Here is a 56408-nt window from a genome sequence, read left to right on the forward strand (position 1 = left end):
AGCTGCGAGGAGGAACGGGAGCGCGCCCGACGCGGTGCCCAGGACGCTGACGGGCAGCACCCAGGCCGCGAGGAGCGGGAGGCTCGCAGGCAGTACGCGACCCAGCGACACGGCGACCAGGTCGACGACGAGGTGGACCGCGACGCCGCCGGCGAGAAGGAGCGGCACGATCGAAGGCAGGCCGCGGGCGACCGGTGACGGGTTCTGTGAGGCGGAGTCGAGGGCATGGACCAGGGCGAGCAGGGCATGACGCGTCGACTCCGTCGTGGGCAGCCAGGAGGTCCCCAGCTGAGCCTGCAGGACCAGCAGGGCGGTGAGGAGCTGGCCCGAGAGGGCGAACGGCCACTCGAGGCCGATCCGTCGCAGGCCGACGCCGGCCGCACACACCAGAGCGATCGCCAGGAGCAGGCGGCCTGCGAAGCCGGCGGTGTCCTCGCCGAGGCGGCTCCAGGAGGCCAGGACGAGCCAGCTCGCGACCGCGGCCAGCGCGGCGACACGGGGGCTGCGGAGGGTGGTCATGGCATCGCCGCCAGCTCGCGCCACGCCACGGCCAGGATCGTGTCGGGGCGGACGGTCACGGCGCGCCATCCGGCGGCCCGGAGCGACTCGCCGGGAGGCGTGCCACCAGCTGAGGCCCAGCGGTCGACGTCGAGGGCCAGGGCGACGGCCGGCGCTCCGTGGTGGAGCAGGCGTCGGAGCGTGGCGGCGTCGTCGCGCACGTCGCCGAGGACGGCGACGAGCATCCCGTGGCGCGCGCCCGTGCTGAGCCACGCGGTGTCGATCGTGGTGCGGCTGGCGGGCTCGACGACCGCGAGCTCCTCGAGCATGCGGTCCGCGTCGGCGGCCGTCGCACCGTCGTGCCATCCGTCTGCCGACGGAGGCCCGTCCGCGGTCACCAGGCGTACGACGAACCCCCGCGCGGCGAGGTGTGCGGCCACCGAGGCCGCCGCGGTCACGGCTGCCTCGAGCGACGAGGCCGCACCGTGACCTCGATGCGCACGGGCGCGGTTGTCCAGGAGCACGGTCGCGCGGGACTGCCACGGCTGCTCCTCCCGCCGCACCATGAGCTCCCCGGTGCGCGCGCTCGTCCGCCAGTGGACCCGCCGGAGCGGGTCGCCCTGGCGGTACTCGCGGACGGTGACGTCCTCGGCACTTCCGCTGGCGAACGCGCGAGGCCGGTTGTCTCCCGCGCCGGTCCAGGTCCCGGCGCGGCCGACGGCCGGCAGCGTGAGGACGGCCGGCGTCACGATGAGGTCGCTCTCCTCCTCGAGGACCCGCGTCCGTACGGCGAGGCCGAACGGGTCGACGGCCCGCACCGTCAGCGGTCCGAGGGGGAACCTCCCGCGCACGTCGGAGCGGACCGTGTAGTCGACCTCCGTCTCCCACGCGCCCGAGGCGGCGGGCAGCACGAAGCGGGGACGGACGCCGAGCGCCCACGGCACGCGGTCCTCGAGGAGCAGTGGTCCGGTGCCGGTGGTGCCGGCGAGTGCGAGGCGCACGTGTGCCGGCTGACCGGTGGGCGTGCACCGCGGCTCGAGCGTGCGCTGGACGCTGACCGGGTGGTCGCGGCGTACCGACACCAGGCCGAGCAGGGTCAGGGCGGTGAGGAGCACGCCCACCCCGGTGAAGGAGGGCTGCCCGAGGGCCACCCCGCCGACGGTGGCGGTGATGCCGGCGGCGAGGAGGGTGCGCCCTCGGGCGGTCAGCGACGCCATGGTGCGACCGACGTCCTCAGGACGGGGCGGGGACGGGGACGCGACCGAGGATCGCGGTCAGCACCGCCTGGGGCGTCCGCCCGGTGAGGGAGGCCTCGACGCCCGGGAGCAGCCGGTGGGCCAGCACCGGCACGGCGAGGTCGTGGACGTCGTCGGGCAGCACGAAGCCGCGGCCGGACAGGGCGGCGCGTGCCTTCGCGGCGCGGATGAGGTGGAGCGTCGCGCGGGGTGAGGCTCCGAGCCGCAGGTCGGGGCTGGTGCGCGTCGCCGTCGCCAGGTCGATGGCGTAGCGGCCCACGGCGTCGGAGACGTGGACCCGCGACACGATCTCGATCAGCTTGCTGACCTCGGCGGCGTCCGTGACCGGCTCCAGCTCGTCGAGGGGGTTGGCGGACGTGTGGGCTCCGAGCATCGCCAGCTCGGCCTCCGGCACCGGGTAGCCCATCGCCACGCGACACATGAAGCGGTCGCGCTGGGCTTCCGGGAGGGCGTAGGTGCCCTCCATCTCGATGGGGTTCTGTGTCGCGATCACGAGGAAGGGAGACTCGAGGGCGAGCGTCGTGCCGTCGACGGTGACCTGGCGCTCCTCCATGCACTCGAGCAGCGCGGACTGCGTCTTGGGCGAGGCTCGGTTGATCTCGTCGCCGACCACCACGTTGGCGAAGACGCCGCCGGGGTGGAAGTCGAAGCGTCGCGTCTCGGGGTCGAAGACGCTCACGCCCGTCACGTCGGACGGGAGCAGGTCCGGGGTGAACTGGATCCGCTTCACCGTGCCGTCGACGGACCGCGCCAGTGCCTTGCTGAGCATCGTCTTGCCGACGCCCGGGACGTCCTCGATGAGCAGGTGTCCCTCGGCCAGCAGCACGGTCAGCGCGGTGTCCACCACCTCGCGCTTGCCCTCGATGACGCGCTCCATGTTGGCGCGGACCCGCGCCATGACCCGCGTGACCGTCTCGAGGTCACCAGCTGCCACTCCCACGCCCACAACGTAGCGCGAGACGGCCCCGCGCGGCGTCGACAGGAGCCTGCGAGCGCTGATGAGGGGCACTTCCCGAAAAGGGGAGGGAAACGCCTCCAACATGGTTGACGGTGGTGGGAAGTGGAGTAATGTGGAGCGCAGTGGAGGAAGAGTGGGGGAAAGGGGTGGAGAACGGATGTTCTTCGGCACCTACACCCCCAAGCTCGACGACAAAGGGCGCCTCTTCCTCCCGGCGAAGTTCCGGGATCAGCTGGCGGAAGGGCTCGTGGTCACTCGTGGCCAGGAGCGATGCCTGACCGTCTGGTCGATGCAGGACTTCGCGGGCATGACCGACCGGCTCCGCGAGGCGCCGGTCACCAACAAGGGAGCTCGCGACTACGTCCGCATGTTGTTCGCGGCGGCGTCGCAGGAGGTCCCGGACAAGCAGGGCCGCATCTCCATCCCCGCCGTGTTGCGCGAGTACGCCTCGCTCGGCAAGGACGTGATGGTGATCGGCGCGATGAACCGGATCGAGATCTGGGACCCGACGGCCTGGGCCTCCTACTCCGAGGAGCAGGAGCAGAAGTTCTCGGAGCTCTCCGACGAGGTCTTCCCGGGGATCTGATCCCCGCTCCACCACCACGCACCACCAGAGAAACAAGAACAGCGGATTCGCAGGACGAGGTCTCGTGCCCACTTCTGCCCGTGCCCTGGGGCAACTTCCCCGGCTCCAGGCCACAACTTCCCCCTCAGCGCGGAAGTGGGCAGGGACCTGGTCAGGCGAATCCGCTGTCGTCCTCCGCGACGACACCAACCGGATTCCGAAGGGTCGAGACCAATGAACGCCAGCACCGGCACCCGCGAACAGCGGGTACGCGACCAGGCCCGCGAGGCCCTGGCCGTCATGGTGCTGTCCGCGGGGCTCTCGATCGGATGCGCGATGGCTCTGGTCCTCCTCATCGCCGCTCGCGGACAGGTCTAGGCGAGGACTGATCTGACGATGCGTCCCCTCCACGTCCCGGTCCTGCGCGAGCGGTGCGTCGAGCTCCTGGCCCCTGCCCTCCAGCGCGAGGGATCGGTCATGGTCGACTGCACGCTCGGCCTCGGCGGCCACACCGAGGCAGTTCTCGAGGCCCTCCCGAACGCCCGCGTCATCGGCATCGACCGTGACCCCAACGCCCTGCGGCTGGCGGGGGAGCGGCTCGCGCCGTTCGGTGACCGCTTCGTCGGCGTCCACGCCGTCTACGACGAGATCCTCGAGGTGATCGCCGGCCAGGGGCTGTCGCACGTCGACGGCGTCCTCTTCGACCTCGGCGTCAGCTCGATGCAGCTCGACGTCCGGGAGCGCGGCTTCGCGTACGCCGAGGACGCACCGCTCGACATGCGCATGAACGACGGCACGGGCATGACCGCCGCCGACGTCCTCAACACCTACGACGAGCACGAGATCGCGCGGATCCTCCACCAGTACGGCGAGGAGAAGTTCGCCCGCAAGATCGCCAAGGCGATCGTGCGGGAGCGCGAGATCGAGCCGTGGACCCGCTCGGGGCGCCTCGTCGAGCTGCTGTACGCCGAGATCCCCGCGCCGGCCCGTCGTACCGGCGGCCACCCGGCCAAGCGGACCTTCCAGGCGCTGCGCATCGAGGTGAACGACGAGATCGACGTGCTGCGCCGGGCCATGCCGGCCTCGCTCGCGGCGGTCGGCGTCGGCGGTCGCGTGGTCGTGGAGTCCTACCACTCCCTCGAGGACCGGATCACCAAGCAGGTCTTCACCGAGGCGACCCGCCTCGACGTCCCGCCGGACCTCCCGTTCGTGCCGGCCGGGATGGAGCCGCCGTTCAAGGCCGTCACGCGCGGCGCCGAGAAGGCCGTCGAGCCCGAGCTCACCGAGAACCCCCGCGCCGCCAGCGTCCGACTTCGCGCCGTCGAGCGCATCCATGCAGACACCCCCCGAAGGAGCCCCCAGCGATGAGCACGCCGCAGCTGTCCCGCGTCCGCGTCACCCGTATCGCCGAGGAGGCCGTCGAGCGGGCCCGCCTGCGCGTCGTCCCGCGCACGCGTGTGCGTGCGCCGAAGGTGCCGTTCGTGATGCTGGTGAGCGCGATCCTGCTCGCGGGCGTGGTCGGCCTGCTCCTGTTCAACACGACGATGCAGCAGAACTCCTTCGCCGAGTCCGACCTGCAGGCGCACGCCGACGAGCTCCGCTCCGAGCAGCAGGCGCTGCAGGCCGAGATCGACTCGCTCAACGACCCGCAGCGCATCGGCGAGGAGGCCAACCGCCTCGGCATGGTGATGCCGGTCTGCCCGCGGTTCCTCGACACCGCGACCAACAAGGTCACCCAGGCCTGCGACGAGCCGGCCACCAAGCTGCCGATCGACGCGCCGGCGCAGGCGCGTCCCGAGTCGCTGATCCCCGAGCGCACTGTGGTAAAGGTCAAGGCCAAGCCGACGACGAAGCAGACCGACACGCCGCAGGGTGGTGCCGCGAAGGCCGTCGGCGTGGGTTCTCATGGAGTCAGCAGCACCAACTGACCCCCGAAGGACCCACGTGAACCCCCGCCCCGGCAGCCAGTTCCGCCTGAAGTTCGGCTTCCTGGTCATCGCCATCGTCCTGTCGTTCTACGGCGCGCGCCTCGTGCAGCTGCAGGCGATCGACCCCGGGTCGTACTCGCAGATCGCCTACAAGGAGGGTCTCGAGCAGGTCGTCCTGCCGGCATCGCGTGGCGAGATCGAGGACCGCAACGGCGTGGCCATGGCCGCCTCCATGGACGGGCTGATGGTGATCGCCGACCCGTTCCTCACGGCGCCGAAGGCCCCCCAGCTCGCGAAGTTCCTCGCCGACCGGCTCGGTGTCGACTACTTCGCGACGCTGGAGAAGCTCCGGAAGACGACGGGCGACGGCAAGCGCTACCAGATCATCGCCCACCGGATCCCGGCGACGAAGGTGCGCAAGGCCCTCGCCGACGCGGCCGACCAGGGCTTCCAGGGCCTCAGCACCGAGCGCGACCCGATCCGGGCCTACCCGCTCAACGACGTGGGGGCCAACGTCGTCGGCTTCATCGGCCAGGACGACGAGAACGGACCGCTCGCCGGCCTCGAGCGCACCTTCAACAAGCAGCTCGCCGGCGCGGACGGCGAGGCGCGCTACATCGCCGTGAAGGGCCGCCAGGTCCCGCTGTCCGAGGCGGAGATCACCGAGCCGCGCGACGGCCGGCCGCTCCGCCTCACCCTCGACAGCGACGCGCAGTGGTTCACCCAGCGGACGCTCGCCGCCGCGGTGCGCAACTGGAAGGCGGCCTCCGGGGTCGCCATCGTCATGGACAGCCACACCGGTGAGCTCCTCGCGTACGCCGACTACCCGTCGTTCGACGCCAACGACCCGCAGGCCACCGACAAGGAGTACTACGGCTCGAAGGGCGTGCAGGACCCCTACGAGCCGGGCTCGGTCGAGAAGGTGCTGACCCTCTCGTCCGTGATGGACTCCGGCCACGCGACGCCGGAGACCCGGCTGACCGTGCCGGACGTGCTGATGCGCGACAACTGGCCGATCCACGACCACGGGCGCCAGGGCACGGTGAAGCTGACGCTCGCCGGTGTCCTCTCGCGTTCCTCCAACATCGGCACGACGCTGTCGGCGGAGACGATGGAGCCGAGCGAGATCCGCGACTACCTGGCGAAGTTCGGCCTCGGCCAGCGGACCAACGTCGGCCTGCGCGGCGAGAGCGCCGGCGTGGTGCCCGCTGCTCCGTGGAGCGACATCCAGCGGGCCACGATCTCCTACGGACAGGGCATGACCGTCACGCCGCTGCAGATGATCGCTGCGGTCAACACCATCGCCAACGGCGGCGTCCGCGTCTCGCCGAGCCTCATCGAGGGCACCGCGACCACGGACACCGGTGTGAAGGTCGGCACCTCGCAGGCCACCGCGACGCGGGTGCTGAGCGCGGACACCGCCGAGAAGATGTCGCGGATGATGGAGACGGTGCTCGACCCGGAGGAGGGCACCGCGCCCCTCGCCCGGATCCCCGGCTACCGGGTCGCGGGCAAGACGGGCACGGCCCAGGTCAACGAGAACGGCAAGTACCTCGACAACCTCAACGACAACTCGTTCGTCGGCTTCGCCCCGGCGGACAACCCGCGCTTCACCGTCTACGTGGTGCTGCGCCACGTCAACGGCGGCGCGGGCGGCCTGACCGCCGGTCCGGCCTTCAAGCGGATCATGAGCTACATGCTGCGCAAGTACGGCATCCCGCCGACGGACACCACCGCCACGCCGTACGAGACGACGTGGGGCGGCCGCGGCACCGGTAACCTCCAGCCGTGAGCGACGCGATCCCGTTCGAAGCGCCCGTCGGGCGACCCCGCGTGCCCCGTCGTACCCCGCTGGGAGAGGTCGCGGGCTGGCTCGGCCTGGCGGACCCCGGGGCCGACGCCGAGGTCTCCGGCATCTCGCTCAGCACCCAGCGCATCCAGCCCGGCGACGTGTACGCCGCCCTGCCCGGCACCCGCGTCCACGGGGCGACGTACGCCGCGCAGGCGGTCGCTGCCGGCGCGGTCGCGATCCTGACCGACGAGGCGGGCGCCGAGCTCGCCGCCGGCTGCGGTGTGCCGCTGCTGGTGGTCGACGACGCCCGCGCGTCGCTCGGCGCCGTGTCCGCGCGCATCTACGGCGAGCCCGCCCGCGACCTGCGGCTGCTCGCCGTGACCGGCACCCAGGGCAAGACCACGACGACGCGCCTCGCCGAGCTCGCCCTCGAGCACGCCGGGGTCGCCGCGGCCGTCATCGGCACCGTCGGCACGCGGGTCAACGGCGAGGACATCAAGACCGCCCTGACCACGCCCGAGGCGCCCGATCTCCACGGCCTCTTCGCGATGATGCGCGAGCGCAAGGTGGACGCGTGCGCGATGGAGGTCTCCTCGCACGCACTGGTGCTGGGCCGCGTCGACGGTGTCCAGTTCGACGTCGCGGTCTTCCTGAACCTCGGGCGCGACCACCTCGACTTCCACAGCGACCTCGCCGACTACTTCGCCGCCAAGGCGCGTCTCTTCACCCCCGAGCGTGCCCGCCTGGCCGTGGTCAACGTCGACGACGAGCACGGCCGGATCCTGCGCGACCAGCTCGCCGGCGACGTGCACGGCGTACCTGTCCGGACCTTCTCGACGCGGGGTGACGCCGACTGGCGCGCCACCGACATCGTCGCCGGCCCGGAGGGCTCGACCTTCACCGTCATCGCACCGGACGGGCGCACGGCGCCGACGTCGGTGCCGATCGCGGGCGACTTCAACGTCTCCAACGCGCTGGCCGCCGTGGCCGCCTGCGTCGAGGCCGGCTACGAGCTCCACGCCGTGGCGGCGGGGCTCGCTGCATCCGGCGGGGTGCCCGGACGGCTGGAGCGCGTCGAGACCGGTCGCGACTTCCACGTGGTCGTCGACTACGCGCACAAGCCCGATGCGGTCGAGGCGGCGCTGCGCACGCTGCGCCCGCTCGTCGCGCCCGGCGGCCGGCTGATCTGCGTCATCGGCGCGGGCGGCGACCGCGACACCGGCAAGCGCCCGGTGATGGGCGAGATCGCGGCACGCCTGTCCGACCTCGTCGTCGTCACCGATGACAACCCGCGCTCCGAGGACCCCGCGGCCATCCGCGCGGCCGTCCTGGCCGGCACGGCCGAGGGCCCGGCGGAGGTGCACGAGATCGGCGACCGGCGCCTCGCGATCCGCTTCGCCCTGGCCCGGGCCGTGGCCGGCGACATCGTCCTGGTCGCGGGCAAGGGCCACGAGACCGGCCAGGAGGTCCACGGCGTGGTCCACCCCTTCGACGACCGTGAGGTCGTCCGGGAGGAGCTCGCGTGATCCCGATCCGCCTCTCCGAGATCGCGACCATCCTCGGGGGAGAGCTCCACGGGGACGACGCCGTCGTCACCGCGCCTGCCTTCGTCGACAGTCGCGCCGCCGAGCCGGGCGGGCTCTTCGTCGCGATCGCCGGCGAGCGCGTGGACGGCCATGCGTATGCCGGGGGAGCGGTCGCGGCAGGTGCCGCCGGCGTCCTCGGCTCCCGCCCGACCGATGCTCCGACCGTCGTGGTCGAGGACCCGGCCGTCGCCCTCGGCGTCCTGGCCCGTCACGTCCGCGACCAGCTCCCGGGGCTGACGGTGCTGGCCCTGACCGGAAGCCAGGGCAAGACCGGCACCAAGGACTTCCTCGCCCAGGTGCTCGCCGCCGCGGGGGAGACCGTCGCGACCGCGGGCAACCTCAACAACGAGCTCGGGGTACCCCTGACGGTGCTGCGCGCGACGACGTCGACGCGCTACCTCGTCGTCGAGATGGGTGCCCGCGGCATCGGCCACATCTCCTACCTGTGCGGCATCGCCCGCCCCGACGTCGCCGCCGTCATCAACGTCGGCACCGCCCACCTGGGCGAGTTCGGCACGCAGGCGGCCATCGCCCGGGCGAAGGGCGAGATCGTCGAGGCGCTGGCGCCAACCGGTGTCGCCGTGCTCAACGCCGACGACCCGCTGGTGGCGGCGATGGCGGCCCGCACGACGGCACGCGTGCTGGCGTGGGGTGCCGTGGCGGACGAGCGCATCGAGCCGGCCGGCGTGCAGTTCGGCGCCATCGAGCTCGACGACCTGGGGCGGCCCGCCACGACGTTCCACTTCCGTGGCCGCGACGACCTGCCGTTCCAGGGAGCCGGCAAGGCCGCCGTCCAGCTGCTCGAGATCGGCCGGCACCAGGTGCTCAACGCCGCCGCGGCGGCCGCCATGGCACTGGCGGCGGGCGTGGCCCCGCAGACGGTCTTCACCGCGCTCGGTGAGGCCCGCAGCCTGTCCCGCTGGCGCATGGAGGTCCACGACCGCGCCGACGGCGTGACGGTCGTCAACGACGCCTACAACGCGAGCCCCGACGCGATGCGGGCTGCCCTCGACACCCTCGGCGGCATCGGCCAGCGGAGCGGCCGCCGCACGGTCGCGGTACTCGCGGAGATGCGCGAGCTCGGCGCCGAGACGGCGCGCATCCACGCCGAGATCGGCGCCCACGCGGCGAGGGCCGGCGTGGAGGTCCTCCTGGTGATCGGTGCCGACGCGGCACCGATGCTCGAGGGTGCGAGCAAGATCTCAGACTGGTCCGGCACGGCGGTGTCGGCTGTCGACCGGGCCGCTGCTCTGGCATGGTTGCGCGAGAACGTCGCCCCCGGCGACGTCGTACTGGTCAAGGCCTCACGGGGGGCCGCGCTGGAGCACGTGGCCGACGGGCTGCTGGAGAAGGAGTAACGATGAGGGCGATCCTGCTGAGCGGCGGCCTCTCGCTGATCCTCTCCCTGATCGGCACCCGCTACGCGATCCGCGTGCTCAGGGCCAAGGGCTACGGCCAGGAGATCCGCGAGGAGGGTCCGGAGTCGCACAAGACCAAGCGCGGTACGCCGACCATGGGCGGCATCGTGATCATCTTCGCGACGCTGCTGGCCTATGGCCTCGCCAAGCTGCTGACCGGTGAGCTCCCGACCGCCTCGGCGCTCCTGCTGCTCTTCCTCTTCGCGGGGTGCGGCCTCGTCGGCTTCCTCGACGACTTCATCAAGATCTACCGGCAGCGCAACCTCGGCCTGCGCAGCCGCGCCAAGATGATCGGCCAGACCTTCATCGCACTCGTCTTCGGCGGCGTCGCCATCTCTCCGTGGATGGAGGACAAGGACGGCATCCGCCCCGCGTCGCTCCACATCTCCCTGCTGCGCGACTGGACCGCCTGGACCATCCCGGCGGTGGTCGTGATGGCGCTGATCTGGGTGATCGTGACCGGCACGAGCAACGCGGTGAACCTCACCGACGGCCTCGACGGCCTCGCTGCCGGCGCCTCGGTCATGGTCTTCGGCGCCTACACGCTGATCAACATCTGGCAGTCCAACCAGTCCTGCTTCTCCGAGCTCCGCACCCCGGGGCCGAACTGCTACGACGTGCGCGACCCGCTCGACCTGGCGATCGTCGCCGCCGCGATCACCGGCGCGACGTTCGGCTTCCTGTGGTGGAACGCCTCGCCCGCGCAGATCTTCATGGGCGACACCGGTTCGCTCGCCCTGGGCGGCGGCCTGGCCGGCCTGGCGATCCTGACCCGCACGGAGCTGCTGCTCCTCATCCTCGGTGGTCTCTTCGTCATGGAGACGCTCTCGGTGATGATGCAGGTCTCCTACTTCAAGGCGACCAAGGGCAAGCGGATCTTCCGGATGGCGCCCATCCACCACCACTTCGAGATGCTCGGCTGGGAGCAGGTCACGGTCGTGATCCGGTTCTGGATCATCACCGGCCTGCTGGTCGCCGGAGGGATGGGCCTCTTCTACGCGGAGTGGGTCGCCGGTGCCTGACGCCCGCGACGTCATGGCCCTGGACCGCTCGGGGCCGTGGGAAGGCGTGCGCGTCGTCGTCGCCGGCTTCGGCCGCGCGGGCTTCGCTGCCACCGACAACCTGCTCCACCTCGGCGCGACCGTGACGGCGCGGGCGCTGCCGCTCACCGACGACGACCCGTCCGAGGCCGACCAGGCCGAGAAGGCCGAGCTCCTCGAGGTGCTGGGCGCGCGCGTCGAGCTGCTGCCCGACGCGCTCGCCTCGCTCCCCGACGACGTCGACCTGGTCATCGCCTCGCCTGAGCACCGTGACACACCGCTGGTGGACCAGGCGCGCCTGCGCGGCGTGCCGGTCTGGGGCGAGGTCGAGCTGGCCTGGCGCCTGCGGGACACCGCCGCCGGCAGTCGCCCGGCTCCGTGGCTGGTCGTCGCGGGCAGCGCGGGCCAGACCGAGGTGGCGCTCCTCGTCGAGCAGATCCTGCTCGCAGCGGGGCAGCGGCCGGCGGTGGCCGGGCTCGCGGGCCTGCCCCTCGTCGAGGCGGTCATGGACCCCGAGCCGTACGACGCCCTCGTCGTCGCGCTCGACGACGCGCAGCTCGCCGGCGTCCGCTCGATGAGCGCGCTCGCTGCCGCCGTCCTGGACAGCTCGGAGGGTGACGTGGGGTCGGCGGCCTCGCGGGCCGCGGCGTACGAGCACGTGCAGGAGGCCTGCATCTACGTGGCGGCGGACGCGACGACGGAGGAGCTGGTCCGGGAGGCCGACGTGGTCGAGGGCGCGCGCGCCATCGGCGTCACGCTCGGCATGCCGGGGGTCGGCATGCTCGGTGTGGTCGAGGACCTGCTCGTGGAGCGGGCGTTCCTGCCGCAGCGCTCCACCTCCGCCGCCGAGCTCACCTCTCTCGAGGAGCTCGGCACCGACGACACCGTGACCGTCACCCGCTCCCTGGTCGCCTCTGCGCTCGCCCTCGCCGCGGGCGCGACGCCGGCTGCGGTGCGTGACGGACTTCGCAACGCGCGACACGCGTGAGCGCCTACCGCGGACACGCCGAGGCCGCGGGGGAGGATGGTGCGCGATGACCACTGCCACGCCTGACGAGATCCGCGAGCGACCGCGGGGTCTCGCTGCGCTCAAGGAGGCGCTCGAGCGCCCCCTGACGCCGTACTACCTGCTGCTCGGGTGCACGGCACTCCTGCTGACGCTCGGCCTGCTCATGGTGCTCAGCGCCTCGAGCGTCTCCTCCTACGAGGACAGCCGGAACTCCTACGCCGTGGTCGAGCGCCAGCTGATCTGGGTGGTCCTGGGCGTGCCGGCGGCCTGGCTGGTCGCGCGGCTGCCGCAGCGCACGCTGCGCAACCTCTCCACGCTGGGGCTGCTGGGCTCGATGGTGCTGCTCGCGGCCACGTTGACCCCGCTCGGCGTCACGCGCAACCACCAGACCAACTGGCTCGGCGTCGGCCCGTTCGTCATCCAGCCCTCGGAGTTCGCCAAGCTCGCCGTCATCCTCTGGGCGGCGCACATCTACGCCAACAAGGAGCGTCGTCTCGGCGAGCTGCAGCACATCATCGTGCCGGTCGTCCCCGGCGTCGGTGCGGTCACCGCGCTGATCCTCCTGCAGCGTGACCTCGGCACCGCCCTCGTGCTCTTCGCGATCACGCTGAGCCTGCTCTGGGTCGTCGGCGCCCCGGCCAAGCTGTTCACGCTCTCGGCCTCGGTGATCGCCGTCGGAGCGTTCTGGCTGGCCACGACCAGCGCGGAGCGTCGCCAGCGCCTGCTCAGCTTCACCGACCCGTTCAAGGACTACCACGACTCGGGCTGGCAGGCAGCGCACGGCCTGCTCGCGCTCTCGTCGGGCGGACTCTTCGGCAAGGGCATCGGCGCGTCCCAGCAGAAGTGGGGCACGCTGCCCGAGTCCTACACCGACTACATCTTCGCCGTGCTCGGCGAGGAGCTGGGCCTGGTCGGCACGGTCTTCGTGATCGGCCTCTTCCTCACCATCGCGTGGGCGGCGGTCCGCATCGCCACCCAGACGCGCGACCCGTTCGTCCGCTACGTCTCCTTCGGCGTCATGGTGTGGCTCCTCGGCCAGATGATCGTCAACGTCGGCATGGTGCTCTCGCTCCTGCCGGTCATCGGCATCCCGCTCCCGCTCGTCTCGTACGGCGGATCCGCGCTGCTGCCCTCGCTCATCGCCCTCGGCATCCTGATCGGGTTCGCCCGCCGCGAGCCGGAGGCGGCCGCCGCGCTCGCCGCCCGCAAGCGCAACCGTCCCGCCCGTCCCGCACAGCAGTCCCGAGGTCTCTGAATGCGTGTCCTTCTCGCTGGTGGTGGCACCGCCGGCCACACCTCGCCCCTGCTCGCGACGGCCGCCGCGCTGCTCCGTGACGACCCCTCGGTGGAGATCACGTGCCTCGGCACGACGACCGGGCTCGAGGCGCGGCTGATCCCGGAGGCGGGCTTCCCGCTCGAGTTCGTGCCGCGCATGCCGCTGCCGCGCAAGCCGGGCAAGGCGATGCTGCAGTTCCCCGGCAAGATGCGTGCCCAGCGCGCCGCGGCGCTCGAGATCGTCGACCGGATCAAGCCGGACGTCGTCGTCGGCTTCGGCGGCTACGTGTCCGTGCCGGCGTACCTCGCGGCCCGCAAGCGCGGCATCCCGTTCGTCGTGCACGAGGGCAACGCCCTGCCCGGCATCGCCAACCGCCTCGGCGCGCGCCTCACGCCGTACGTCGCGACGTCGTTCCCGGACACGCCGCTGACCGCGAGGGGTGGTCGCCCCGCCCTCTACACCGGCCTTCCGATCCGCCGGATGATCTCCACGCTCGACCGCACCGCGCTGCGCGCCGAGGGCCGCTCCGCCTTCGGCCTGGATGCCGACCGGCCGACGCTGCTCGTGACGGGCGGCTCGCAGGGAGCGCAGCGCATCAACGCCGCCGTGAGTGGAGCGGCCGGGGCGCTCGGGGGAGCGGGCGTGCAGGTCCTGCACGTGATCGGGCCCCGGAACGAGCTCGTCGTGGAGGAGCAGGGCGCTCCCTACAAGGTGGTCAACTACGTCGACCGCATGGACCTGGCGCTCGCTGCGGCCGACGCCGTGCTGTGCCGCTGCGGCTCCAACACGGTCACCGAGACCTCCGGAGTCGGCCTGCCGGCCGTCTACGTGCCCCTGCCGATCGGCAACGGTGAGCAGGCGCTCAACGCCGCTCCCGTCGTCGAGGCGGGTGGTGGCCTCCTGGTCGCAGACGCGGACCTCGACGCCGCCTGGATCGCCGACAACCTCGTCCCCCTGGTCACCGACCCGCAGCGCCTCGCCGCCATGGGCCAGGCCGCTGCACACGTCATCCCGCTCGACGCCGACGACAAGCTCGCCGCACTCACCGTCGAGGCTGCCCGTTCCGGACGCAGCGCGCACCGAAGGAAGAACCGCTGATGAGGATCCCCGTCCCGGACCAGCTGCTGCCGGCTGAGGAGCTCGGTCGCGTCCACTTCATCGGCATCGGGGGCGCCGGCCTCTCGGCGATCGCGCGGATCATGCTGGCCCGCGGCATCGCCGTCAGCGGCTCCGACGGCACGGACAGCCCCACGCTCGACGCGCTGCGCGCGCTCGGCGCGCGCGTCCACGTCGGCCACGCCGCGGAGCACGTCCACGACGTCGACACCCTCGTGGTGTCCACCGCGATCCGGGAGGACAACCCGGAGTACGTGGCAGCCGTCGCGCAGGGGCTCCGCATCCTGCCGCGCTCGGCCGGCCTCTACGCGGTCATGGCGGGCAAGCGCACGATCGCGATCGCCGGCACCCACGGCAAGACCACGACCACGTCGCTGGTCACCGTGGCCCTGCAGGGGGCGGGTGCCGACCCGACGTACGCCATCGGGGGAGACCTGACCTCGACGGGCGTCAACGCCGCCGACGGCTCCGACGACGTGTTCGTGGCCGAGTCGGACGAGAGCGACGGCGCCTTCCTGGTCTACCGCCCGGCCGTCGCCGTCGTGACCAACGTCGACGCGGACCACCTCGACCAGTGGGGCACCGAAGAGGCCTACCAGGCGGCGTTCACCGACTTCCTGGACCGGATCGAGCCCGGCGGCCTGCTGATCACGTGGATCGGCAGCGACGCCACCCGCAGGCTGGCTGACGAGGCGCGGGCGAAGGGCCTGCGCGTCGTGACCTACGGCCTCGCCGGCGACGGCGCGGACCTCGAGGCGCACGACATCCGTCACGACGGCACGCGCACGACGTTCGCGATCCGTGCCGGTCGTGACTCGCTCGGCGAGCTGACCCTGCAGATCCCCGGACAGCACTACGTCCTGAACTCGCTCGCGGCGCTCGCGGTCGGGTTGGAGCTCGGCCTCGACGTCGCCGGCCTGAAGGCTGGCCTCGCCGGCTTCACCGGCACGAAGCGCCGGATGGAGCTCAAGGGGGAGGTCGCCGGTGTCCGGGTCTACGACAGCTACGCCCACCACCCCAGCGAGATCCGGGGCGACCTGCAGGCTGCGCGGTCGGTCGCGGGGGAGGGGCGCCTGATCGTCGCGTTCCAGCCGCACCTGGTCTCCCGCACGCGGATCTTCGGCGAGCAGATGGGCGTCGAGCTCGGTGCCGCCGACGCCGTCGTGGTCGCCGACGTCTACCTGGCCCGGGAGGATGCCGACCCCGCGGTGACCGGGGCACTCGTCGCCGACGCGGTGCCGCTCCCGGAGGAGTCCGTGGCGTTCATCCCGGACCTCGCCGACGTCGCAGCCGAGCTGGCCCGCCGTGCGCGGCCCGGCGACATGGTGCTGACGCTCGGCGCCGGCACGATCACCACCGTGGGCCCCCTGGTCCTGGGCCTGCTCGGACGCAGCGATGCCTGACCTGCCCTGGCGCAGGAACGCCGGCGCAGGCGACACCGTCGAGGCCTCGCGCCGACGGTTCGCGCGGCGCCAGTGGGCACGTCGCTGGGCGACCTGGCGCGGCCTCGTCGTGCTCGCGGTCGTCGGCGCGGTGCTCGCCGTGGCGGGGTGGGTGGTCCTGGCCTCCCCGGTCCTCGACGTCCGCGGCGTCGAGGTCAGCGGTACGACGTTCCTGCGCCCGGCGCAGGTGCGGAGCGCGGCAGCCGTTCCCCGAAGCGGCCCGCTGGCGCGCGCAGACCTGGACGCCGTTCGCAGGCGCGTCGAGGCACTGCCGGCCGTCGCCTCCGTGCACGTGTCGCGTGCCTGGCCGCACCAGGTCCGGATCGTCGTGACCGAGCGCGTCGCCGTGGCGGTCGTCGAGGACAGTGCGGGACTGCACGGCCTGGACGCCGATGGCGTCACCTTCCGTGACTTCAAGGGGCGCCCGGCCCGGTTGCCACTCATCCGCACGTCGGCCGACACCCACGCGGACGCCCTGCAGGAGGCCGCTCGCGTCGTCGGCGTGCTTCCGCAGGCGGTGGCGCGGCGGGTCGCCTTCGTCGACGTCCACACGCGCGACGCGATCTCGCTCGAGCTCCGCGACGGGCGGATCGTGATGTGGGGGAGTGCGGACCAGGCTGACGCCAAGTCGCGCGTCCTCGGCTCCCTGCTCAAGGCCGTCCCCGACGCACGGGCGTACGACGTCAGCGTGCCCGGCCAGCCGACCACGCGCTCCTGACCGGGCCACCCGCACCGCACCGGCCGGCGAATCGCGGCGCAAGACGCAGCAATACGCGAAGCGTGGCGTGTCGGACCTTTACACCGAGCGCTCGGTCCGTATGGTCTTCCTCAACGCGAGGTTGACATAACTATAACGCTCTAGTTGAGGGTTAGGGTTTCGTCAGCGGCGCGCACTTCCCCACAACTGCCCACACACAGACGTCCATTCGGGAGAGGCACAGCCGCCATGGCAGCAGCACAGAACTACCTGGCCATCATCAAGGTCGTCGGCATTGGTGGAGGTGGCGTCAACGCCGTCAACCGGATGATCGACTTCGGCCTCAAGGGCGTCGAGTTCATCGCCATCAACACCGACGCCCAGGCGCTGCTGATGTCGGACGCCGACGTCAAGCTGGACATCGGCCGCGAGCTCACCCGCGGCCTCGGCGCCGGCGCCAACCCCGAGGTCGGCGAGAAGGCCGCCGAGGACCACGCGGACGAGATCGAGGAGGTGCTCAAGGGCGCCGACATGGTCTTCGTCACCGCGGGCGAGGGTGGCGGCACGGGCACCGGCGGCGCGCCGGTCGTCGCGCGCATCGCCCGCTCGCTCGGCGCGCTCACCATCGGTGTCGTGACGCGCCCGTTCGCGTTCGAGGGTCGCCGTCGCGCCAACTCCGCCGAGGACGGCATCGCCCGCCTCCGCGAGGAGGTCGACACCCTCATCGTCATCCCCAACGACCGCCTGCTCTCCATCTCGGACCGCAACGTGTCGATGCTCGACGCCTTCAAGCAGGCCGACCAGGTCCTGCTCCAGGGTGTCTCCGGCATCACCGACCTGATCACGACCCCGGGTCTGATCAACGTCGACTTCGCCGACGTCAAGGCGGTCATGTCCAACGCCGGCTCCGCCCTCATGGGCATCGGCTCGGCCCGGGGCGACGACCGTGCGCTCGCCGCCGCCGAGATGGCCGTCTCCTCGCCGCTGCTCGAGGCGAGCATCGAGGGTGCGCACGGCGTGCTGCTCTCGATCGCCGGCGGTTCGGACCTCGGCATCTTCGAGATCAACGAGGCGGCTGCGATGGTCGCCCAGGCCGTGCACCCCGAGGCCAACATCATCTTCGGCACGATCATCGACGACGCCCTCGGCGACGAGGTCCGCGTGACCGTCATCGCCGCCGGCTTCGACGGCGGTCAGCCGAAGAAGCGCGACGACGGCACCGTCCTGCGCCGCGACGCCGCCCCGGCCGCCGCGCGCCAGGCGCCGACCAACAACGTCGGCCAGGTCGCCGCGACCCGTCCGGCCGCTCCTGCTGCGCCGCAGCCGGCTCCGGTCCAGCAGGCCGCCCCGGTCCAGCCGACGCAGCCCGTCCAGCCGGCACGCCCGGCCGTGCAGTTCGACGACGACGACCTGGACGTGCCGGACTTCCTCAAGTGACGCGCGCTTGTTCGCCTATCATCTGAACGCCGACCCCGTCGAGCTGGCCTTCACCGACCGGCTCGGCGGGGTCAGCGCATCCCCGTACGACGCGCTCAACCTCGCGCGCACGAGCGGCGACGACCCCGCCGCGGTCGCCACCAACTGGGCCCGCGTCCTCGACGTGCTCGCGCCCGACGGCGCGGTGCTCTGCGACATGCAGCAGGTGCACGGCAACGTCGTGGCCGTGGCCGACCCCGCCGCGGTCGAGGCGCCCGTCTGCGATGCGATCGTCACCGACCGCAGCGACGTCGTGCTCGCCGTGCGCGTCGCCGACTGCGTGCCCGTGCTGCTCGCAGACCCTGCAGCCGGAGTCATCGGCGCGACCCATGCCGGGCGGAAGGGCGTCGAGCTCGACGTCGTGGGTGCCACCGTCGACCGCATGCGCGAGCTGGGGGCCACGGCGCTCGCGGCATGGATCGGCCCGCACGTGTGCGGCGGCTGCTACGAGGTGCCGCAGCAGATGCAGGACGAGGTCGCCGCGATCGAGCCCGCGACCCGCGCCACGACCACCTGGGGGACGCCCTCGCTCGACCTGGGCGCCGGGGTGCGTGCGCAGCTCGAGCGGGCCGGCGTCGCCGTCACGCACCTCGGGCCGTGCACCCTCGAGCACACCACCCTGTTCTCCCACCGCCGTGACGCCGAGGGCGCCGGACGGCTGGCCGGCCTGATCCGGGTGCGGCGATGAGCGTGCCGTCGACGGGGGAGGAGCGCCGTGCCGAGCTCGCCGCCAATCTGGCCCAGGTCCGCGCGCGCATCGCTGCGGCCACGGCTGCGGCCGGTCGTCCCGAGGGTGATGTCGACCTCGTCGTGGTCACCAAGTTCTTCCCCGCCTCGGACGTGCGCCTGCTGGCCGGTCTCGGGGTGACCGACGTGGGCGAGAACCGCCACCAGGAGGCCGAGGCCAAGGCGGCGGAGTCCCGCGACCTGGCCCTGCGGTGGCACTACATCGGCGGTCTCCAGTCCAACAAGGCTGCCGCCGTCGCGGCGTACGCCGACGTGGTGGAGTCGGTCGACCGGCCCAAGCTGGTCGGCGCGCTGGACAGGGGAGCCGCGGGCCGGTCGGTCGACGTCCTCCTGCAGGTGAGCCTGGACCCGCCTGGCCGGGACGGGCGCGCCGGAGCCGACCCCGCTGAGCTTCCGGTGCTGGCCGCCGCCGTCGGCGACGCAGAGCACCTCAACCTCCGCGGCCTGATGGCCGTCGCCCCGCTGGGCGAGGACCCGGCAGCCGCGTTCGACCGGCTGGCCCGGATCTGGCACGACTTCCTCGTCGACCACCCTGAGGCCACCGTGCTCTCCGCAGGCATGAGCGGTGACCTCGAGCAGGCGATCGCCGCCGGCGCGACACACGTACGCGTCGGGAGCGCGGTGCTCGGCTCACGGAGGACTCTCAAGTAATGTCACAAGCAACGCGCCTGATGGTGGCGCAGGAGTATCGGAGGACAGCCGCATGAGCACCATGCGCAAGATCGGTGAGTACCTCGGCCTGGTCGAGGACACGGGCCGGTACGCCGACGAGTACGACGACTACGACGAGGCCCCCGCGGCCGCCCCGCGCGCAGCCCAGCCGGCGCCGCGTCAGGCCGCTCCGCGCCCCGCGCCCGTCGCGGACATCACCGAGCGTCGTCGCCCGACCCCCGCCCCGCAGCCCACCGTTGCGGAGCTGTCGCGCATCACGACCCTGCACCCGCGCACCTACAACGAGGCGCGCACCATCGGTGAGAACTTCCGTGACGGCGTGCCCGTCATCATGAACCTCTCCGAGATGGACGACGCCGACGCCAAGCGCCTCGTCGACTTCTCTGCCGGCCTGGTCTTCGCCACCCGCGGCAACATCGAGCGGGTCACCAACAAGGTGTTTCTTCTCTCCCCGCCCAACGTGACGGTGGCCGCTGAGGACAAGGCGCGCATCGCCGAGGGTGGCTTCTTCAACCAGAGCTGACGGCTTCCTGTGCCTGTGGCCGTGACCTTGTGTCGCGGTCACAGGCGCTATTGTTCTGACAGTTTCTTTTCCGCTTCGACATATGAATGGGTGAGGGCATGCCGCTGACGCCTGAGGACGTGAGCAACAAGCGCTTTACTCCGGTCCGGCTCCGCGAGGGCTACGACATGGGTGAGGTCGACCAGTTCCTCGACGAGGTGGAGGCCGAGCTTGCTCGTCTCACCAAGGAGAACGACGACCTGCGTTCCAAGCTGGCTGCTGCGCAGTCCGGCCAGCCGGTTGCTGCTGCTCCGGTCGTCGAGAAGGCTCCCGAGCCGGTGAAGGCCCCCGAGCCTGTCGCGCCCGTGGCCGCTCCGGTCGCGCCTGCCGCTCCGGCCGAGGAGATCCGCGTCGTCACCGTCGCGGACGCCTCCAGCGCTGCCGCCCGCCTGCTCGAGATCGCCACGCGCAACGCTGACGAGCTCGTGGAGGAGGCCAAGAACGACGCCGACAAGATCGTCGGCGAGGCCCGCACGAAGGCCGAGCGCCTCGAGTCGGAGGCCAAGGTCAAGGCCGACAAGATGGAGTCCGACGCCCGGACCCGCGCCCAGATGCTCGACTCCGAGACCGCCGAGAAGCGCAAGCAGCTCTTCGGTGACCTCGAGAAGGAGCAGGCCAAGCTCAGCACCGAGGTCGAGCGCCTGCGCTCGTTCGAGCGGGAGTACCGCTCGCGCCTCAAGAGCTACTTCACCCAGCAGCTCGAGTCGCTCGAGAGCACCCCGGAGGTCGCTCCCGACGAGGCCGCTGGCCAGGGCCCGAAGCGTCTGCGCTCGATCCTCGGCGAGGAGGAGGGCTGAGCCCTCGACCCCTGTCACCGAGACCGGCCGGATCCTGAGGGATCCGGCCGGTTCGGCATTTCGGGCCGCCTGCCCCGGACAATCGGTGCCCACCCCGCGAGCCGGTTTGATGCCTGTAGGACGAAACGACTAGCCTTCCGGCACCCGAGGTGGCGCAGATCACCTTCCTCGTCCCGGTCCAGGAGGCCAGGTCCTATGCCCCGCAGCACCACGAAGATCGCCGGCTCTGCCGTCTCCGCCGCCAAGAAGGTGATCGGACGACGCGGCCGCGCGGAGGAGGCCGAGGAGGCCGCCGCCGCTGCGAAGCCCGCTGCGACGAAGGCCGCGCCCGCCAAGAAGGCGGCCGCGAAGAAGGCCCCGGCGAAGAAGGCGGCCGCGAAGAAGGCAGCGCCGGCGAAGAAGGCGGCCGCGACGCCGTCCACCGCAGCGACGGCGGCTGCCACTGCGACGAAGGCGGCGGCCTCCACGACCCGGAAGGCGGCGAGCACGGCGAAGAAGGCCGCGGCGCCCGCGGCCAAGAAGGCCACGACGACCGCCCGCAAGGCAGCCGCGACCGCGAAGAAGGCCGCACCGGTCCGCAAGAGCGGCCCGGTGAAGCCGGAGACCCTGCCCTTCAAGGAGGGCGAGGAGGCCTGGACCAAGGCCGACCTCGACGAGGTGATCGCCGAGCTCAAGGAGCACGCCGAGCGCCTGCGCCAGGAGCTGCACGACCAGGAGGAGGAGCTGGCTGGCCTGCTCAAGGACGCCGGCGACGGCGCCGGCCACGACCAGGCGGACATGGGCGCCACGAGCTTCGAGCGCGACCACGAGCTGACGGTGGTCAACAACTCGCGGGAGATGCTCGCGCAGACCGAGCGCGCGCTGGACCGCATCGCCGACGGCACCTACGGCGTGTGCGAGTCCTGCGGCCAGCCGATCGGCAAGATGCGCGTGATGGCGTTCCCGCGCGCCACGCTCTGCATGGACTGCAAGAAGCGCGAAGAGCGCCGCTGAGCCACCGACCCTGCGCGTCCGCCGGTCCCTCGTCGACCCCCGGGCGCGCAGGGTTCGTCGCGTCTGGGGCGGTGTGGGAAACTCGCCCCATCATGGAAGAAGCGATCGCCGGCCCCGCCGTCAGCACGACCTCCCGGCGCATCGCCCGGGTGGTGTTCGCCGCCACGGCGGTCCTGCTCTACCTCGTGGACCTGGCCACCAAGACACTGGCCGTCCACCGGCTCGCCGACCGTGGGCGCGTCGACGTCCTCGGAGACCTCTTCGGTTTCCGGCTGACCCGCAACCCGGGCGCGGCCTTCGGCACCGGTACGTCGTACACGGCCGTGCTCTCCTGCGTCGCCCTGCTCGCCGCCGGTGCCGTGGTCTGGTTCGCCCTGCGCGCCGTCGACCGCGTCTGGGCGGTCGCGCTGGGCCTGCTGCTCGCCGGCGTGCTCGGCAACCTGACCGACCGGGTGTTCCGCGCTCCCGGGCCGTTCGAGGGCCACGTCGTCGACTTCCTCCAGCTCCCGCACTGGCCGATCTTCAACGTCGCCGACATGTGCATCAACGTCGCGGCCCTGCTGATCCTCGTGCAGGCGTTCCGCGGCGTACGCCTCAACGGCACGCGTGACGAGCGGAGGTGAGTGAGGTGGACCAGCGCACCGTGTTCATCCCCGAGGGCCTCGCCGGGGAGCGTGTCGACGCAGCGATCGCCCGGATGTTCGGCCTGTCCCGCACGCGCGCGGCCGAGCTCGCGGCCCAGGGCCACGTGCAGCTCGACGGCGCCACCGTCGGCAAGTCCGACCGGGTGCACGACGGGGGCATGCTCGAGGTGACCATCCCGCGCCTCGCCGACCCGCTCGAGGTCAAGCCCGAGCTGCACGACGGGATCCGGATCCTCCACGAGGACGACGCCATCGTGGTCGTCGACAAGCCCGTCGGCGTCGTCGTCCACCCGACGGTCGGCTGGACCGGTCCGACGATCGTCGGCCACCTCGCGGCCGCAGGCGTGCGCATCTCGACGAGCGGGGCCAAGGAGCGCGAGGGCATCGTCCAGCGCCTCGACGTCGGCACCTCGGGCGTCATGGTCATCGCGAAGTCGGAGCACGCCTACTCGGTGCTCAAGCAGGCCTTCCGCGACCGCACGCCGGAGAAGACCTACCACGCGCTCGTGCAGGGGCACCCCGACCCGCTCTCCGGCACGATCGACGCCCCCATCGGGCGCCACCCGAAGCACGACTGGAAGTTCGCGGTCATGGCCGACGGACGACCCTCGGTCACCCACTATGAGACCCTGGAGGCGCACCGGTTCGCGAGCCTGCTGGAGATCCACCTCGAGACCGGGCGCACGCATCAGATCCGTGTCCACATGAGCGCCACCAAGCACCCGTGCGTCGGCGACCCCCTCTACGGCTGCGACCCGATCCTGGCCAAGCGGGTCAGGCTCGACCGCCAGTGGCTGCACGCGGTGAAGCTTGGCATCACGCACCCCGAGACCGGCGAGTGGGTGGAGTTCGAGTCGCCGTACCCCGACGACCTGGCGCACGCGCTCGACGTCATCCGTGACGCGCACTGACGTGCCCGACGCCGTCTCCGAGGTCGCGGTCGAGGCGATGGTGGTCCGGCCTGCGGAGCCGGAGGACGTCCCCGACCTCGTCGATGTGTTCCTGACCGCGCGTGCGGGTGCTCCCATGCCGCCGTCGGTCCACAGCCCCCGCGAGATCGCTGCGTTCCTCGCCGCACGACTCGACGTCGACGAGACCTGGGTGGCGGAGAGCGGGGGAGTCGTGGTCGGCTACGCCCGCTTCACCCCGACCTGGCTCGACGACCTGTACGTCGCTCCCGGCGCCCAGCACGTCGGCGTCGGCACCGCGCTCCTCGACCTGGTGAAGGTGCTCCGGCCCGACGGGTTCGGCCTCTGGGTCTTCACCTCGAACCTGCCTGCGCGCGCCTTCTACGCGGGTCACGGCTTCGTCGAGGCCGAGCACACCGACGGGTCGGAGAACGAGGAGCAGGCGCCCGACATCCGGATGGTCTGGCCCGGCTCCCGCGTGGGTGCCGGCACTGTCGGTGGGGCCGACTAAAGTGCCCTCCATGTCGTCTGGCTCCGCTGATTCGTTCGTGCACCTGCACGTCCACACGGAGTACTCGATGCTCGACGGTGCCTCCCTCCTGGACGGCCTCTTCCAGCGCACCGCCGACCTCGGCATGCCCGCGATCGCGATGACCGACCACGGCAACATGCACGGCGCCTACGACTTCTACTCCAAGGCGAAGCGCTACGGGGTCAAGCCGATCATCGGCATCGAGGCCTACATCTCGCCCGGCACGCCCCGTGGCGAGCGCCGCCGCGTCCGCTGGGGCAAGGGCAACGCGTCCGAGGAGGGTGGCGACGACGTCTCGGGTGGTGGCGCCTACACGCACATGACGATGTGGGCCGAGTCCACCGAGGGCATGCACAACCTCTTCCGGCTCTCCTCGCGCAGCAGCCTCGAGGGGTACTTCTACAAGCCCCGCATGGACAAGGAGATCCTCGCCGAGCACAGCAAGGGGATCATCGTCTCCACGGGCTGCCCGTCGGGTGCGATCCAGACCCGGCTGCGCCTGGGCCAGTGGGACGAGGCGGTGCAGGAAGCCGGCGAGCTGATGGACATCTTCGGCCGCGACAACGTCTTCCTCGAGCTGATGGACCACGGCATCTCCATCGAGAAGCGGGTCCGCGACGACCTGCTCAAGCTCGGTCGCGACCTCGGCATCAAGCCGATCGCCACCAACGACTCGCACTACAACGCCCCCGAGGACGCCAAGGCGCACGAGTCGCTGCTCTGCGTGCAGTCGGGCAGCCGCATGGCCGAGCCGACGTACGAGCAGGGCGGCAAGCGCTTCGCGTTCCAGGGGCAGGGCTACTACATCAAGTCCGCCGCCGAGATGCGCGAGCTGTGGGGTGACCACAACGGGCTCAAGGAGGCCTGCGACAACACGCTCCTCATCGCCGAGCGCTGCGACGTCCAGTTCACCGAGTCCACCGGTGGCTACATGGCGCGCGCCGACATCCCGGCGGGGGAGACCGAGGAGTCCTGGCTGCGCAAGGAGGTCTTCCGCGGCCTCGAGTTCCGCTACCCCGACGGCCGCCTCACGCAGGAGGTCATCGACCGCGCCAACTTCGAGCTCGACGTCATCACGCAGAAGGGCTACTGCGGCTACTTCCTCGTGGTCGCCGACTTCATCCAGTGGTCCAAGGACAACGGCATCCGGGTGGGTCCCGGCCGTGGCTCCGGTGCGGGATCCATCGCGGCGTACGCACTGAAGATCACCGACCTGTGCCCGCTGGAGCACGGCCTCTACTTCGAGCGGTTCCTCAACCCCGAGCGACCCTCGATGCCCGACTTCGACATCGACTTCGACGACCACCGCCGCGGCGAGGTCATCCAGTACGTCACCGAGAAGTACGGCGCGGAGCGCGTCGCCCAGATCGCCACCTTCGGCCGGATCAAGGCCAAGCAGGCGATCAAGGACGCCGCGCGCATCCTCGACCACGGCTTCGCGATCGGCGACAAGATCAACAAGGCGCTGCCTCCCGACGTGATGGGCAAGGGCGTCCCGCTCAAGGAGCTCTTCAACCCCGAGCACAAGCGCTACGCGGAGGGCGGCGAGTTCCGCGCGCTCTACGAGCAGGACCACGACGTCCGCACGATCTACGAGACCGCACTGGGCCTCGAGGGCCAGATCCGCCAGACCGGTGTCCACGCGGCCGGCGTCATCATGTCGAGCGAGCCGCTCATCGACGTCGTCCCGCTGATGGACCCGAAGCAGGACGGGCAGATCATCACGCAGTTCGAGTACCCGAAGTGCGAGGAGCTCGGCCTGGTCAAGATGGACTTCCTGGGTCTCTCCAACCTCCACACCCTGGAGGACGCGGTCGCCAACATCGAGGCGAACCGCGGGGAGAAGGTCGTCCTCGAGGACCTGCCGTTCGACGACCGGCCGACCTACGAGCTGATGGGCCGGGGCGACACCCTGGGCGTGTTCCAGCTCGACTCCGGCGGCATGCAGGCGCTGCTGCGCTCCATGAAGCCCGACCAGTTCGCCGACATCACGGCCGTCTCGGCGCTCTACCGCCCCGGCCCGATGGGCGCGGACTCGCACAACAAGTACGCGCACCGCAAGAACGGCCGCGAGCCGATCGTCCCGATCCACCCTGCACTGGAGGAGCCTCTCCAGGAGGTCCTCGGTGAGACCTACGGTCTCATCGTCTACCAGGAGCAGGTCATGGCGATCGCCCAGGTGCTCGCCGGCTTCTCGCTCGGCGCCGCCGACAACATGCGTCGCGCGATGGGCAAGAAGAAGAAGGAGGAGCTCGACAAGCAGTACGCCGGTTTCGAGGCCGGCATGCTCGAGCGGGGCTACCCCCAGGACGCCGTCAAGACGCTGTGGGAGATCCTGGTCCCCTTCGCCGACTACGCGTTCAACAAGTCGCACTCCGCGGCGTACGGCGTCATCACGTACTGGACGGCGTACCTCAAGGCCAACTACCCGACCGAGTACATGGCCGCGCTCCTGACGTCCGTGAAGGACAACAAGGACAAGATGGCGCTCTACCTGGGTGAGTGCCGCCGCATGAAGATCAAGGTCCTCCCGCCCGACGTCAACGAGTCGAGCCACAACTTCACCGCCGTCGGTTCCGACATCCGCTTCGGTCTGACCGCCATCCGCAACGTCGGCGCCAACGTCGTCGACGGCATCGTCGAGGCGCGGGAGCAGCAGGGCCGGTTCACCGACTTCAACGACTTCCTGTCGAAGGTCCCCGCGCCGGCGTGCAACAAGCGGCTCGTGGAGTCGCTGATCAAGGCCGGCGCGTTCGACGAGATGGGGCACAAGCGCCGGGCGCTGGTCGTCATCCACGAGACCGCCGTCGACCAGTACGTCGACATCAAGAAGAACGAGGCGATCGGTCAGGACTCCCTCTTCGCTGGTCTCGGTGACGACGACGAGGGCGGTGGCTTCGGCGTCAACGTCGCTATCCCCGACATCGACGAGTGGGACAAGATGACCCTGCTCGGCAACGAGCGGGAGATGCTCGGCCTCTACGTCTCCGACCACCCGCTCAACGGCCTCGAGCACGTGCTCTCGCAGGGCACCGACTGCTCGATCGGCCAGCTGCTCGTCGACGAGGAGCGTGCCGACGGCTCGTCGGTCACCGTCTCCGGACTGATCACCAGCGTCCAGCGCAAGATCACCAAGCGCGGTGACTCGTGGGCGATGGTGACGCTGGAGGACCTCGAGGGTGCGATCGAGGTCCTGCTCTTCCCGAGCAGCTACCAGCTCGCCGCGCCGTACCTCACCGAGGACGCGATCATCACGGTGCGTGGCCGGCTGTCGCGGAGCAAGGACACCCCCGAGATCATGGGGCAGGAGGTGACCGTCCCGGATCTCTCCGACGGGCCCAACGGCCCGGTCGTGATCTCGCTGCCGTCGACGCGGTGCACCGCTCCCGTCGTGGAGTCGCTCAAGGACGTCCTGCGCACGCACCCCGGTGTCACCGAGGTGCAGCTCAAGCTCCTCGCACGCAACGCGACGACGGTCATGCGACTCGACGACCGCCTGCGGGTCACGCCCAGCGGTGCGCTCTTCGCCGACCTCAAGCAGCTGCTCGGGCCGGGTTGCCTTGCCCAGTAAGCGCACGGCCCTCGCGGGGCTCCTCGTCGTCGTCATCGTGGCTGCCCTCGGTGCGGTTGCCGGCGTCGCCTGGTGGGCCTGGTGGAAGCCCGCCCCGGTCGGCCAGGTCTATGCGCACCACCCCTTCTTCCTGCCGGACGAGGAGTTCCGCTCCACCGGGTTGTACGTCGGGATCGCCACGGCCGTCGGTCTGGTCACGGGCGTCGTGGGCAGCGTCCTCCTGCGGCGCTCGCCGCTCTTCAGCGTGGTGTCGCTCGTGCTCGGCGCGGTGGCGGGCGCGGCGGCGATGATCCTCACCGGCTGGCTGCTGGGGCCGGAGAGCGCGGTCGCCCTGGCCCGGCACGCGAAGGACGGGGCGTCGGTCCACGCCGCCCTCCGCGTGCAGCCGGGCGCGGCGTGGTGCGCGATGCCGTTCGCCACCGCCGTGGGCTGTCTCGGCGTCCTTCTCTCGCACGACCGCGGCGAACACGGTGGACAGAGCCTGCACGTGGGCTGATTCGTCTGTAATCTCCAGTGACTTCCGCCACTGACTCGAGGACAGACCATGACTGATACTCCCGCTCCACGTCCCGCCCGTCGCAAGGGTCTGGCGCTCGGCGTCGGCGGCGCCGTGCTCGCTGTCGCTGCCGTCGGTGGCGGTGTCTGGGGCTACAAGGTCTTCTACGGCCAGGGCGACCAGCCGGCCCAGGCCCTTCCGGCGAAGGGCCTGCTCGGCTACATGGCCATCGACATGAGCCCCAACGGCGAGCAGCTGCTCGCCGCCCGGAGCACGCTGAAGAAGTTCCCCGGCATCGCCGACGAGATCAAGCTCGGCGGCAAGGACGACATCCGCAAGGAGCTCTTCGACAAGCTCAAGGGTGACGGCGACGGCTGCGGGGACCTCGACGACTACGACAAGGACGTCAAGCCGTGGCTCGGCGACCGCCTTGCCGTTGCCGCCCTCGACGAGGGTGAGGGCAAGGAGCCCGCCGAGGTCGTCGTGCTCCAGACGAAGGACCACGCGAAGGCCAAGGCCGCGGAGTCGGCGATCCTCTCCTGCATGGGCCAGGACCTCGACCCGTCCGAGGAGCGGCTGTCCGCGGCGTTCTCGGGTGACTGGCTCGTGGTCGCGCAGGGTGATGGCAAGGCGGAGTCCGTGGTCAAGGCCGCCGCCAAGGGTTCCCTGGCCGATGACGACAGCTACGCGACCTGGACGGATGCGGCAGGCGACCCGGGCATCATCACCGCCTACGGCTCGAAGCTCGGCTACCAGCGCATGATCGACTTCATGACCGCCGACTCGTCGATGAAGATCCCGGACGCCGTGGCCGACGAGGCGAAGAAGTTCGCCGGTGCCGGTCTGGTCGGCCGTTTCCGCGACGGTGGCCTGGAGATCGAGCTGGCGAGCAAGGCCGGCGGGAAGGTGGCGACCTCCGGCGACATCGTCTCCTCGCTGCCGAAGTCCACCGTGGCCGCCTTCGGGGTCGGTCTGCCGGACGGATGGCGCGACACGGTCGAGAAGTTCTACGGACCCGTGCTCGAGGACGAGGCGGGCGTGAGCCTGAAGCAGGCCGAGGAGATGCTGACCCAGCAGACCGGCCTGACCTTCGATGACGTGGAGACGCTGCTCGGCAAGGGCCTCACGGTCTCGGTGGACTCCGGCCTCAGCGGCGACGCGTTCGAGCAGATGGACCCGACGGCCCTGCCGGTGGGCATCAAGATCAAGGGCGACCCCGACAAGATCGAGAAGGTCGTCGAGAAGGTCCGCGCGACGTTCGGCGCGCAGGGCATGCCGAGCGGATTCATCGTCAGCAAGGAGAGCGGCGACTACGAGATCCTCAGCGTCAACCCGAAGTACGCCGACAAGCTGGCCAGCGAGCGCGGCCTGGGTGACACCGAGACGTTCAAGAAGCTCGTCCCGAACGCCTCGGACTCCGTCAGCAGCTTCTTCCTGGACTTCGACGCCCAGAACTGGCTCGACGACCTGTTCAAGGACCTCGACGCGCCGAAGGACGTCCGCGACAACGTCGCCCCGCTGAGCGGCATCGGCCTCTCGTCCTGGAAGGACGGCGACAAGGCACACGTCCTGATCAAGGTCGCCACCGACTGACCCTGACGCACGTCACCTCACCCGCAGTCGCCGGGTGGTCGCCCGAGGCGGCCATCCGGCGTCCTGCTTCCCGGGTCAAAGCGCTGCGGCTCGTGGACCGGCGCCGTTAGCTCCGGCCCCGACTTCCCGGCGGGCGACGAGGGCGGCCTCATGCCGGCGGCAGCCGTACTGCACGGTGACGCCGGAAGGATGGAGAAGGCACTGACGGCCGCAGCCCACGGCCCGATGGGCGGCGACCTCGTCTGGGAGGCGAAGGGGGACAAGGTCGTGGTTGGCGTCGACCGCGACTTCGTCACCTCGGTCCTCGCGGGCAGCGGCCTGGCCCGCTCCGCGACGTACACGAAGGTGCTGCCCGGGGTGAAGGACGCCTCGGGTGTGCTCTTCGTCGACTTCGACGCAGGCGGCTGGCTCGCGCGCGTCGTCGGGAAGCACGACCGGGCGGCGGCTGAGCGCTCGATGCGCTGGGTGTGACCTTCTCGCAGGTCGGGGGCGAGGACCGGACCACCGCCCGGCTGACCACGGACTAGTTGGGGGACCAGCCGGTCCGTGCGACATCGACGGCCGGCAGCGACGGGACGACGTCCATCGCGCGCATCTCCTCACGGAGGAGGCGGGTGATCATCGCCAGGCGCAGATGGGTGTCGTCGGCCTCCAGCAGCGACTGGCGGTCCGGGAGGGGGAGCAGGGTGGTCGCGGCCAGCGTCCACGAGAGGTACGCCGGGTCCCGCGGGAGGGAGCCGGTCAGCACGTCCTCGCCGTGCAGCTGCGACAGGTGCCCCCGGTAGCGCTCGAACAGGCTCCTCGCTCGCTCGACGAGCTCGGGCGCGACGACGTCGTCGTGGTCGTCACCGAGCACCTCGACGACGCCCGCAGGGTAGGGGCGGTCGGTGAGGATGGAGGAGAGCCGGAGCCGGCCGCGGCCGACGGCGACGATCTCGAAGGTTCCGTCGGGGTTGCGCTCGGCCTCGCCGAGCTGGAGCACGCAGCCGACCCGGAAGAGCGACTGGGCACCGTGCGCGTCGCCGACCTCGAAGCCCTCGCGGATGGCGACCGTGCCGAAGACCCGCTGGGCGGGGTCGGGCACCTCGAGCAGCTCCTCGACCAGCGTGCGGTAGCGCTCCTCGAAGATGTGGAGGGGCACGGTCATGCCGGGGAAGACGACGGTGTTCAGCGGGAACAACGGCAGCGTCCGGGACATGTCCCAGACACTAGACTGGGACCATGATCCGCCGCATCGACCTCCGGGGCGAGAGCCCGAACGCCGACTACAGCCGCGCCGTGCCGCGTGCTGCCTTCGACGTGGAGCATGCGGTGGAGATCGTGCGCCCGATCTGCGAGGACGTCCGCGACCGCGGTGTCGCCGCCATCGTGGAGTACTCCGCGAAGTTCGACGGCGTGGAGCAGACCGACGTGCGGGTGCCCGTCGAGAAGCTGCAGGAGGCGCTCGCCAATCTCGACCCGGCCGTCCGGGCGGGCCTCGAGGAGTCCATCCGCCGCCTGCGGATCACGTGCGAGGCGGAGATCGAGCACGACGTCCGCACCGAGCTCGGCGCCGGCGCGACCGTCACGCACCGGATGATCCCGGTCAACCGGGTGGGCCTCTACGTGCCCGGCGGGCTGGCCCCGCTGATCTCCAGCGTCGTCATGAACGTCGTCCCGGCCCAGGTCGCGGGCGTGAAGTCGATCGCGCTGACCTCGACCCCGCAGAAGGAGTTCGGCGGCCTGCCGCACCCCTCGATCATGGCAGCGTGCGCGCTGCTCGGCGTCGACGAGGTCTACGCCGTCGGCGGCGCCCAGGCGATCGCCATGTACGCCTACGGTGCGGGGGAGTGCCGCAAGGTCGACCTCGTGACCGGTCCGGGCAACATCTACGTCGTCTCCGCCAAGCGCCTGCTCAAGGGGCAGGTCGGCATCGACTCCGAGGCCGGCCCGACCGAGATCGGCATCCTGGCCGACGAGACCGCGGTGGCGTCGTACGTCGCGGCGGACCTGATGTCGCAGGCCGAGCACGACCCGCTCGCGTCGTCCGTCCTCGTGACGCCGAGCGAGGCGCTGGCGGCTGCCGTCGAGGCGGAGCTCGAGGTGCAGGTCGCCGCGACCAAGCACCAGGAGCGGATCACGACCGCGCTCTCCGGCGAGCAGTCCGCGATCGTGCTCGTCGACGACCTCGAGCAGGGCCTCGCCGTCGTCGACGCGTACGCCGCGGAGCACCTCGAGATCCAGACGGAGAACGCCGCCGAGCTCGCCGCCCGGGTGACCAACGCCGGTGCGATCTTCGTCGGCAACCACGCGCCGGTCTCGCTGGGCGACTACTGCGCGGGCTCCAACCACGTGCTGCCGACGGCAGGCTGCGCCTGCCACAGCTCGGGTCTGTCCGTGCGCTCCTTCCTCAAGGCCGTGCACGTCATCGACTACAGCCGTGCCGCGCTCGCCGAGGTCGCCGACCACGTCGTCACGCTCGCCGAGGCCGAGGACCTTCCCGGCCACGCTGCCGCGGTCCGCGTGCGCTTCGAGACGGAGTCCTGATGACCTTCCCTCCGATCCGGCCCGAGCTGGCCGGTATCGCGCCCTACGGTGCGCCGCAGCTCGACGTACCCGTGCAGCTCAACGTCAACGAGAACCCCTACGGCCCGTCCGAGGCGTGCCTCGACGACATCGCCGCAGCGGTCCGCGAGGCAGCCCGCGACCTCAACCGCTACCCGGACCGTGAGTTCAGCGCGCTGCGCGAGGGGCTCGCGGCGTACCTCAACACCGATGGCGGCGTCGGCCTGACCGCCGACAACATCTGGGCGGCCAACGGCTCCAACGAGGTCATGCTGCAGCTGCTGCAGGCCTTCGGTGGGCCGGGGCGCACGGCGGTCAGCTTCGCGCCGACCTACTCGATGTATCCGGAGTACGCCCGTGACACCCACACCACGTGGGTGGCTGGCAAGCGCCGTGAGGACTTCGCCCTCGACATCGACGCGGCCGTGGCGCTGATCGAGGCGGAGCGCCCGCACGTCGTCCTGCTGCCGAGCCCCAACAACCCGACCGGCACCGCGCTCCCGCACGACGCCATCTCGGTGCTCTGCGAGGCGCTCGGTGACGAGGGGCTGCTCGTGGTGGACGAGGCGTACGGCGAGTTCCGCCGCGAGGGCACCCCCAGTGCCCTCGAGCTGCTGCCCGTGCACCGCAACCTCGTCGTCTCCCGGACGATGAGCAAGGCCTTCGCGGGGGCCGGTCTGCGGCTCGGCTACCTCGCTGCGGACCGGGCCGTCCTCGACGCCATCCGCGTCGTGCGGCTGCCGTACCACCTCTCCGCCGTGACCCAGGCGACCGCCCTCGCGGCGCTGCGCCACGCCGAGGACCTGCTCGGCAAGGTCGACGAGCTCCGCAAGGAGCGCGACGAAACCGTAGGGTGGCTCCGCGAAAAGGGGTTGCAGGTCGCCGACAGCGATGCGAACTTCGCCCTGTTCGGCACCTTCGCTGACCGTCACGCGGTCTGGCAGGGGCTGCTGGACCGCGGCGTCCTGATCCGGGAGACCGGACCGGACGGCTGGCTGCGCGTGTCGATCGGCACGGCGGACGAGATGAACGCATTCAAGAACGCACTGACCGAGGTCATGAAGGAGCAGGCATGAGCCGCACCGCCACCATCACCCGTGAGACCAAGGAGTCCAAGGTCCACGTCGAGGTCGACCTCGACGGCACGGGCAAGGCCTCCATCTCCACGGGCGTGGGCTTCTACGACCACATGCTCAACTCGTTCGCGCGCCACTCGCTGGTCGACCTCGTCGTCCACACCGTCGGCGACACCCACATCGACGCCCACCACACCGTCGAGGACACCGCGATCGTGCTGGGTCAGGCGCTCGCGGAGGCGATGGGCGACAAGAAGGGCACCCGTCGCTTCGGTGACGCGACCGTGCCGCTCGACGAGGCGCTCGTGCAGGCCGTCGTCGACATCTCGGGCCGCCCCTACTGCGTGTGCACGGGTGAGCCCGAGGGCCAGATCTACGTCCAGATCGGCAACGACGGGTACGTCGGCTCGCTGACCCGTCACGTCTTCGAGACGATCGCGTTCCAGGCGCAGATCGCGCTCCACGTCCGCGTCCTCGCGGGTCGCGACCCGCACCACCTGGTCGAGACCCAGTTCAAGGCCTTCGCGCGGGCCTTCCGCGACGCGATCGCCCTCGACCCGCGCGAGACCGGCATCCCCTCGACCAAGGGCGTCATCTGACGATGAGCCAGCCCTCTGTCGCCGTCCTCGACTACGGGTCCGGCAACCTCCGCTCCGCTGTGCGTGCGGTCGAGCGCGCCGGCGCCGACGTCACGCTGACCTCCGACTTCGACACCGCGCTCGAGGCCGACGGCCTGCTCGTTCCCGGCGTCGGCGCGTACGCCGCGTGCATGGCCGGACTGCGCGAGATCAAGGGTGACCGGATCATCGGCCGTCGCCTCGCCGGAGGCCGTCCGGTGCTCGGCATCTGCGTCGGCATGCAGATCCTCTTCGCGCGCGGCGTCGAGCACGGCGTCGAGACCGACGGCTGCGACGAGTGGCCCGGAGTCGTCGAGCGGATCCAGGCGCCCGTCGTCCCCCACATGGGGTGGAACACCGTCGATGTCGCCGAGGGGTCCGCGCTGTTCGCCGGTGTCGAGGGAGAGCGCTTCTACTTCGTGCACTCCTACGGGGTCCGCGAGTGGACGCTGGAGACCAACGACCGCACCAAGGCGCCCCTGGTCACCTGGGCGGAGCACGGCGGCGACCGTTTCGTGGCAGCTGTCGAGAACGGTCCGCTGTGGGCCACGCAGTTCCACCCGGAGAAGTCCGGCGACGCCGGCGCCCGGCTCCTGCGCAACTGGATCAGCACCCTCTGACGGTCAGCGTGCACCGCACGTCGCGCAGTGCGGCGTGCCGACGCGTCGCGGCTGGTCGCAGGTCGCGCACGCGGCGATGACCTCGCGCCCGCAGCCCTCGCAGTGCGGGCCGTGGTCGCGCACGGGGTAGCCGCAGAACGGGCACTCGCCCTTGCGGGTACGTCGACCGGGGATGCGCGCCACGAGGCGTCGCTGCACCGCCACGAAGGTCAGCACGGTCACCGCGGCGCCGAAGGCCGCGATGACGATCGGCCCGAGGTCGAGCGGGTTGATGTAGTCGAAGACGTAGTCGCCGGCGAGGACGATGCTCAGGACCGCTCCGGCCGCGACCGTGGCGAAGCCGAGCGGGAGGTAGCGGGACTCCGCGTGCCGCAGCCGGCGGACGAAGCCGAACGACGCCGCGATCCAGCCGCCGACGAAGAGCAGACGCAGGCCCGCGATGACCCAGCCCCGCGCGTCGTGGATCCGGTCCGCCCGGTCCTCGACGTCCTGGTAGACCTGGTTGGCGGCGTCCTGGGCCTTCTCGCTCCGGGCCTGGGCGGACGCGGCGGCAGCGGCGGCGACGTCGTACTGCCGCTGGGCCACCTCGTAGTCCCGCTTCAGGCCGGCGACCGGATCACCGGCCTGGAGGGCGACCTCGTAGTCGGCGCGCGCCTTGTCGAGGGCGGTCGTGGCCGTCTCCTGCTGGCGCATCGCCTGGTCGGCTGCGATCGAGGCGTCCTCGGCGGTCTTCACGATGGCGTGCTGCTGCGCCGTCATCGAGGAGTACGGGTCATCTGACTCGATCCAGTCGCCGATCTTCAGGTACATCCAGATGCCGCCCACGAGCAGGAAGACGGTGAGGATGACGGCGAGGAACTTCTCGGTCCGGGTCGACTCGATCTCGTCGGTGTCGAGGCGCGTGGTGGTCATGGGGTCCTCCTGGCGGTGTGGGGTCGGGTGCGGGGGCGGAGGGTGACCTCCAGGTCGCAGTCGAGGGCGGCGGCGAGGCGCAGCAGCGTGTCCAGCCGCGGGGGTCGGACCCCCGACTCGAGCCGAGCGATGGCGGACTGGGTGGTGCCGCAGAGCTCGGCGAGCTCGCGCTGGGACAGCCCCCGCAGGGTGCGTTGCTCGCCGACCTGCCGGGCGATGCCGGCGTAGAAGTCGCTGTCCTCCGGAAGGGTCCGCATGTCTCGAAGGTATTGCAGGTTTGCTATGTCCGACAGGGTCTTCCGGCAGGTCGAGCAGGGGTACTCAGGACCCTGATGTGGGTGGTCGGTGCCATGGTGGGGGCATGGCGACCTATGTACTCGTGCACGGCTTCTGGCTCGGTGGCGACTCCTGGGACGCGGTGCTGCCGCCGCTCGAGGCGGCGGGCCACGACGTCGTCGCGCTGAGCCTCCCCGCCAGTCCGGGCACCACCTTCGCCGAGCACCTCGCGGCCGTCACGGACGCGATCCGGACCGCCTCCGGGCCGGTGGTGCTCGTGGGCAGCAGTGCCGCAGGCAAGCACGTGCTGGCCGCCTCCGGTGAGCTGCCGGAGCGGATCCTGGCGACGGTCTACGTCGACGCGCTTCCCCAGCCGACGACGACGTCGGACGAGCACGACGGAGACGTCATCGCGTTCGACTGGGACCTGCTCACGGAGCAGGAGCAGCGCGACCTCACCGACGAGCAGCGCGCCTGGATCGAGCAGACGGCGGTTTCCTATCCGGCGCAGGTGACACGCGACGGCTGGGAGCTGGACCCGCGTGCGTACGAGGTGCCGGCCCTGGTCGTCGGCACCGGCTTCGACGAGGCCACGCTGGGGGAGTGGCGGAGGCAGTGGCCGGCGTCCTTCACGGTCATCGATGCCCTCGCCGACCTGCGCTGGGCGTGGCTGCCGACGAGCCACTGGCCGCAGCTGACCCGGCCCGCCGAGCTGGCCGGTCTCCTGCTCGCGACGGTGCCCGCCTGAACCGACACCGTGGCGCGTCGCCGGCTCGTCCGCCGTACGGCGCCACTGCGCGTACGTGAGTCGGCGTTCCTTAGGATGGCGGGCATGAGCGACTACCTCGAGCTGCTGCCCGCCGTCGACATCAAGGGCGGGCAGGCCGTCCAGCTGGTGCAGGGCGTGGACGGGTCCGAGAAGGTCTTCGGCGACCCGATCGAAGCCGCGCTGCGCTGGCAGGAGGCGGGGGCCGAGTGGCTGCACCTCGTCGACCTCGACGCGGCGTTCGGCGTCGGGCAGAACCGCGAGCTCCAGGCCGAGATCGTCGGCCGCCTCGACATCAAGGTCGAGATGTCCGGCGGCATCCGGGACGACGAGTCCCTCGAGGCCGCCATGGCCACGGGCTGCCGCCGCGTCAACATCGGCACCGCCGCGCTGGAGCAGCCGGAGTGGTGTGCGAAGGCGATCGCCACGTGGGGCGACCGCGTCGCCATCGGCCTGGACGTCCGGGGCACCACGCTGGCCGCCCGGGGCTGGACGCGCGACGGCGGCGACCTGTGGGAGACGCTGGCCCGCCTGGACTCCGAGGGTTGCGCCCGCTACGTCGTCACCGACGTCAACAAGGACGGCATGCTCCAGGGCCCGAACCTCCAGCTCCTGCGTGATGTCGCCTCCCGCACCGACCGTCCGATCGTGGCCTCGGGCGGCGTGACGACGCTCGACGACATCCGGGCGCTCATGACGCTGGTCGGCGAGGGTGTCGAGGGTGCCATCGCGGGCACTGCGCTCTACACCGGCCAGTTCACGCTCGAGGACGCGCTGGCGCTGACCAAGGGCACTCTGTGAGCCTCGCCGTCCGCGTCATCCCCTGCCTGGACGTCGATGGCGGCCGGGTGGTCAAGGGCATCAACTTCAAGGACCTGCGCGACGCCGGTGACCCCGTGGAGCTGGCCCGCACGTACGACGCCGAGGGCGCCGACGAGCTCACCTTCCTCGACATCTCCGCGTCGACGGATGCCCGCGCGACGACCATGGAGGTCGTCTCCAAGGTAGCCGAGGAGGTCTTCATCCCGCTGACCGTCGGTGGCGGTGTCCGCACGGTCGCCGATGTCGACCGCCTGCTCCGGGCGGGCGCGGACAAGGTGGGGGTCAACACCGCCGCGATCGCGCGTCCCGAGGTGCTGGCGGAGATCGCCGACCGCTTCGGCAACCAGGTGCTGGTTCTCTCCGTCGACGCACGGCGCGTGACGGGTGGGACCCGCACCGAGTCCGGCTTCGAGGTGACCACCCACGGCGGTCGCCAGGGCACCGGCATCGACGCCGTGGGCTGGGCGACCAGGGCTGCTGACCTCGGTGCCGGCGAGATCCTGCTCAACTCGATGGACGCCGACGGCACGCGCGACGGCTTCGACCTCGAGCTGATCCGCCTGGTCCGGGCCGCGGTCGACATCCCGGTGATCGCCTCCGGCGGAGCGGGTGCGGTCGAGCACTTCGCGCCGGCTGTCGACGCGGGCGCTGACGCCGTCCTGGCGGCCAGCGTCTTCCACTTCGGCACGCTGCGCATCGGTGAGGTCAAGGCCGGTCTCGCAGCGGCGGGTCACCCCGTCCGCTGAGCGGTCAGGCGGTCAGACGGTCCGCTGAGCGTGGGGGATGCAGCCGGCCTGCAAGCCCACGGCACGGAAGGCGCTGAGGTCTCCGGCCCCCATCAGGTGGTTGCGCGACGTGGCCGAGCCGTACATCAGCTGGCTGCTGCCCGCCGCGTGCCCGAGGCCGAGCACGTGACCGAGCTCGTGCTCCATGATCTGGCCCCACGTGGCCTCCCCGGAGGTCGTGAAGCCGGTGCGGAGGTGCTCGGAGCGGTCGAGGGCGAGGGTGCCGTGCAGCATCTCCTCGTAGCCGTCGTGGATCGACCAGGTGCCGCCGCCGCGACCCGCGACGGTGCCGCTCAGCGACGACACGAACCCGACGGTGATCGCGACGCTCCGGTCGTACTGCCCCGATGCGGGAACCACACTGGTCGTGCCCTTGTAGGCGAACGTCAGGCCGGTGGCCTGGGCCAGTCGGCGGAACGCACCCTGGACGTCGTCGAGGGACGCCGCGTAGCCGCCGTTGCGGTTGAACTTCCAGGTGATGGCGCGGCAGGGGTTGTACCGCGGGTGGTCACCGTCGGTGGCCAGCCAGCGCCAGTCGCTGCTCGACCCCGACGGGGTCCAGCCCGGCTTCACCGTGAGGGTGCGTGCTCCCGTCCACCCGGACGCGGCGTCCCCTGAGGCGGGAGCCACGACCCGGAGGTCGTGCCCGCCGATCCACTGGCTCGGTGCCGCCATGCGGTAGGCGCCGGTGCTCGAGGTGGTGGACGTGGTGAGGGTGCGCCATCCGGAGGCGATCCTGACGTCGAGCCGGACGTCGCGCCCGGCGGGGCCCGAGGCGGTGCCCGAGATGGTCGTGGTGCTGCCGACCTTGACCGTCGAGGAGGAGAGCGTCGCCGTCACCGTCGTGCTCGTCGCCGCGTGGGCGGGCGCCTGGAGGAGCAGGCCCGACACGAGGGGGAGACAAGCCGCGAGGGCGAGGGCGGAGCGCTTCATGGACAAGGAACGTACGGGCGTGACGTCCATGACACAGTCCGCCGTTCGGGCATGGACCTGTCCTCCGCTCGGACAAAAATGTCGTGGCGAAATTCCTTCGCGCCACGAACGATCTGGCATGCTCCTCCCATGACCTCCCTGACCCGCGAGGGCGACGTCTTCGTCCTCGACATCAGTGACACTCCCGACGACGACCACCGCTTCACCTTCGAGCGGATCGCCGCGCTCGACGCGGCGCTGACCGAGGTGGAGGCCACCGAGGGCCCCGCTGCGCTGGTCGTGACCGCCCAGGGCAAGTTCTTCTCGAACGGGCTCGTGCCCGAGCTCTTCGTCGATCCGGAGTACACCGCGGCGTACCAGGCGATGGTCGCGCGCTACCTCGTCTCCGAGGTGCCGACCGTCGCTGCCCTCAACGGTCACTGCTACGCCGGCGCGCTGCTCTTCGCACTCGCCCTCGACGAGCGGATCGCCCGCACCGAGCGCGGCTTCCACTGCCTGCCGGAGGCCGCCATCAAGGTCCCGTTCACCTCGGGGCTCGCGGCCCTGACGATGGCGCGCCTCGCGCCGCAGGTCGCGCACCGTGCGATGGTGCTGGCCCACCGCTTCGACGCCGACGCCGCACTGGCGGCAGGGGTTGTCGACGCCGTCGCCCCCGTCGAGGATCTCCTGCAGACCGCCGTGTCCCGCGCAGCCGAGCTCGCGCCGCTGCGCGGCCCGGTCGTCGGCACCATCAAGCAGACCCGGTACGCCGGTGTCGTCGAGGCCCTGCACCGCAGGGAGAAGCTGAACATCGAGGAAGGGGCAGGGGCATGACCAAGCGACTCGAGGGGCGCACCATCCTGATGTCCGGCGGAAGCCGCGGCATCGGGCTCGCGATCGCCGTCGCGGCGGCGAAGGAGGGTGCCAACGTGGCGATCCTCGCCAAGACCGATGTCCCGGACCCGCGCCTGCCCGGCACCATCCACACCGCGGCCGCGGAGATCGAGGCGGCGGGTGGCCAGGCACTCGCGGTCGTCGGTGACGTGCGCGACGAGGCCTCGGTGGAGAACGCCGTCGCCCGCACCGTCGAGCGCTTCGGCGGTATCGACATCGTGGTCAACAACGCCTCGGCCATCAACCTGTCCAAGACCACCGAGCTGCCGATGAAGCGCTTCGACCTGATGATGTCGATCGAGCACCGCGGCACGTTCCTGCTGACGTCGAAGGCGCTCCCGCACCTCGTCGAGGGCACGAACCCGCACGTCCTGACGCTGTCGCCGCCGCTCAACATGAACCCCAAGTGGCTCGGTGCCCACCCCGGCTACACGCTCGCCAAGTACGGCATGTCGCTGCTGGGCCTGTGCTGGGCCGAGGAGTACCGCGAGGCCGGCGTCGCCTCCAACACGCTCTGGCCGGAGACCCTGATCGCCACGGCGGCGGTGCAGAACCTGCTCGGCGGTGACGAGGCGATCGCGGTCTCGCGGACGCCCGAGATCATGGGCGACGCCGCGGTCGAGGTCCTCGTGCAGGACTCGCGCGCGTGCACCGGCAACTCGTTCCTCGACGTCGACGTACTGGCCGCGGCCGGCGTCACCGACCTCACGCCGTACGGCGGCACGGGGAAGCTCGAGCTCGACATCTACGTCGACCCGCGCTGACCTCGACCGATCAGCGCCGGCCTGGCGCGTACGCCGGCTCCCGGCGTACGCGCCAGGCGAGCACGAGGAACCAGATCCCCACGGCGAAGGCCGTGACGGCCAGGACGACGACCACGGGTGCCAGGTCGCTGTGCACCTGGACCTGCCCGCCGTCGACCGCCGTGAACGCGACGAGGCCGACAGCGGTCAGCGCGAGGTCGATCCAGCGGATCACCTGGGCGGCCCGTCGATCGCGCTCGGCCGCGGACAGGGCGAGGATCGCGGTGCAGGTGCCGAAGACCACGCCGGTCATCGCGACCGACTCGAGGGTGCCCAGCAGTGCCCCGGGTGGCGCGGTGACCGAGCCGACCGAGAGCACCAGCCCCACGACGCTGGACAGCGCGGCGACGGTGAAGCCCGGATGCAGCCGGGTGAGGCCGGCGAGCCCGACGAGGACGAACATCCAGCCGACGGGGTCGCTGATCACGTCGAAGCCGTCGAAGCGCAGGTCGGCGATGACGACGAGGAAGCCGCCCACGAGCATGCCGAGGCCGGTCATCACAGCCCCAGGTCGGCGGACTTGAGCGCGGTGATGTGCGCGTCCGGTCCCTCGAAGGCGACGTCCGCCACGCTGCCGCGCCCGTAGAGGTAGAGCACCAGCTCGGCGACCTCGCCGACGAGCACGACGGGGTGCGGTCCGCGGCGCAGCTGGAGGGTCGCGCCGGTGTCGGTGCGCCGCAGCTGGATCGGGATGTCGGCGTCGCGGACGATCAGGCGGCCGACGAGGGGGAGGGCCCGCCAGAGCGCCTTCACCGTCGCGTCGGGCAGCTCCCGCGGCGACCATGCCGCACCGGCCCGGCGGCGAATGTCCTCGTGGTGGACGAAGTACTCGATGGTGTTGGCCAGCACGTCGACGCCGGGCAGTGCCAGCGGCGAGCGCGCCGCGCGGACCGCTCCCACCGTCGTCGCGAAGTCCTCTCCCGCCACGCGGGCGACGGCATCGTCGTGCCGGGACGCGAACGCCCGGGCGACGATGCCGACGGCGTTGTGCGGCTGGCGGTCGCGGACCAGGAGGTGGGCCATCAGGTGGCGCACGTCCCACTCGCCGCAGAGTGTGGGCGCATCGGGACCGGTCGCCAGGGCCAGGTCGCAGAGCTGCTCACGTTCGAGGCGTGCGGGTGACCGGGTCATGCGGGCCAGCGTAAGCCCACTGGCCGTCACGGGAATGCCGTGCGCCCCTGCGGTGGTTGCGACCACGTGACGCAGCTATCCGGACGGCCGACCTCGACCCTCGGAGACGGCTTCGCCGTGCTCGGAGTCGCGATCCGGCGCGAGCCCTGGATCTTCACCGTCGCCACCATCGGCAGCGCCCTCTTCGGCGCGCTGACCGTGGCGGACGCGTGGGTGCTCGGCTGGTCGACCGAGCACGCCGTGCTCCCGGCCTTTCGCGACGGGCGGATCTCGGCGGGTCTGCTCGGGGCCGTCGTCGGCCTCTTCGTCGGCGTCGCCATCCTGCGTGCGGTGGGCATCGTGGCGCGCCGTCTCGGTGCGGGCCTCATGCAGTACCGGCTGCAGGCGCGCGACCGGCGAGCGGTCACCCGCCAGTACCTCCGGCTCCCCATGGAGTGGCACCAGCAGCACCCGACGGGTGAGCTCCTCTCCAACGCGAACGCCGACGTGGAGGCCGCCTGGAGCCCGATCGCGCCGCTGCCCATGGCAGTCGGCACGGTCGTGATGATGCTCATCGCGATCGGCCAGATGTTCGCGGCCGACGTCGTGCTGGCCGTGATCGGCCTGGTCGTCTTCCCGCTGGTCATCGGCACCACCGTGCTCTACCAGAACGCCTCCTCGCCGCTGATGACCCGCGCCCAGGCCCTGCGCGGCCGGCTCAGCGCCATCGCGCACGAGTCGTTCGAGGGCGCGCAGGTCGTGAAGACCCTCGGCCGCGAAGGCGACGAGACCGAGCGGTTCGCCGCCGTGGCCCACGAGCTGCGCGACGTCAACGTGCGCGCCGGGCGGATCCGTGCGGCGTTCGACCCGGTGATCGCGTCCGTGCCGTCGCTGGGGGTCCTGGTCGTGCTCGCCGTGGGCGTCGCGCGCGTGGAGGCCGGGCACACCGACCCCGGTGACGTGGTCACCATCGGCTACCTGCTGACGATCGTGGCGATGCCGATCCGGTCGATCGGCTGGCTGCTCGGCGAGTTCCCGCGCAGCGTGGTCGGCTTCCGCCGGGTCAGCCGGGTCCTGGCGGCGACCGGCGAGATGCAGTACGGCACGGAGCAGCTGCCGGGTGCCGGGGCCGCGACCCTCCGGGTCGACCGCCTCTCCTACGCGTACGACGCCGGCGTGCCCGTGCTCGCCGACATCGACTTCGAGCTGGCGCCGGGACGCTCGGTCGCCCTCGTGGGCGCGACGGCGAGTGGCAAGAGCACCCTGACCAACCTGATCACCCGTCTCGTCGACCCCGACGACGGAGCGATCAGGGTCGACGGCGTGGACCTGCGCGACCTCGCCTCCGGCGAGCTGGCCCGGTCGGTGGCCGTGGTGCCGCAGACGGCGTTCCTCTTCGACGACACGGTCCGCGGCAACGTGACTCTCGGCGCCGACATCGCCGATGCCGATGTCTGGGCCGCCCTCCGCACCGCCCAGGCAGACGGCTTCGTGGCGGCCCTTCCGCACGGTCTCGACACGAAGCTGGGCGAGCGCGGCACCTCGCTCTCCGGCGGCCAGCGCCAGCGGATCTCGCTGGCGCGGGCCCTCGTCCGTCGGCCGCGCCTGCTCGTGCTCGACGACGCGACCTCGGCGGTCGACCCCGAGGTCGAGGCGCGCATCCTCGGCGCGCTGCGTGAGGGCGGGGGAGCCGCGACCCTCGTGGTCGTCGCCTACCGCAAGGCCACCATCGCGCTGGCCGACGAGGTGCTGCACCTCGCCGACGGGCGCATCGTCGACCGCGGCCCCCACGCCGAGCTGCTCGCCCGCTCCGCGGCGTACGCCGACCTCGTCAACGCCTACGAGACGCAGGAGGAGGACGCGTGAGCACCCCCGAGCCGACGGTCGGCACCGGCGCCGACATCGCCGCCCTCGCCACGATCCGCCGGGGCATGCGGATCTCGCCGGAGCTGCGCGACGGCCTCGGCGTGACACTGCTGCTGGCCCTGGTCGCCACCGTCGGCCAGGTCGTCGTGCCGATCACGATGCAGAAGACCATCGACCACGGCCTCGCCGAGGGGCGATCCGTCGACCTCGGCTACATGCTCGGCATGGGCGTCGTCGCGATGGCTGCGATCCTGGCGACGGGCGTGGCGTCGTACCTGATGACGAGCAGGCTCTTCACCCAGGCCGAGCGTGGGCTGGCCACCCTGCGGATCAAGGCGTTCCGCCACGTCCACGACCTGCCCCTCCTGACCCAGAACACCGAGCGGCGCGGGGCTCTCGTCAGCCGGGTGACCAGTGACGTCGACCAGGTGTCGCAGTTCCTCGTCTTCGGCGGAGTCTTCGCCATCGTCAGCATCGGCCAGATCCTGGTCGCGACCGTGATCATGCTCGTCTACAGCTGGCAGCTCTGCCTCGTGGTCTGGGTCTGCTTCCTTCCGCTCTTCCTCAGCCTGCGCTGGTTCCAGCAGCGGCTCTCCGACGCGTACGGCGTCGTGCGTGCGCAGGTCGGCGTGATGCTCGGCGCGATCGCCGAGCCCGTCGTCGGCGCCGCCGTCATCCGTGCCTATGCCGTCCAGGAGCGCACGCAGGCCCGCATCGACGAGGCGATCGCCGCCAACCAGCTCGCGGCCACCAAGGCCCAGGGCTTCACGGCGTTCTCCTTCTCGCTGGGCGGCCTCTCGGGTGGGCTGGCCAATGCCGGCGTCCTCGTGATCGGCATCTGGCTCGGGTTCGCCGGCCAGATCACGGCCGGCGAGGTCATCGCCTTCGCCTTCCTCGTCACCTTGTTCGTCGGCCCCGTCCAGATGGGCACGCAGGTGCTGACCGATGCGCAGAACGCCCTGGCAGGCTGGCGCCGCGTCATCGGCGTGCTCGACACCCCGGCGGAGCTGGTCGACCCCGGCGCCGACGGCGAGGTGCTGCCGCGCGGCCCGATCGACGTCGCCTTCCGTGGCGTCTCCTTCGGCTACCCCGGAGGTCCGCTGGTGCTGCAGGACATCGACCTGCACGTCACCTCGGGCACTCGTGTCGCGGTGGTGGGGGAGACGGGCTCGGGCAAGTCGACCCTGGCCAAGCTGCTGACCCGCCTCATGGACCCCACCTCCGGAGAGGTGCTCCTCGACGGTGTCGACGTACGCCGGATCGCCAACGCCTCGCTGCGCCGCAGCGTCGTGCTCGTGCCGCAGGAGGGCTTCCTCATCGACGACACCCTGCGGGCGAACGTGCAGTGGGGCCGCGACGGTGCGACCGACGAGGAGATCCAGGCCTCGGCCCGCGAGCTCGGCATCAGTGACTGGCTGGAGGCGCTCCCGCACGGGCTCGACACCCAGGTCGGCCAGCGGGGTGAGTCGATGAGCGCGGGGGAGCGGCAGCTCGTCGCCCTCCTGCGGGCCCACCTGACCGACCCGGACCTGCTGGTCCTCGACGAGGCGACCAGCGCGGTCGACCCGCAGCTCGAGATGCGGATGGCCCGGGCCCTGGAGCAGCTGATGTCGGGCCGCACGTCGGTCACGATCGCCCACCGCCTCACCACGGCGGAGAACGCCGACGAGGTCGTCGTCGTCGACCGCGGCCGGATCGTGCAGCGCGGTCCGCACGCGGTGCTCGTCGACCGTCCGGGCCCGTATGCCGGCCTGCACGCGAGCTGGGTCGCGCAGCAGGCCCACTGACCAGGCCCAGCAGCCTCCCGGAACGGGGCGCGGTCAGGGAGGATGGCGGCGTGGCCGACCCGATCATCCTCCTCGTCTCCGGGGAGTTCCTCGACGTCCTGACCGAGCACTTCCGCCGCTACGAGCAGGAGTACGACGTCCGCGCGGCCGCGACCGCGGCCGAGGCGACGGCGACCATGACGGCCGCGGTGGCCGCCGGGCAGCCCGTCGCGATGGTCGTGAGCGACTCCCAGCTGCCCGACGCATCCCTGCTGGCCGCGATGCACGAGTGGCGGGTCCTCGTGCCCACCGCACGGAGGATCGTGGCGATCCCGATCAGCCGGTTCGGCGCCGAGACCATGGCGCTGCGCCCCGCGCTGCAGAAGGGCAAGTTCGACACCCACCTCCTGCTGCCCCAGGGCCTGCGCGACGAGGAGTTCCACTACGCGGTGGTCGAGCTGCTCAGCGACTGGGGCGCGACCGTCGCGACCTCCGAGATCGACACCGTCCGCGTGATCACGCCCGACAGCTCGCCGCTCGCGCTCGCAGTCCGCGACTTCCTGGACCGGACCGGCTTCCCCCACCGGACCTATGCGCCGGACTCGCCGCAGGGCCAGGAGGCGCTGGCACTGCACGACGGGCCGCCGCGGTTTCCCCTCGTGCACCTGTCGTCGCGGCCGTTCGCCGACCGGCCGATCATCGCGCCGTCGTCGGTTAGGGAGCTCGCAGCCCTGATCTACGGCCGCCCGTCCGACATCGAGGTCGACACCGTCGTGGACCTCGCCGTCGTCGGAGCCGGGCCGGCGGGCCTCGCTGCCGCGGTCTACGGCGCCTCCGAGGGCCTCACCACGGTGGTCATCGAGTCGGACGTCATCGGTGGACAGGCCGGCACCAGCTCGATGATCCGCAACTACCTCGGCTTCCCGCGCGGCATCTCCGGCATGCGCCTGGCGCAGCGTGCCCGCACCCAGGCGATCCGCTTCGGCGTCCGGTTCTTCACGGGCTGGCCGGTGGTCGAGCTGCGTCCCGGTGCCGACGGTGCGCCCCACACGCTGGTCACCGAGGGCGGCGAGCTGCGCGCCCACGCCGTCCTCGTCGCCTCGGGCGTCACCTATCGGCGCCTCGGCGTGACGCCGCTCGAGGACCTCGTCGGAGCCGGGGTCAACTACGGAGCGGCGATGACGGCGGCGCGCGAGATGGAGGACCGTGACGTGTACGTGGTCGGCGGCGGCAACTCCGCCGGCCAGGCCGCCGTGCACCTGGCGCGCTTCGCGCGGTCGGTCACGATCCTCGTCCGGCGCGACGGCCTGGCCGCCACCATGTCGAAGTACCTCATCGACGAGATCGAGTGGAACCCGCGGATCACCGTGCGCCCCACCACGCAGATCGTCGACGGTGGTGCCGACGAGAGCGGCCAGCTCGGCTGGCTGCGGCTCAGGGACCTGAGCACCGGCGCCGAGGAGCGTGTCGGCGCGGGTGGTCTCTTCCTCCTCATCGGCGCCGCCGCACACGGGGACTGGCTGCCCGAAGACGTACGCCGCGACGAGCGCGGGTTCGTGCTCACCGGGCGCGACGTGCCGGCGGAGTGCTGGGCCGACGGCCTGCCGCCGGCCAACCTCGCGACCTGCGTGCCCGGCGTCTTCGCCGCCGGCGACATCCGGTCCGGCTCGATGAAGCGCGTCGCGACGGCGAGCGGTGAGGGCGCGTCCGCGGTGGCGCTGGTGCACGCGTACCTCGAGGGGCTGCGGTCACCCGCGAGCCACTAACCTTGGCGCGTGACCGACCAGCAGCTCGACCCGACCATCGCCGCCCGCCTGAAGCGCACCGCCGACGGCCTGGTGCCGGCGATCGCCCAGCAGTTCGACTCCGGCGAGGTGCTGATGATGGGCTGGATGGACGACGAGGCCCTGCGCCGCACCCTGACCACTGGTCGCGCCGTCTACTGGAGCCGCAGCCGTCAGGAGTACTGGGCCAAGGGCGACACCTCCGGCCACGTGCAGCACGTCAAGGAGGTCCGTCTGGACTGCGACGGTGACACCATCCTGGTGAAGGTCGACCAGGTCGGGGCTGCCTGCCACACCGGCGACCGCACCTGCTTCGACGCCGACCTGCTGGGGCCGGCCGAGGCCCTGGCGTGACCCAGCGCGAGACCGCGGGCGCGAGCCGGGGCCGGCGTACCTTCGGGCCTGTCGCCCTGCTGGGCCTGGCGACCGCGGGGCTGGCGGCCGTCGCCGGCAACAAGACCTGGACCGAGGCGCACCGGCCGACCGGCTCGTGCAACCCCGCAGACCTCCCGGCCGGCATCGTGTGGTCGGACTTCGCCCAGCGCTCCCCGCTGGCCGGGGCGGTCGCTCTGGTCCTGCTCGCGGCGTGGGGTGTCCTGCTGGTCACCCGCGGACCGGTCCGCCGGGCGATGGCCGTCGTGGCCGTGCTCGCTGCGGCCGGCTACCTCGCCACGGCGGTCGAGGCAGCCTGGTCCCTGCGCGACCTGACGGAGCGGAAGGTCGCCGAGCGGATCGGCCACGTGGCCGGCTGTGGGCAGGCGCGCGTCTGGATGAGCGACACCTGGTGGCACACCGCCCTCGCGACAGGTGTGGTCGCGCTCCTGGTGGCCGTACTGGCCGTCGTGCTGGCGCCGCACTGGCCCGAGATGGGGAGCCGGTACGACGCCCCGACGCAGGGCGAGGGCCCGGCGGGTGTGCCGCTCGAGCAGCAGTCGAGCATCGACCTGTGGAAGTCGCTTGACGCAGGTCACGATCCGACTCGTGACCCGGACGACCACGACAGCCCGCAAGCCTGACTAGACTGTCGCCGCAATCGCAGCACGACGAGGAGAACCACGCGCATGTCTGACTCTCACGGCAACACCCCCGCGGCCTGGACCGCGGTCTTCATCGGTCTGGCTGCGTTCGTCGTGGGCGGCATCGGTCTGATGTTCTCGCCGCTCAACTGGACCCTCTTCTGGGTCGGTGTCGTGATCCTGGCGATCGCCCCGGTCGCGCTCGTCGTCCTGAACAAGATGGGCTTCGGTGAGGGCACCGGCCACTGAGGCGCTGACCGCCTCGGTCGCCCGCAGCTCGCGCCGCGTGCGTGAGCTGGCGACGCCCCTCGGCCTGGCCGCGTCGGTCGCTGCGGCGAGCGTCGCCCTCCACCTGCGTGACCCCCACGAGCAGGGCTCGTGGGGGTTCTGCCCGTTCCTGGCGCTCACCGGCCACCCGTGCCCCGGCTGCGGCGGACTGCGGGCGGTCAACGACCTCACCCGTCTCGACGTCGTCGGCGCGGCGTCGAGCAACCTCTACTTCGTCGCGAGCATCCCGTTCCTGGCCTTCGGATGGGTCCTGTGGGTGCGCAAGGCCTGGCGCGGCGAGCCCGTCGCGGGGCCGAGCACGCGCACTGTCAGCATCGCGCTCGTCCTGTTGCTCCTCTTCTGGGTCGCCCGCAACACGCCGTGGGGTGCCTGGCTGGCGCCGTGAGGCTGGCGCGCGAAGGGCCCGCGACCTGGTGGTCGCGGGCCCTTCGGTTCACTGGTTCAGTAGTTCGTCGTCTCGAAGCGGTTGACGTCGATGACCCCGGTCGCCAGCAGCGTGATGTTGAGGATCAGCCCGACCGCCGTCAGGCAGATGGCGATGATTCCCATGATCCGTCCGTTGCGGACCTTGTCGAGGCCGGTCAGTGCGCCACCGGACGCCTCGATCTCGCGGATGGCCGAGCCGCTCATGAGGAGCGGGGCCAGGCCGATCAGACCGAGGAACGCGCAGCAGAAGACACCGATGGCGCCGAGGACGAGACTCACGATGCCGAGCGCGAAGATCGTTCCCGCCCGCGGGTGCTCCATCGGAGCACCGCCGTACTGAGGCGGGTAGCCGTAGCCCGGCGGCGGCGGAGGAAGGCTGCTCATCAGTAGCCCGTGCTCGTGTTGGTCGAGCTGTCGAACGCGCCGGCCGCGACCAGGATGACCACGACCACGATCGCCACGATGGACAGGATGATCTGGATCAGGGCGATGATCTTGGCCGCCTTGAGCATCCCCTCGCCGCCGATGGTGCCGTTGGACGCGAGGGTCTCGCGCTCGGCGTTGCGGGCGATGATGAACGCCGGCACGGAGAGCAGGAGGCCGCAGACGAACCAGCTGACGATCGAGAGCACGAGGGCCAGCACGGCCTTCGGGTGGTTCGGCGGCACCGCGCCGGGCGCGGGTGCTCCGTACGTGGGCGGCGTCGGGCCACCCGGCGGCGGCGGAGGCAGAGAGCTCATGGTTCCCCCAGAGGAGTCGGTGCGCCACGTCCGAGTGTGACGCAGGTTGCATCGGACCCTAGCCCCCTGCGCGGGAAGCCCGGAATATCCCGCGCCGTGACCGTGGAACCCGGCGAAACCCGGTGGCGGCGCCGTGAGACGCTTGGACCCCTCCCGGAGGATGTCCGGGACACCTACGCGCAGGAGCACCAGTGAGCACCACGTCGGTCCTCGACGACATCATCGCCGGAGTCCGTGAGGACCTCGCTGTACGCGAGGCGCTCCTGCCGTACGACGAGGTCGTGGCCCTCGCCAAGGCCGCCCCGGCACCGCGCGACCCGATGCCGGCGTTCCGCGCCGCGGGCACCAGCGTGATCTCCGAGGTGAAGCGCAAGTCGCCCTCCAAGGGCGAGCTCGCCGAGATCACCGACCCGGCCGCGCTGGCGCAGTCGTACGCCGCGGGCGGTGCCCACGCGATCTCCGTACTGACCGAGCAGCGTCGCTTCGGTGGCTCCCTCGACGACCTCCGTGCCGTCCGCGCGGCCGTGGACACGCCACTGCTCCGCAAGGACTTCATGGTCACGAGCTACCAGATCCACGAGGCCCGGGCCGCCGGCGCCGACCTGGTGCTGCTGATCGTCGCGGCCCTCGACGACACCGACCTCAAGGCGCTCTACGACGAGGCCACGGCCCTCGGCATGACCGTGCTCGTGGAGGTCCACGACGAGGACGAGACGCGGCGTGCGGTGGAGCTCGGTGCCGAGCTGATCGGTGTCAACGCCCGCAACCTCAAGACGCTCGCCGTCGACAACGACACCTTCGGCCGCCTCGCCGCGCTGATCCCCGACGACCGCGTGAAGGTGGCCGAGTCCGGCATCACCAGCCCCGCGGACGTCGCGCGGTTCGCCCGCGAGGGTGCCCGGGTGGTGCTGGTCGGCGAGGCCCTCGTGAAGGACGGCGACCCCGAAGGCGCCGTCCGCTCCATGACCGGACTGACGGGAGAGGACGCATGACCGACAAGCTCCAGTGGGACGCCGACGAGTTCGGGTGGTTCGGAGGCGCCGGGGCCTGGGGCGGTCGCTTCATGCCCGAGGCCCTCGTCTCCGCGCTCGACGAGCTGACCGTCGCCTACGCCGACGCGATGGCCGACCCTGAGTTCGTCGCCGCCTTCGAGGGTGCGCTGGTCGACTACGCGAACGTGCCCAGCCCGCTCTACGAGGCCAAGCACCTCTCCGCGGAGTACGGCGTGAAGATCCTGCTCAAGCGCGAGGACCTCAACCACACCGGCGCGCACAAGATCCGCAACGTGCTCGGCCAGGCCCTGCTGACCAAGCGCATGGGCAAGACCCGCGTCATCGCCGAGACCGGTGCCGGCCAGCACGGCGTCGCCTCGGCCACCGCCGCGGCGTACTTCGGCCTCGACTGCACCGTCTACATGGGCCGTGTGGACACCGAGCGCCAGGCGCTCAACGTCGCGCGGATGGAGCTCCTCGGGGCGAAGGTGGTCCCCGTCGAGTCCGGCTCCGCGACGCTGAAGGACGCCATCAACGAGGCGCTGCGCGACTGGGTCGCCAGCGTCGACCACACGGCGTACCTCTTCGGCACGGCAGCCGGCCCGCACCCGTTCCCGAGCATGGTCCGCGACTTCACCCGAGGCATCGGCGACGAGGCCCGTGCCCAGTGCCTGGCGAAGTACGGCCGGCTCCCCGATGCCGTCGCGGCCTGCGTCGGCGGCGGCTCGAACGCGATCGGACTCTTCACCGCCTTCCTCGACGACGCTGACACCGCGATCTACGGCTACGAGGCCGGCGGCGACGGCGTCGAGACCGGCAAGCACGCCGCGACCATCGCGGCCGGCGGCGCCGGCGTCCTCCACGGCGCGCGCACCTACGTCCTCCAGGACGAGGACGGCCAGACCATCGAGTCGCACTCGATCTCGGCCGGCCTCGACTACCCGGGCGTCGGTCCGCAGCACGCCTGGCTCGCGGCCAGCGGTCGCGCGACGTACGAGCCCGTGACGGACACCGAGGCGATGGCGGCCTTCCAGCTGCTGGCGCGCACCGAGGGCATCATCCCGGCGATCGAGTCCAGCCACGCTCTCGCGGGCGCACTGCGCCTCGCACCGAAGCTGGCCGCGGAGAAGGGCGAGGACGCGATCCTGCTGGTCAACCTCTCCGGCCGCGGTGACAAGGACATGGGCACGGCGCTCGACTACTTCGAGCTCGCGTCGTCGAGGAAGGGTGAGGCCAAGTGAGCACCGCTCCCGCGTTCGCGCGCGCCAAGGCGGAGGGCCGCGCGGCCCTCATCGGCTACCTCCCGGCCGGCTTCCCCGACCTCGAGGGCTCGATCGAGGCACTCACGGTGATGGTCGCGCACGGCTGCGACATCATCGAGGTCGGCCTGCCCTACACCGACCCGGTGATGGACGGCCCGGTCATCCAGGCGGCCGCCCAGCAGGCGCTGGACAACGGCACCCGGACCAAGCAGGTCCTGCAGGTCGTCGAGGCCGTGGCGAAGGCCGGCGCCCCGACGCTGGTGATGACCTACTGGGGCCCGGTCGAGCGCTACGGGGTGGAGGCGTTCGCCGCCGACCTCGCGAGCGCCGGGGGAGCGGGCCTGATCACGCCCGACATCACGCCCGACTTCGGCCAGGAGTGGATCGCCGCTGCGGACGCGCACGACCTCGACAAGGTCTTCCTCGTGGCGCCGTCCAGCACCGACGAGCGGATCGCGCTGACGACCGCCGCGAGCCGTGGCTTCGTCTACGCGACCGGCGTCATGGGCGTCACCGGCGGCAAGCAGGCGACCGCTGACGTCGTCCGTCCCCTCATCGAGCGCACCAAGGCGACGACCGACCTGCCGGTGGGCGTCGGTGTCGGTGTCAGCACCGGCGCGCAGGCCGCCCAGTTCGCCCAGTACGCCGACGCCGTCATCGTGGGCTCGGCGTTCGTGCGCACGCTGCTCGACGCCCCCGACCGGGCTGCCGGCCTGCGCGACCTCGCCGCCCTCACGGAGGAGCTGGCCGCCGGAGTCCGTGGCCGTGCCTGACCGTCGCCCTGGCCGGCTCGCCGTGGCCGGCGTCGCAGCCGCGCTCTGCCTCGGCCTCCCGGCGTGCTCGTCCACGCCCGACGCCACCGCCCCGTTCCACGGAAGCACCCTGAAGACGCCCTGGAAGATCCCGGCCACGTCGCTGACCGCGACCGACGCGGCGTCGTACTCCTTCGCCGACGAGCACGCGCCGCTGACGCTGGTCTTCTTCGGCTACACCAACTGTCCGGACGTCTGCAGCCAGGAGATGGCCGACATCACCTCGGCGCTGGTCCGCATCCCGAAGGACGAGCGCGACGACGTGGACGTGGTCTTCGTGACCACCGACCCGAAGCGCGACACCGTGCCCGCGCTCAAGCGCTACCTGGGAGCGTTCGACCCGGACTTCGTCGGCGTCACCGGCCAGGCTGCCGACCTGACCGCCATGGCGGAGGCCTTCCACGTGTACGCGGCGAAGGCGGGGCCCGGCGGGCAGGGCGCTCCCGACAGCAACAACCCCGGTCGCACGGGCTACCTCGTGGAGCACACGGACTACACCTTCGCGGTCCAGCACGGCCGGGCCACGGCGTTCTGGAACCGAGACACCACCAGCCAGCAGCTGGCCCAGGACATCAGCCATCTCCTCGAGGAGTGACGTGACCACTCTGTTCATCCCGAGCCCGGCGCAGGGTGTCTGGCACCTCGGCCCGCTCCCGCTGCGCGCCTACGCGCTGTGCATCATCCTCGGCATCGTCGCCGCGGTCTGGATCGGCGAGCGGCGCTGGATCGCCCGGGGCGGGAAGGCGGGGGAGATCCAGGACCTCGCCCTGTGGTGCGTTCCCTTCGGCATCGTGGGTGGCCGGCTGTACCACGTGATCACCGACCACGACCTGTACTTCGGCCAGGGGCGGCACGCCGTCGACGCCCTCAAGATCTGGCACGGGGGACTGGGCATCTGGGGTGCGATCGCCCTGGGTGCCGTGGGTGCGATCATCGGCGCCCGCGTGATGGGCCTGCGGATCCTGCCGGTGCTCGACTCCCTCGCGCCGGGCGTCCTGGTGGCCCAGGCGATCGGCCGCTTCGGCAACTACTTCAACCAGGAGCTCTTCGGCAAGCCGACCGACCTCCCGTGGGCGCTCGAGATCGACGCCGCCCACCGGCCCGCCGGCTACGAGAACGTCGCCACCTTCCACCCGACCTTCCTCTACGAGTCGCTGTGGTGCCTGGCGGCGTTCGCCGTCATCGTGCTGCTCGAGCGTCGCTTCGGGCTCGGCCACGGCAAGACGCTCGCCCTCTACGCCCTGCTCTACACCGCCGGGCGCGGCTGGATCGAGACCCTGCGCATCGACCCCGTCGAGCTCCACGACGTCGGCGGTCTCCGGTTCAACGTCTGGATGTCGCTCGTCGTCTTCAGCCTGTCCGCGGCCTACCTCGTCTGGGCGTCGGTCAAGCGCCCCGGTCGCGAGGACGGGATCTACCGGACGCAGCGGGACGCAACCGTCTGAGACGCCGGTCACTCCAGCCTCCCTGGAGTCGATTTCGGGAGGAGCGGCAGGGGACCGGAGTGATACTCTGACCATTCCGCTAGGGCCAACGTCGTCCCCTGCGTTTCCTTTTGCTTCTTGCATTGCCGATTCGCCGCGCCCTCACGGGCAGGCGCAGACGACGACGGGAGAATGCCCATGCACGCATTCCCGCCGCCCCAGGGTCTGTACGACGGGGGCCACGAGCACGACGCTTGTGGTGTTGCCTTCGTTGCGACCCTGACTGGCGTTGCCACGCACGACATCGTGAAGAAGGCGCTGACCGCGCTGAAGAACCTCGAGCACCGCGGTGCTGCGGGTGCCGAGCCCAACTCGGGTGACGGCGCCGGCATCCTGCTCCAGGTCCCGGACGCGTTCTTCCGCGAGGTCGTCGACTTCGAGCTGCCTGCCGCTGGCGCGTACGCCGCCGGTACGGCCTTCATCGACGGCGACGCCGACGCGGTCGCCAAGGTGCAGGCGCGGATCGAGGAGATCGCGGTCGAGGAGGGCCTCAAGGTCCTCGGCTGGCGCGAGGTCCCCGTCGAGTCCGACATGCTCGGCGAGACCGCCCGCATGTGCATGCCGAACTTCGTGCAGCTCTTCGTCGCCGGCACCGAGGCCGTCACCGGCCTGCCGCTGGAGCGCCAGGCGTTCTGCCTGCGCAAGCGCGCCGAGCACGAGACCGGTGCCTACTTCCCGTCGCTGTCCTCCCGCACCATCGCGTACAAGGGCATGCTGACCACCGAGCAGCTCGACCAGGTCTTCCCGGACCTCGTCGACGAGCGCGTGACGTCGACCATCGGTGTCGTCCACTCCCGCTTCTCGACCAACACGTTCCCGTCGTGGCCGCTGGCCCACCCGTTCCGCTTCATTGCGCACAACGGTGAGATCAACACGGTCAAGGGCAACCGCAACTGGATGCGCGCGCGTGAGGCCCTCCTGGCCTCCGACCTCATCCCGGGCGACCTGCAGCGCCTCTTCCCGATCGTCGACGTCGAGGCGTCGGACTCCGCGTCGTTCGACGAGGTGCTCGAGCTGATCCACCTCGGTGGCCGCTCGCTCCCGCACGCGATGCTGATGATGATCCCCGAGGCGTGGGAGAACCACGCCACGATGTCGCCGGAGCGCAAGGCGTTCTACGAGTTCCACAGCACCGTCATGGAGCCGTGGGACGGCCCGGCCAACGTCGTCTTCACCGACGGCACCCAGGTCGGTGCGGTCCTCGACCGCAACGGCCTGCGCCCGGGTCGCCTCTGGGTGACCGACGACGGCCTGGTCATCTACGGCTCGGAGGCCGGTGTCCTCCACGACATCGCTCCGGAGTCGGTGGTCCGCAAGGGCCGCACGCAGCCGGGCAAGATGCTCCTCGTCGACACGGCCGAGGGCCGCATCATCGAGGACGACGAGATCAAGGACGCCCTCGCTGCGGAGCACCCGTACGCCGAGTGGCTGGAGGCCGGCCGGATCAAGCTGGGCGACCTCCCGGACCTCGAGCACATCGTCCACACCCACAAGTCGGTCGCGCGCCGCCAGCAGGTCTTCGGTTACACCGAGGAGGAGCTGCGCGTCATCCTCGCGCCGATGGCCAACACCGGTGCCGAGGCGCTGGGCTCGATGGGCACGGACACGCCGATCGCTGCGCTCAGCGAGAAGCCGCGCCTGCTCTTCGACTACTTCAGCCAGCTCTTCGCGCAGGTCACGAACCCGCCGCTGGACGCCATCCGCGAGGAGCTCGTCACCTCGCTCAACGGCTCCATCGGCCCGGAGTCCAACCTGCTCGAGCCGTCGGCCGAGTCGTGCAAGCAGATCATCCTGCCGTTCCCGGTCTTCAGCAACGACGACCTGGCCAAGATCCGCCACATCAACCGTGACGGTGACCAGCCGGGCTTCATCGCCCACGTCGCCCGTGGCCTGTACGACGTCAAGGGTGGCGGCGCCGCCCTCGCGGCGAAGATCGACGAGATCTGCACCGAGGTGTCGCAGGCGATCGCCGACGGCGCCCGCATCGTCGTCCTCTCCGACCGTCACTCGACCGCCGAGCTCGCGCCGATTCCGTCGCTGCTGCTCACGGCCGCCGTGCACCACCACCTCGTCCGCGAGAAGACCCGCACGCAGGTCGGTCTCGTGGTCGAGGCCGGTGACGTCCGCGAGGTCCACCACGTGGCGACCCTGATCGGCTTCGGTGCCGCTGCGGTCAACCCGTACCTCGCGCTCGAGTCCGCCGAGGACCTGGCCCGCGAGGGCTCCTTCGTCAAGGTCGACCCCGACGTCGCCGTCAAGCACG

General features: G+C 71.4%; 59 protein-coding genes (2 of these 59 only partly in view). 48 read left to right on the forward strand and 11 right to left on the reverse strand.

What is annotated here, in order from left to right; translation table 11 throughout:
* The 3 genes in view from Q5722_RS13260 to Q5722_RS13270 are tightly spaced (at most 16 nt apart) and all read right to left on the reverse strand, a layout consistent with a single transcriptional unit that may run on beyond the window.
* Nucleotides 1–519: the 5' portion of a transglutaminase TgpA family protein gene (locus Q5722_RS13260; protein ID WP_305028731.1), read on the reverse strand. The gene continues 1695 nt to the left of window position 1, outside the view; the window shows 519 of its 2214 coding nt (coding positions 1–519); the start codon lies at nt 517–519; the stop codon falls past the left edge of the window.
* Entirely contained in the window at nt 516–1715 is a 1200-nt protein-coding gene (locus tag Q5722_RS13265; RefSeq protein ID WP_305028732.1) for a DUF58 domain-containing protein, read from the reverse strand. Before Q5722_RS13265 ends, Q5722_RS13260 begins: the two co-directional genes overlap by 4 nt.
* A 16-nt stretch (nt 1716–1731) precedes the next feature.
* Nucleotides 1732–2652, reverse strand: a complete 921-nt coding sequence (locus tag Q5722_RS13270; RefSeq protein WP_305029078.1) for an AAA family ATPase — start codon at nt 2650–2652, stop codon at nt 1732–1734.
* A 217-nt stretch (nt 2653–2869) separates the two neighbouring features.
* Between Q5722_RS13270 and mraZ the strand changes: the two genes are divergently transcribed.
* From mraZ to Q5722_RS13400, 26 genes are all read left to right on the forward strand, one after another.
* On the forward strand, nt 2870–3298 hold the full coding sequence (gene mraZ / locus Q5722_RS13275; RefSeq protein ID WP_305028733.1) for a division/cell wall cluster transcriptional repressor MraZ: 429 nt from the start codon (nt 2870–2872) through the stop codon (nt 3296–3298).
* Nucleotides 3299–3511: 213 nt separating this feature from the next.
* Nucleotides 3512–3655, forward strand: coding sequence for a hypothetical protein (locus Q5722_RS13280; RefSeq protein WP_305028734.1), 144 nt, complete (start codon nt 3512–3514; stop codon nt 3653–3655).
* An 18-nt stretch (nt 3656–3673) separates the two neighbouring features.
* A complete protein-coding gene (gene rsmH / locus Q5722_RS13285) occupies nt 3674–4645 on the forward strand; it encodes a 16S rRNA (cytosine(1402)-N(4))-methyltransferase RsmH (RefSeq protein WP_305028735.1) in 972 nt (323 codons plus the stop codon).
* Nucleotides 4642–5205, forward strand: coding sequence for a cell division protein FtsL (gene ftsL / locus Q5722_RS13290; RefSeq protein ID WP_305028736.1), 564 nt, complete (start codon nt 4642–4644; stop codon nt 5203–5205). The genes rsmH and ftsL overlap by 4 nt, the downstream gene beginning before the upstream one ends.
* A 16-nt stretch (nt 5206–5221) precedes the next feature.
* Complete coding sequence (locus Q5722_RS13295) at nt 5222–6997, forward strand: peptidoglycan D,D-transpeptidase FtsI family protein (protein ID WP_305028737.1); 1776 nt, start codon at nt 5222–5224, stop codon at nt 6995–6997.
* Nucleotides 6994–8523, forward strand: a complete 1530-nt coding sequence (locus tag Q5722_RS13300) for a UDP-N-acetylmuramoyl-L-alanyl-D-glutamate--2,6-diaminopimelate ligase (RefSeq protein ID WP_305028738.1) — start codon at nt 6994–6996, stop codon at nt 8521–8523. The genes Q5722_RS13295 and Q5722_RS13300 overlap by 4 nt, the downstream gene beginning before the upstream one ends.
* The gene (locus Q5722_RS13305; RefSeq protein WP_305028739.1) at nt 8520–9941 is read left to right on the forward strand and encodes a UDP-N-acetylmuramoyl-tripeptide--D-alanyl-D-alanine ligase; all 1422 of its coding nucleotides are present in this window, start codon (nt 8520–8522) and stop codon (nt 9939–9941) included. The genes Q5722_RS13300 and Q5722_RS13305 overlap by 4 nt, the downstream gene beginning before the upstream one ends.
* Nucleotides 9942–9943: 2 nt before the next feature.
* Nucleotides 9944–11023 carry a phospho-N-acetylmuramoyl-pentapeptide-transferase gene (gene mraY / locus Q5722_RS13310; RefSeq protein WP_305028740.1) on the forward strand — a complete coding sequence of 360 codons (1080 nt, stop codon included), beginning with the start codon at nt 9944–9946 and terminating at the stop codon, nt 11021–11023.
* Nucleotides 11016–12029 (forward strand): Mur ligase family protein, encoded by a 1014-nt coding sequence (locus Q5722_RS13315; protein WP_305028741.1) that lies wholly within the window; start codon nt 11016–11018, stop codon nt 12027–12029. Before mraY ends, Q5722_RS13315 begins: the two co-directional genes overlap by 8 nt.
* Nucleotides 12030–12075: 46 nt before the next feature.
* Nucleotides 12076–13305 carry a putative lipid II flippase FtsW gene (gene ftsW, locus Q5722_RS13320; protein ID WP_305028742.1) on the forward strand — a complete coding sequence of 410 codons (1230 nt, stop codon included), beginning with the start codon at nt 12076–12078 and terminating at the stop codon, nt 13303–13305.
* Nucleotides 13306–14424, forward strand: a complete 1119-nt coding sequence (locus tag Q5722_RS13325) for a UDP-N-acetylglucosamine--N-acetylmuramyl-(pentapeptide) pyrophosphoryl-undecaprenol N-acetylglucosamine transferase (RefSeq protein WP_305028743.1) — start codon at nt 13306–13308, stop codon at nt 14422–14424.
* The gene (murC, locus tag Q5722_RS13330) at nt 14424–15845 is read left to right on the forward strand and encodes a UDP-N-acetylmuramate--L-alanine ligase (protein WP_305028744.1); all 1422 of its coding nucleotides are present in this window, start codon (nt 14424–14426) and stop codon (nt 15843–15845) included. The genes Q5722_RS13325 and murC overlap by 1 nt, the downstream gene beginning before the upstream one ends.
* Nucleotides 15838–16602, forward strand: a complete 765-nt coding sequence (locus Q5722_RS13335; RefSeq protein WP_305028746.1) for a cell division protein FtsQ/DivIB — start codon at nt 15838–15840, stop codon at nt 16600–16602. The genes murC and Q5722_RS13335 overlap by 8 nt, the downstream gene beginning before the upstream one ends.
* A gap of 228 nt (nt 16603–16830) precedes the next feature.
* A complete protein-coding gene (ftsZ, locus tag Q5722_RS13340) occupies nt 16831–18018 on the forward strand; it encodes a cell division protein FtsZ (protein WP_305028747.1) in 1188 nt (395 codons plus the stop codon).
* 7 nt (nt 18019–18025) lie between these two features.
* A complete protein-coding gene (pgeF, locus tag Q5722_RS13345) occupies nt 18026–18745 on the forward strand; it encodes a peptidoglycan editing factor PgeF (protein ID WP_305028748.1) in 720 nt (239 codons plus the stop codon).
* The gene (locus Q5722_RS13350) at nt 18742–19455 is read left to right on the forward strand and encodes a YggS family pyridoxal phosphate-dependent enzyme (RefSeq protein ID WP_305028749.1); all 714 of its coding nucleotides are present in this window, start codon (nt 18742–18744) and stop codon (nt 19453–19455) included. Before pgeF ends, Q5722_RS13350 begins: the two co-directional genes overlap by 4 nt.
* 61 nt (nt 19456–19516) lie before the next feature.
* Complete coding sequence (locus Q5722_RS13355; protein WP_439652502.1) at nt 19517–19999, forward strand: cell division protein SepF; 483 nt, start codon at nt 19517–19519, stop codon at nt 19997–19999.
* A gap of 98 nt (nt 20000–20097) precedes the next feature.
* Nucleotides 20098–20835: a DivIVA domain-containing protein gene (locus tag Q5722_RS13360; RefSeq protein ID WP_305028751.1), complete on the forward strand. Its 738-nt coding sequence runs from the start codon at nt 20098–20100 to the stop codon at nt 20833–20835.
* Between the two features lie 195 nt (nt 20836–21030).
* Nucleotides 21031–21828 (forward strand): TraR/DksA family transcriptional regulator, encoded by a 798-nt coding sequence (locus tag Q5722_RS13365; protein WP_305028752.1) that lies wholly within the window; start codon nt 21031–21033, stop codon nt 21826–21828.
* A gap of 92 nt (nt 21829–21920) precedes the next feature.
* Nucleotides 21921–22451, forward strand: a complete 531-nt coding sequence (gene lspA, locus Q5722_RS13370) for a signal peptidase II (protein WP_305028753.1) — start codon at nt 21921–21923, stop codon at nt 22449–22451.
* A 5-nt stretch (nt 22452–22456) separates the two neighbouring features.
* Nucleotides 22457–23383, forward strand: coding sequence for an RluA family pseudouridine synthase (locus tag Q5722_RS13375; RefSeq protein WP_305028754.1), 927 nt, complete (start codon nt 22457–22459; stop codon nt 23381–23383).
* On the forward strand, nt 23370–23891 hold the full coding sequence (locus Q5722_RS13380; RefSeq protein WP_305028755.1) for a GNAT family N-acetyltransferase: 522 nt from the start codon (nt 23370–23372) through the stop codon (nt 23889–23891). The genes Q5722_RS13375 and Q5722_RS13380 overlap by 14 nt, the downstream gene beginning before the upstream one ends.
* Nucleotides 23892–23901: 10 nt before the next feature.
* Nucleotides 23902–27483: a DNA polymerase III subunit alpha gene (gene dnaE, locus Q5722_RS13385; protein WP_305028756.1), complete on the forward strand. Its 3582-nt coding sequence runs from the start codon at nt 23902–23904 to the stop codon at nt 27481–27483.
* Entirely contained in the window at nt 27473–27979 is a 507-nt protein-coding gene (locus tag Q5722_RS13390) for a hypothetical protein (RefSeq protein WP_305028757.1), read from the forward strand. Before dnaE ends, Q5722_RS13390 begins: the two co-directional genes overlap by 11 nt.
* Nucleotides 27980–28027: 48 nt before the next feature.
* The gene (locus tag Q5722_RS13395) at nt 28028–29572 is read left to right on the forward strand and encodes a DUF3352 domain-containing protein (RefSeq protein ID WP_305028758.1); all 1545 of its coding nucleotides are present in this window, start codon (nt 28028–28030) and stop codon (nt 29570–29572) included.
* A gap of 189 nt (nt 29573–29761) precedes the next feature.
* The gene (locus tag Q5722_RS13400) at nt 29762–30043 is read left to right on the forward strand and encodes a hypothetical protein (RefSeq protein ID WP_305028759.1); all 282 of its coding nucleotides are present in this window, start codon (nt 29762–29764) and stop codon (nt 30041–30043) included.
* Nucleotides 30044–30095: 52 nt separating this feature from the next.
* Here the strand turns inward: Q5722_RS13400 and Q5722_RS13405 are convergent, their stop codons facing one another.
* Entirely contained in the window at nt 30096–30770 is a 675-nt protein-coding gene (locus Q5722_RS13405) for an LON peptidase substrate-binding domain-containing protein (RefSeq protein WP_305028760.1), read from the reverse strand.
* A 23-nt stretch (nt 30771–30793) separates the two neighbouring features.
* Between Q5722_RS13405 and hisD the strand changes: the two genes are divergently transcribed.
* Genes hisD through hisH form a run of 4 tightly spaced genes read left to right on the forward strand, consistent with a single transcriptional unit; the run spans nt 30794 to nt 34429 of the window.
* Nucleotides 30794–32098, forward strand: coding sequence for a histidinol dehydrogenase (hisD, locus tag Q5722_RS13410; RefSeq protein WP_305028761.1), 1305 nt, complete (start codon nt 30794–30796; stop codon nt 32096–32098).
* On the forward strand, nt 32098–33192 hold the full coding sequence (locus Q5722_RS13415) for a histidinol-phosphate transaminase (RefSeq protein WP_305028762.1): 1095 nt from the start codon (nt 32098–32100) through the stop codon (nt 33190–33192). The genes hisD and Q5722_RS13415 overlap by 1 nt, the downstream gene beginning before the upstream one ends.
* Nucleotides 33189–33791: an imidazoleglycerol-phosphate dehydratase HisB gene (gene hisB, locus Q5722_RS13420; protein WP_305028763.1), complete on the forward strand. Its 603-nt coding sequence runs from the start codon at nt 33189–33191 to the stop codon at nt 33789–33791. Before Q5722_RS13415 ends, hisB begins: the two co-directional genes overlap by 4 nt.
* Nucleotides 33792–33793: 2 nt before the next feature.
* The gene (gene hisH / locus Q5722_RS13425; protein ID WP_305028764.1) at nt 33794–34429 is read left to right on the forward strand and encodes an imidazole glycerol phosphate synthase subunit HisH; all 636 of its coding nucleotides are present in this window, start codon (nt 33794–33796) and stop codon (nt 34427–34429) included.
* Between the two features lie 3 nt (nt 34430–34432).
* Here hisH and Q5722_RS13430 read toward each other — a convergent pair whose 3' ends face one another.
* Together Q5722_RS13430 and Q5722_RS13435 are read right to left on the reverse strand one after the other, a co-directional pair.
* A complete protein-coding gene (locus tag Q5722_RS13430; RefSeq protein WP_305028765.1) occupies nt 34433–35341 on the reverse strand; it encodes a zinc ribbon domain-containing protein in 909 nt (302 codons plus the stop codon).
* Nucleotides 35338–35598: a helix-turn-helix domain-containing protein gene (locus Q5722_RS13435; protein ID WP_305028766.1), complete on the reverse strand. Its 261-nt coding sequence runs from the start codon at nt 35596–35598 to the stop codon at nt 35338–35340. The genes Q5722_RS13430 and Q5722_RS13435 overlap by 4 nt, the downstream gene beginning before the upstream one ends.
* Nucleotides 35599–35702: 104 nt before the next feature.
* On the opposite strand from Q5722_RS13435, the gene Q5722_RS13440 reads away from it, so the two are divergent.
* The 3 genes from Q5722_RS13440 to hisF all read left to right on the forward strand — a co-directional run bounded on the left by Q5722_RS13440 (nt 35703) and on the right by hisF (nt 37951).
* Entirely contained in the window at nt 35703–36365 is a 663-nt protein-coding gene (locus Q5722_RS13440) for an alpha/beta fold hydrolase (protein WP_305028767.1), read from the forward strand.
* Between the two features lie 84 nt (nt 36366–36449).
* Nucleotides 36450–37184: a bifunctional 1-(5-phosphoribosyl)-5-((5-phosphoribosylamino)methylideneamino)imidazole-4-carboxamide isomerase/phosphoribosylanthranilate isomerase PriA gene (gene priA / locus Q5722_RS13445; RefSeq protein WP_305028768.1), complete on the forward strand. Its 735-nt coding sequence runs from the start codon at nt 36450–36452 to the stop codon at nt 37182–37184.
* Nucleotides 37181–37951 carry an imidazole glycerol phosphate synthase subunit HisF gene (hisF, locus tag Q5722_RS13450; protein ID WP_305028769.1) on the forward strand — a complete coding sequence of 257 codons (771 nt, stop codon included), beginning with the start codon at nt 37181–37183 and terminating at the stop codon, nt 37949–37951. The genes priA and hisF overlap by 4 nt, the downstream gene beginning before the upstream one ends.
* 12 nt (nt 37952–37963) lie before the next feature.
* On the opposite strand, the gene Q5722_RS13455 is transcribed toward hisF, so the two are convergent.
* The gene (locus Q5722_RS13455; protein WP_305028770.1) at nt 37964–38923 is read right to left on the reverse strand and encodes a matrixin family metalloprotease; all 960 of its coding nucleotides are present in this window, start codon (nt 38921–38923) and stop codon (nt 37964–37966) included.
* A 129-nt stretch (nt 38924–39052) separates the two neighbouring features.
* Here Q5722_RS13455 and Q5722_RS13460 point away from each other — a divergent pair, with 129 nt between their 5' ends.
* Nucleotides 39053–39736: an enoyl-CoA hydratase/isomerase family protein gene (locus Q5722_RS13460; RefSeq protein ID WP_305028771.1), complete on the forward strand. Its 684-nt coding sequence runs from the start codon at nt 39053–39055 to the stop codon at nt 39734–39736.
* Nucleotides 39733–40560, forward strand: a complete 828-nt coding sequence (locus Q5722_RS13465) for an SDR family oxidoreductase (protein WP_305028772.1) — start codon at nt 39733–39735, stop codon at nt 40558–40560. Before Q5722_RS13460 ends, Q5722_RS13465 begins: the two co-directional genes overlap by 4 nt.
* Before the next feature lie 10 nt (nt 40561–40570).
* On the opposite strand, the gene Q5722_RS13470 is transcribed toward Q5722_RS13465, so the two are convergent.
* Both Q5722_RS13470 and Q5722_RS13475 read right to left on the reverse strand, forming a co-directional pair.
* Nucleotides 40571–41098 carry a hypothetical protein gene (locus Q5722_RS13470; protein WP_305028773.1) on the reverse strand — a complete coding sequence of 176 codons (528 nt, stop codon included), beginning with the start codon at nt 41096–41098 and terminating at the stop codon, nt 40571–40573.
* Entirely contained in the window at nt 41098–41730 is a 633-nt protein-coding gene (locus Q5722_RS13475; RefSeq protein WP_305028774.1) for a TIGR03085 family metal-binding protein, read from the reverse strand. The genes Q5722_RS13470 and Q5722_RS13475 overlap by 1 nt, the downstream gene beginning before the upstream one ends.
* 66 nt (nt 41731–41796) lie before the next feature.
* On the opposite strand from Q5722_RS13475, the gene Q5722_RS13480 reads away from it, so the two are divergent.
* From Q5722_RS13480 to Q5722_RS13510, 7 genes are read left to right on the forward strand one after another with little or no spacing between them, the layout of a single operon-like run.
* Nucleotides 41797–43575: an ABC transporter ATP-binding protein gene (locus tag Q5722_RS13480; RefSeq protein WP_305028775.1), complete on the forward strand. Its 1779-nt coding sequence runs from the start codon at nt 41797–41799 to the stop codon at nt 43573–43575.
* Nucleotides 43572–45362, forward strand: coding sequence for an ABC transporter ATP-binding protein (locus Q5722_RS13485; RefSeq protein WP_369415032.1), 1791 nt, complete (start codon nt 43572–43574; stop codon nt 45360–45362). The genes Q5722_RS13480 and Q5722_RS13485 overlap by 4 nt, the downstream gene beginning before the upstream one ends.
* A 50-nt stretch (nt 45363–45412) precedes the next feature.
* A complete protein-coding gene (locus Q5722_RS13490; protein ID WP_305028776.1) occupies nt 45413–47107 on the forward strand; it encodes an NAD(P)/FAD-dependent oxidoreductase in 1695 nt (564 codons plus the stop codon).
* Between the two features lie 9 nt (nt 47108–47116).
* A complete protein-coding gene (gene hisI, locus Q5722_RS13495) occupies nt 47117–47479 on the forward strand; it encodes a phosphoribosyl-AMP cyclohydrolase (RefSeq protein ID WP_305028777.1) in 363 nt (120 codons plus the stop codon).
* Nucleotides 47476–48141 carry a Trp biosynthesis-associated membrane protein gene (locus Q5722_RS13500; RefSeq protein ID WP_305028778.1) on the forward strand — a complete coding sequence of 222 codons (666 nt, stop codon included), beginning with the start codon at nt 47476–47478 and terminating at the stop codon, nt 48139–48141. The genes hisI and Q5722_RS13500 overlap by 4 nt, the downstream gene beginning before the upstream one ends.
* A gap of 45 nt (nt 48142–48186) precedes the next feature.
* Nucleotides 48187–48390, forward strand: coding sequence for an HGxxPAAW family protein (locus Q5722_RS13505; protein WP_305028779.1), 204 nt, complete (start codon nt 48187–48189; stop codon nt 48388–48390).
* A complete protein-coding gene (locus tag Q5722_RS13510) occupies nt 48371–48814 on the forward strand; it encodes a DUF2752 domain-containing protein (protein WP_305028780.1) in 444 nt (147 codons plus the stop codon). The genes Q5722_RS13505 and Q5722_RS13510 overlap by 20 nt, the downstream gene beginning before the upstream one ends.
* Before the next feature lie 56 nt (nt 48815–48870).
* Here the strand turns inward: Q5722_RS13510 and Q5722_RS13515 are convergent, their stop codons facing one another.
* Nucleotides 48871–49239, reverse strand: a complete 369-nt coding sequence (locus Q5722_RS13515; RefSeq protein WP_305028781.1) for a hypothetical protein — start codon at nt 49237–49239, stop codon at nt 48871–48873.
* Nucleotides 49239–49595 (reverse strand): DUF4190 domain-containing protein, encoded by a 357-nt coding sequence (locus Q5722_RS13520; protein WP_305028782.1) that lies wholly within the window; start codon nt 49593–49595, stop codon nt 49239–49241. Before Q5722_RS13520 ends, Q5722_RS13515 begins: the two co-directional genes overlap by 1 nt.
* A gap of 191 nt (nt 49596–49786) precedes the next feature.
* Between Q5722_RS13520 and trpC the strand changes: the two genes are divergently transcribed.
* The 6 genes from trpC to gltB all read left to right on the forward strand — a co-directional run.
* The gene (gene trpC / locus Q5722_RS13525; protein ID WP_305028783.1) at nt 49787–50587 is read left to right on the forward strand and encodes an indole-3-glycerol phosphate synthase TrpC; all 801 of its coding nucleotides are present in this window, start codon (nt 49787–49789) and stop codon (nt 50585–50587) included.
* Complete coding sequence (gene trpB / locus Q5722_RS13530; RefSeq protein WP_305028784.1) at nt 50584–51828, forward strand: tryptophan synthase subunit beta; 1245 nt, start codon at nt 50584–50586, stop codon at nt 51826–51828. Before trpC ends, trpB begins: the two co-directional genes overlap by 4 nt.
* The gene (gene trpA / locus Q5722_RS13535) at nt 51825–52622 is read left to right on the forward strand and encodes a tryptophan synthase subunit alpha (protein WP_305028785.1); all 798 of its coding nucleotides are present in this window, start codon (nt 51825–51827) and stop codon (nt 52620–52622) included. Before trpB ends, trpA begins: the two co-directional genes overlap by 4 nt.
* On the forward strand, nt 52615–53256 hold the full coding sequence (locus tag Q5722_RS13540; protein WP_305028786.1) for an SCO family protein: 642 nt from the start codon (nt 52615–52617) through the stop codon (nt 53254–53256). Before trpA ends, Q5722_RS13540 begins: the two co-directional genes overlap by 8 nt.
* 1 nt (nt 53257) lies before the next feature.
* Nucleotides 53258–54106: a prolipoprotein diacylglyceryl transferase gene (lgt, locus tag Q5722_RS13545; RefSeq protein WP_305028787.1), complete on the forward strand. Its 849-nt coding sequence runs from the start codon at nt 53258–53260 to the stop codon at nt 54104–54106.
* 177 nt (nt 54107–54283) lie between these two features.
* Nucleotides 54284–56408, forward strand: partial view of a glutamate synthase large subunit gene (gene gltB / locus Q5722_RS13550; protein ID WP_439652498.1) — the beginning only. 2414 nt of this gene lie beyond the right edge of the window; only the first 2125 of its 4539 coding nucleotides appear in the window; its start codon is at nt 54284–54286; its stop codon lies off the right edge, out of view.

Source organism: Nocardioides jiangxiensis, from assembly GCF_030580915.1.
Lineage (GTDB): Bacteria > Actinomycetota > Actinomycetes > Propionibacteriales > Nocardioidaceae > Nocardioides > Nocardioides jiangxiensis.

Coding starts and splice junctions, on each gene's coding strand:
- Q5722_RS13430 (WP_305028765.1), bottom strand. CDS start 35,341: ATGACCACCACGCGCCTCGACACCGACGAGATCGAGTCGACCCGGACC.
- mraZ (WP_305028733.1), top strand. CDS start 2,870: ATGTTCTTCGGCACCTACACCCCCAAGCTCGACGACAAAGGGCGCCTC.
- Q5722_RS13515 (WP_305028781.1), bottom strand. CDS start 49,239: ATGAGCAGCCTTCCTCCGCCGCCGCCGGGCTACGGCTACCCGCCTCAG.
- lspA (WP_305028753.1), top strand. CDS start 21,921: ATGGAAGAAGCGATCGCCGGCCCCGCCGTCAGCACGACCTCCCGGCGC.
- Q5722_RS13280 (WP_305028734.1), top strand. CDS start 3,512: ATGAACGCCAGCACCGGCACCCGCGAACAGCGGGTACGCGACCAGGCC.
- Q5722_RS13470 (WP_305028773.1), bottom strand. CDS start 41,098: ATGACCGGCCTCGGCATGCTCGTGGGCGGCTTCCTCGTCGTCATCGCC.
- Q5722_RS13440 (WP_305028767.1), top strand. CDS start 35,703: ATGGCGACCTATGTACTCGTGCACGGCTTCTGGCTCGGTGGCGACTCC.
- dnaE (WP_305028756.1), top strand. CDS start 23,902: ATGTCGTCTGGCTCCGCTGATTCGTTCGTGCACCTGCACGTCCACACG.
- Q5722_RS13400 (WP_305028759.1), top strand. CDS start 29,762: ATGGAGAAGGCACTGACGGCCGCAGCCCACGGCCCGATGGGCGGCGAC.
- Q5722_RS13265 (WP_305028732.1), bottom strand. CDS start 1,715: ATGGCGTCGCTGACCGCCCGAGGGCGCACCCTCCTCGCCGCCGGCATC.
- Q5722_RS13465 (WP_305028772.1), top strand. CDS start 39,733: ATGACCAAGCGACTCGAGGGGCGCACCATCCTGATGTCCGGCGGAAGC.
- Q5722_RS13360 (WP_305028751.1), top strand. CDS start 20,098: ATGCCGCTGACGCCTGAGGACGTGAGCAACAAGCGCTTTACTCCGGTC.
- Q5722_RS13395 (WP_305028758.1), top strand. CDS start 28,028: ATGACTGATACTCCCGCTCCACGTCCCGCCCGTCGCAAGGGTCTGGCG.
- Q5722_RS13335 (WP_305028746.1), top strand. CDS start 15,838: ATGCCTGACCTGCCCTGGCGCAGGAACGCCGGCGCAGGCGACACCGTC.
- trpB (WP_305028784.1), top strand. CDS start 50,584: ATGACCGACAAGCTCCAGTGGGACGCCGACGAGTTCGGGTGGTTCGGA.
- Q5722_RS13355 (WP_439652502.1), top strand. CDS start 19,517: ATGCGCAAGATCGGTGAGTACCTCGGCCTGGTCGAGGACACGGGCCGG.
- hisD (WP_305028761.1), top strand. CDS start 30,794: ATGATCCGCCGCATCGACCTCCGGGGCGAGAGCCCGAACGCCGACTAC.
- Q5722_RS13475 (WP_305028774.1), bottom strand. CDS start 41,730: ATGACCCGGTCACCCGCACGCCTCGAACGTGAGCAGCTCTGCGACCTG.
- ftsZ (WP_305028747.1), top strand. CDS start 16,831: ATGGCAGCAGCACAGAACTACCTGGCCATCATCAAGGTCGTCGGCATT.
- Q5722_RS13405 (WP_305028760.1), bottom strand. CDS start 30,770: ATGTCCCGGACGCTGCCGTTGTTCCCGCTGAACACCGTCGTCTTCCCC.
- murC (WP_305028744.1), top strand. CDS start 14,424: ATGAGGATCCCCGTCCCGGACCAGCTGCTGCCGGCTGAGGAGCTCGGT.
- Q5722_RS13270 (WP_305029078.1), bottom strand. CDS start 2,652: ATGGCGCGGGTCCGCGCCAACATGGAGCGCGTCATCGAGGGCAAGCGC.
- Q5722_RS13350 (WP_305028749.1), top strand. CDS start 18,742: ATGAGCGTGCCGTCGACGGGGGAGGAGCGCCGTGCCGAGCTCGCCGCC.
- Q5722_RS13415 (WP_305028762.1), top strand. CDS start 32,098: ATGACCTTCCCTCCGATCCGGCCCGAGCTGGCCGGTATCGCGCCCTAC.
- mraY (WP_305028740.1), top strand. CDS start 9,944: ATGAGGGCGATCCTGCTGAGCGGCGGCCTCTCGCTGATCCTCTCCCTG.
- Q5722_RS13325 (WP_305028743.1), top strand. CDS start 13,306: ATGCGTGTCCTTCTCGCTGGTGGTGGCACCGCCGGCCACACCTCGCCC.
- Q5722_RS13435 (WP_305028766.1), bottom strand. CDS start 35,598: ATGCGGACCCTTCCGGAGGACAGCGACTTCTACGCCGGCATCGCCCGG.
- rsmH (WP_305028735.1), top strand. CDS start 3,674: ATGCGTCCCCTCCACGTCCCGGTCCTGCGCGAGCGGTGCGTCGAGCTC.
- hisH (WP_305028764.1), top strand. CDS start 33,794: ATGAGCCAGCCCTCTGTCGCCGTCCTCGACTACGGGTCCGGCAACCTC.
- priA (WP_305028768.1), top strand. CDS start 36,450: ATGAGCGACTACCTCGAGCTGCTGCCCGCCGTCGACATCAAGGGCGGG.
- Q5722_RS13365 (WP_305028752.1), top strand. CDS start 21,031: ATGCCCCGCAGCACCACGAAGATCGCCGGCTCTGCCGTCTCCGCCGCC.
- Q5722_RS13460 (WP_305028771.1), top strand. CDS start 39,053: ATGACCTCCCTGACCCGCGAGGGCGACGTCTTCGTCCTCGACATCAGT.
- hisB (WP_305028763.1), top strand. CDS start 33,189: ATGAGCCGCACCGCCACCATCACCCGTGAGACCAAGGAGTCCAAGGTC.
- Q5722_RS13505 (WP_305028779.1), top strand. CDS start 48,187: ATGTCTGACTCTCACGGCAACACCCCCGCGGCCTGGACCGCGGTCTTC.
- Q5722_RS13520 (WP_305028782.1), bottom strand. CDS start 49,595: ATGAGCTCTCTGCCTCCGCCGCCGCCGGGTGGCCCGACGCCGCCCACG.
- Q5722_RS13455 (WP_305028770.1), bottom strand. CDS start 38,923: ATGAAGCGCTCCGCCCTCGCCCTCGCGGCTTGTCTCCCCCTCGTGTCG.
- ftsW (WP_305028742.1), top strand. CDS start 12,076: ATGACCACTGCCACGCCTGACGAGATCCGCGAGCGACCGCGGGGTCTC.
- ftsL (WP_305028736.1), top strand. CDS start 4,642: ATGAGCACGCCGCAGCTGTCCCGCGTCCGCGTCACCCGTATCGCCGAG.